The organism is Sphingobium cupriresistens LL01, assembly GCF_001046645.1.
In the GTDB taxonomy this organism is placed as follows: domain Bacteria; phylum Pseudomonadota; class Alphaproteobacteria; order Sphingomonadales; family Sphingomonadaceae; genus Sphingobium; species Sphingobium cupriresistens.
On sequence record NZ_KQ130434.1, the window covers coordinates 1,586,419 to 1,643,926 of the forward strand.

The 57,508-nt window shown below is 63.5% G+C and carries 52 protein-coding genes and 4 tRNA genes (2 of these 56 running past the window's edge); 20 read left to right on the forward strand and 36 right to left on the reverse strand.

The window, feature by feature from the left end; genetic code table 11:
* The 17 genes from nuoI to V473_RS07805 form a co-directional block, all read right to left on the reverse strand.
* Positions 1–28, reverse strand: the beginning of a protein-coding gene (gene nuoI, locus V473_RS07730; protein WP_066602247.1) for an NADH-quinone oxidoreductase subunit NuoI. Its footprint begins 458 nt before the window's first position; 28 of the gene's 486 nt are visible here — the first part of the coding sequence; the start codon lies at positions 26–28; its stop codon lies off the left edge, out of view.
* Positions 25–1,074, reverse strand: a complete 1,050-nt coding sequence (gene nuoH / locus V473_RS07735) for an NADH-quinone oxidoreductase subunit NuoH (protein ID WP_066602250.1) — start codon at positions 1,072–1,074, stop codon at positions 25–27. The genes nuoI and nuoH overlap by 4 nt, the downstream gene beginning before the upstream one ends.
* 106 nt (positions 1,075–1,180) lie before the next feature.
* Positions 1,181–3,187, reverse strand: a complete 2,007-nt coding sequence (gene nuoG / locus V473_RS07740) for an NADH-quinone oxidoreductase subunit NuoG (RefSeq protein WP_066602255.1) — start codon at positions 3,185–3,187, stop codon at positions 1,181–1,183.
* Positions 3,188–3,189: 2 nt separating this feature from the next.
* Positions 3,190–4,533 carry an NADH-quinone oxidoreductase subunit NuoF gene (gene nuoF / locus V473_RS07745; RefSeq protein ID WP_066602257.1) on the reverse strand — a complete coding sequence of 448 codons (1,344 nt, stop codon included), beginning with the start codon at positions 4,531–4,533 and terminating at the stop codon, positions 3,190–3,192.
* The gene (locus tag V473_RS24045; protein WP_165363581.1) at positions 4,533–4,682 is read right to left on the reverse strand and encodes a hypothetical protein; all 150 of its coding nucleotides are present in this window, start codon (positions 4,680–4,682) and stop codon (positions 4,533–4,535) included. Before V473_RS24045 ends, nuoF begins: the two co-directional genes overlap by 1 nt.
* A complete protein-coding gene (locus V473_RS07750) occupies positions 4,679–5,347 on the reverse strand; it encodes a complex I 24 kDa subunit family protein (protein WP_066602259.1) in 669 nt (222 codons plus the stop codon). Before V473_RS07750 ends, V473_RS24045 begins: the two co-directional genes overlap by 4 nt.
* Positions 5,347–6,582 (reverse strand): NADH-quinone oxidoreductase subunit D, encoded by a 1,236-nt coding sequence (locus V473_RS07755; protein WP_066602262.1) that lies wholly within the window; start codon positions 6,580–6,582, stop codon positions 5,347–5,349. The genes V473_RS07750 and V473_RS07755 overlap by 1 nt, the downstream gene beginning before the upstream one ends.
* Positions 6,582–7,367 (reverse strand): NADH-quinone oxidoreductase subunit C, encoded by a 786-nt coding sequence (locus V473_RS07760; protein ID WP_066602264.1) that lies wholly within the window; start codon positions 7,365–7,367, stop codon positions 6,582–6,584. The genes V473_RS07755 and V473_RS07760 overlap by 1 nt, the downstream gene beginning before the upstream one ends.
* 1 nt (position 7,368) lies before the next feature.
* Entirely contained in the window at positions 7,369–7,923 is a 555-nt protein-coding gene (locus V473_RS07765) for a NuoB/complex I 20 kDa subunit family protein (protein WP_066602268.1), read from the reverse strand.
* On the reverse strand, positions 7,914–8,288 hold the full coding sequence (locus V473_RS07770) for an NADH-quinone oxidoreductase subunit A (protein WP_066602274.1): 375 nt from the start codon (positions 8,286–8,288) through the stop codon (positions 7,914–7,916). Before V473_RS07770 ends, V473_RS07765 begins: the two co-directional genes overlap by 10 nt.
* Before the next feature lie 129 nt (positions 8,289–8,417).
* On the reverse strand, positions 8,418–9,233 hold the full coding sequence (locus V473_RS07775; RefSeq protein WP_066602277.1) for an inositol monophosphatase family protein: 816 nt from the start codon (positions 9,231–9,233) through the stop codon (positions 8,418–8,420).
* A 39-nt stretch (positions 9,234–9,272) separates the two neighbouring features.
* Positions 9,273–9,659 (reverse strand): hypothetical protein, encoded by a 387-nt coding sequence (locus V473_RS07780; RefSeq protein WP_066602280.1) that lies wholly within the window; start codon positions 9,657–9,659, stop codon positions 9,273–9,275.
* Positions 9,659–10,225: an elongation factor P gene (gene efp / locus V473_RS07785; protein WP_066602282.1), complete on the reverse strand. Its 567-nt coding sequence runs from the start codon at positions 10,223–10,225 to the stop codon at positions 9,659–9,661. The genes V473_RS07780 and efp overlap by 1 nt, the downstream gene beginning before the upstream one ends.
* Before the next feature lie 220 nt (positions 10,226–10,445).
* Positions 10,446–11,021, reverse strand: coding sequence for a M23 family metallopeptidase (locus V473_RS07790; RefSeq protein WP_066602284.1), 576 nt, complete (start codon positions 11,019–11,021; stop codon positions 10,446–10,448).
* Positions 11,018–12,112, reverse strand: coding sequence for a L,D-transpeptidase family protein (locus V473_RS07795; RefSeq protein WP_066602286.1), 1,095 nt, complete (start codon positions 12,110–12,112; stop codon positions 11,018–11,020). The genes V473_RS07790 and V473_RS07795 overlap by 4 nt, the downstream gene beginning before the upstream one ends.
* Positions 12,113–12,187: 75 nt before the next feature.
* Positions 12,188–12,895, reverse strand: coding sequence for a thiamine phosphate synthase (gene thiE, locus V473_RS07800; protein WP_066602289.1), 708 nt, complete (start codon positions 12,893–12,895; stop codon positions 12,188–12,190).
* Positions 12,896–13,095: 200 nt separating this feature from the next.
* Positions 13,096–14,001 carry a fructose bisphosphate aldolase gene (locus tag V473_RS07805; RefSeq protein WP_066605298.1) on the reverse strand — a complete coding sequence of 302 codons (906 nt, stop codon included), beginning with the start codon at positions 13,999–14,001 and terminating at the stop codon, positions 13,096–13,098.
* 387 nt (positions 14,002–14,388) lie between these two features.
* On the opposite strand from V473_RS07805, the gene V473_RS07810 reads away from it, so the two are divergent.
* Entirely contained in the window at positions 14,389–15,588 is a 1,200-nt protein-coding gene (locus V473_RS07810) for an MFS transporter (protein ID WP_066602294.1), read from the forward strand.
* Positions 15,589–15,606: 18 nt separating this feature from the next.
* On the opposite strand, the gene V473_RS07815 is transcribed toward V473_RS07810, so the two are convergent.
* The 3 genes from V473_RS07815 to tkt form a co-directional block, all read right to left on the reverse strand.
* Entirely contained in the window at positions 15,607–16,809 is a 1,203-nt protein-coding gene (locus V473_RS07815) for a phosphoglycerate kinase (RefSeq protein ID WP_066605300.1), read from the reverse strand.
* A 62-nt stretch (positions 16,810–16,871) separates the two neighbouring features.
* Positions 16,872–17,882 (reverse strand): type I glyceraldehyde-3-phosphate dehydrogenase, encoded by a 1,011-nt coding sequence (gap, locus tag V473_RS07820; protein ID WP_066602296.1) that lies wholly within the window; start codon positions 17,880–17,882, stop codon positions 16,872–16,874.
* A gap of 32 nt (positions 17,883–17,914) precedes the next feature.
* Complete coding sequence (gene tkt / locus V473_RS07825) at positions 17,915–19,885, reverse strand: transketolase (RefSeq protein ID WP_066602299.1); 1,971 nt, start codon at positions 19,883–19,885, stop codon at positions 17,915–17,917.
* 208 nt (positions 19,886–20,093) lie between these two features.
* Between tkt and V473_RS07830 the strand changes: the two genes are divergently transcribed.
* From V473_RS07830 to V473_RS07845, 4 genes are all read left to right on the forward strand, one after another.
* Positions 20,094–20,273 carry a hypothetical protein gene (locus V473_RS07830; protein ID WP_066605308.1) on the forward strand — a complete coding sequence of 60 codons (180 nt, stop codon included), beginning with the start codon at positions 20,094–20,096 and terminating at the stop codon, positions 20,271–20,273.
* Entirely contained in the window at positions 20,266–20,601 is a 336-nt protein-coding gene (locus V473_RS07835) for a cell division protein ZapA (protein ID WP_066605304.1), read from the forward strand. The genes V473_RS07830 and V473_RS07835 overlap by 8 nt, the downstream gene beginning before the upstream one ends.
* Before the next feature lie 280 nt (positions 20,602–20,881).
* Positions 20,882–21,463: a 5-formyltetrahydrofolate cyclo-ligase gene (locus V473_RS07840; RefSeq protein WP_066602302.1), complete on the forward strand. Its 582-nt coding sequence runs from the start codon at positions 20,882–20,884 to the stop codon at positions 21,461–21,463.
* A complete protein-coding gene (locus tag V473_RS07845; protein WP_066602305.1) occupies positions 21,460–21,696 on the forward strand; it encodes a DUF2842 domain-containing protein in 237 nt (78 codons plus the stop codon). Before V473_RS07840 ends, V473_RS07845 begins: the two co-directional genes overlap by 4 nt.
* Before the next feature lie 91 nt (positions 21,697–21,787).
* Here the strand turns inward: V473_RS07845 and V473_RS07850 are convergent.
* From V473_RS07850 to V473_RS07865, 4 genes are all read right to left on the reverse strand, one after another.
* Positions 21,788–21,864, reverse strand: a tRNA-Asp gene (locus V473_RS07850).
* A gap of 80 nt (positions 21,865–21,944) precedes the next feature.
* A tRNA-Asp gene (locus tag V473_RS07855) sits at positions 21,945–22,021 on the reverse strand.
* An 83-nt stretch (positions 22,022–22,104) separates the two neighbouring features.
* Positions 22,105–22,181 (reverse strand) — tRNA-Asp (locus V473_RS07860).
* Between the two features lie 42 nt (positions 22,182–22,223).
* Positions 22,224–23,378 (reverse strand): AI-2E family transporter, encoded by a 1,155-nt coding sequence (locus tag V473_RS07865; RefSeq protein ID WP_066602308.1) that lies wholly within the window; start codon positions 23,376–23,378, stop codon positions 22,224–22,226.
* A 169-nt stretch (positions 23,379–23,547) separates the two neighbouring features.
* Here V473_RS07865 and V473_RS07870 point away from each other — a divergent pair, with 169 nt between their 5' ends.
* A complete protein-coding gene (locus tag V473_RS07870; RefSeq protein ID WP_066602311.1) occupies positions 23,548–24,033 on the forward strand; it encodes a hypothetical protein in 486 nt (161 codons plus the stop codon).
* A gap of 97 nt (positions 24,034–24,130) precedes the next feature.
* On the forward strand, positions 24,131–24,874 hold the full coding sequence (locus tag V473_RS07875) for a class I SAM-dependent methyltransferase (protein ID WP_066602317.1): 744 nt from the start codon (positions 24,131–24,133) through the stop codon (positions 24,872–24,874).
* 36 nt (positions 24,875–24,910) lie between these two features.
* On the opposite strand, the gene V473_RS07880 is transcribed toward V473_RS07875, so the two are convergent.
* The 4 genes from V473_RS07880 to thyA all read right to left on the reverse strand — a co-directional run bounded on the left by V473_RS07880 (position 24,911) and on the right by thyA (position 29,688).
* Entirely contained in the window at positions 24,911–26,245 is a 1,335-nt protein-coding gene (locus tag V473_RS07880) for a dihydrolipoamide acetyltransferase family protein (RefSeq protein ID WP_066602320.1), read from the reverse strand.
* Between the two features lie 6 nt (positions 26,246–26,251).
* A complete protein-coding gene (locus V473_RS07885; protein WP_066605310.1) occupies positions 26,252–27,256 on the reverse strand; it encodes an alpha-ketoacid dehydrogenase subunit beta in 1,005 nt (334 codons plus the stop codon).
* A 68-nt stretch (positions 27,257–27,324) separates the two neighbouring features.
* Positions 27,325–28,620 (reverse strand): 3-methyl-2-oxobutanoate dehydrogenase (2-methylpropanoyl-transferring) subunit alpha, encoded by a 1,296-nt coding sequence (locus V473_RS07890; RefSeq protein ID WP_066602323.1) that lies wholly within the window; start codon positions 28,618–28,620, stop codon positions 27,325–27,327.
* A 120-nt stretch (positions 28,621–28,740) separates the two neighbouring features.
* Complete coding sequence (gene thyA, locus V473_RS07895; protein ID WP_082679009.1) at positions 28,741–29,688, reverse strand: thymidylate synthase; 948 nt, start codon at positions 29,686–29,688, stop codon at positions 28,741–28,743.
* A gap of 141 nt (positions 29,689–29,829) precedes the next feature.
* Here thyA and V473_RS07900 point away from each other — a divergent pair, with 141 nt between their 5' ends.
* The 10 genes from V473_RS07900 (at position 29,830) to V473_RS07945 (ending at position 41,305) form a co-directional block, all read left to right on the forward strand.
* On the forward strand, positions 29,830–30,123 hold the full coding sequence (locus V473_RS07900; RefSeq protein WP_066602326.1) for a JAB domain-containing protein: 294 nt from the start codon (positions 29,830–29,832) through the stop codon (positions 30,121–30,123).
* A gap of 117 nt (positions 30,124–30,240) precedes the next feature.
* Positions 30,241–30,317, forward strand: a tRNA-Pro gene (locus tag V473_RS07905).
* Between the two features lie 273 nt (positions 30,318–30,590).
* Positions 30,591–32,225: a TldD/PmbA family protein gene (locus V473_RS07910; RefSeq protein WP_066602330.1), complete on the forward strand. Its 1,635-nt coding sequence runs from the start codon at positions 30,591–30,593 to the stop codon at positions 32,223–32,225.
* Positions 32,226–32,245: 20 nt separating this feature from the next.
* Entirely contained in the window at positions 32,246–33,583 is a 1,338-nt protein-coding gene (locus V473_RS07915) for a TldD/PmbA family protein (protein ID WP_066602333.1), read from the forward strand.
* Between the two features lie 16 nt (positions 33,584–33,599).
* Positions 33,600–34,307, forward strand: a complete 708-nt coding sequence (locus tag V473_RS07920; protein ID WP_066602335.1) for a DUF4159 domain-containing protein — start codon at positions 33,600–33,602, stop codon at positions 34,305–34,307.
* A gap of 46 nt (positions 34,308–34,353) precedes the next feature.
* Positions 34,354–35,343 (forward strand): AAA family ATPase, encoded by a 990-nt coding sequence (locus tag V473_RS07925; protein ID WP_066602336.1) that lies wholly within the window; start codon positions 34,354–34,356, stop codon positions 35,341–35,343.
* Positions 35,344–35,356: 13 nt separating this feature from the next.
* Positions 35,357–36,250, forward strand: coding sequence for a DUF58 domain-containing protein (locus tag V473_RS07930; protein ID WP_066602338.1), 894 nt, complete (start codon positions 35,357–35,359; stop codon positions 36,248–36,250).
* On the forward strand, positions 36,247–37,392 hold the full coding sequence (locus tag V473_RS07935) for a BatA domain-containing protein (protein ID WP_066602340.1): 1,146 nt from the start codon (positions 36,247–36,249) through the stop codon (positions 37,390–37,392). Before V473_RS07930 ends, V473_RS07935 begins: the two co-directional genes overlap by 4 nt.
* Positions 37,389–39,497: a DUF4175 family protein gene (locus V473_RS07940; protein ID WP_066602343.1), complete on the forward strand. Its 2,109-nt coding sequence runs from the start codon at positions 37,389–37,391 to the stop codon at positions 39,495–39,497. Before V473_RS07935 ends, V473_RS07940 begins: the two co-directional genes overlap by 4 nt.
* Positions 39,494–41,305 carry a hypothetical protein gene (locus V473_RS07945; RefSeq protein ID WP_066602346.1) on the forward strand — a complete coding sequence of 604 codons (1,812 nt, stop codon included), beginning with the start codon at positions 39,494–39,496 and terminating at the stop codon, positions 41,303–41,305. Before V473_RS07940 ends, V473_RS07945 begins: the two co-directional genes overlap by 4 nt.
* Positions 41,306–41,314: 9 nt before the next feature.
* On the opposite strand, the gene V473_RS07950 is transcribed toward V473_RS07945, so the two are convergent.
* Positions 41,315–41,764: a hypothetical protein gene (locus V473_RS07950; protein ID WP_066605314.1), complete on the reverse strand. Its 450-nt coding sequence runs from the start codon at positions 41,762–41,764 to the stop codon at positions 41,315–41,317.
* A 154-nt stretch (positions 41,765–41,918) separates the two neighbouring features.
* Between V473_RS07950 and V473_RS07955 the strand changes: the two genes are divergently transcribed.
* A complete protein-coding gene (locus tag V473_RS07955; protein ID WP_066605318.1) occupies positions 41,919–42,590 on the forward strand; it encodes a spermidine synthase in 672 nt (223 codons plus the stop codon).
* Positions 42,591–42,642: 52 nt separating this feature from the next.
* On the opposite strand, the gene V473_RS07960 is transcribed toward V473_RS07955, so the two are convergent.
* From V473_RS07960 to V473_RS22825, 3 genes are read right to left on the reverse strand one after another with little or no spacing between them, the layout of a single operon-like run.
* The gene (locus tag V473_RS07960) at positions 42,643–45,852 is read right to left on the reverse strand and encodes an error-prone DNA polymerase (protein ID WP_066602349.1); all 3,210 of its coding nucleotides are present in this window, start codon (positions 45,850–45,852) and stop codon (positions 42,643–42,645) included.
* Complete coding sequence (locus V473_RS07965) at positions 45,849–47,381, reverse strand: Y-family DNA polymerase (protein ID WP_066602351.1); 1,533 nt, start codon at positions 47,379–47,381, stop codon at positions 45,849–45,851. The genes V473_RS07960 and V473_RS07965 overlap by 4 nt, the downstream gene beginning before the upstream one ends.
* A complete protein-coding gene (locus tag V473_RS22825) occupies positions 47,281–48,024 on the reverse strand; it encodes an ImuA family protein (RefSeq protein ID WP_148648342.1) in 744 nt (247 codons plus the stop codon). Before V473_RS22825 ends, V473_RS07965 begins: the two co-directional genes overlap by 101 nt.
* A gap of 337 nt (positions 48,025–48,361) precedes the next feature.
* Here V473_RS22825 and V473_RS07970 point away from each other — a divergent pair, with 337 nt between their 5' ends.
* Positions 48,362–51,166: a TonB-dependent receptor gene (locus tag V473_RS07970; protein WP_066602352.1), complete on the forward strand. Its 2,805-nt coding sequence runs from the start codon at positions 48,362–48,364 to the stop codon at positions 51,164–51,166.
* A 137-nt stretch (positions 51,167–51,303) separates the two neighbouring features.
* Here the strand turns inward: V473_RS07970 and V473_RS07975 are convergent, their stop codons facing one another.
* The 4 genes from V473_RS07975 to V473_RS07990 form a co-directional block, all read right to left on the reverse strand.
* The gene (locus V473_RS07975; RefSeq protein ID WP_066602353.1) at positions 51,304–52,014 is read right to left on the reverse strand and encodes an SDR family NAD(P)-dependent oxidoreductase; all 711 of its coding nucleotides are present in this window, start codon (positions 52,012–52,014) and stop codon (positions 51,304–51,306) included.
* The gene (gene yaaA / locus V473_RS07980; protein ID WP_066602355.1) at positions 52,011–52,763 is read right to left on the reverse strand and encodes a peroxide stress protein YaaA; all 753 of its coding nucleotides are present in this window, start codon (positions 52,761–52,763) and stop codon (positions 52,011–52,013) included. Before yaaA ends, V473_RS07975 begins: the two co-directional genes overlap by 4 nt.
* 144 nt (positions 52,764–52,907) lie before the next feature.
* Positions 52,908–54,920, reverse strand: coding sequence for a hybrid sensor histidine kinase/response regulator (locus tag V473_RS07985; RefSeq protein WP_066602361.1), 2,013 nt, complete (start codon positions 54,918–54,920; stop codon positions 52,908–52,910).
* On the reverse strand, positions 54,917–56,413 hold the full coding sequence (locus tag V473_RS07990) for an ATPase domain-containing protein (RefSeq protein WP_066602363.1): 1,497 nt from the start codon (positions 56,411–56,413) through the stop codon (positions 54,917–54,919). The genes V473_RS07985 and V473_RS07990 overlap by 4 nt, the downstream gene beginning before the upstream one ends.
* Positions 56,414–56,665: 252 nt before the next feature.
* Here V473_RS07990 and V473_RS07995 point away from each other — a divergent pair, with 252 nt between their 5' ends.
* Positions 56,666–57,508: the 5' portion of a rod shape-determining protein gene (locus V473_RS07995; RefSeq protein WP_066602365.1), read on the forward strand. Its footprint extends 195 nt past the window's final position; only the first 843 of its 1,038 coding nucleotides appear in the window; its start codon is at positions 56,666–56,668; the stop codon falls past the right edge of the window.

Consider the following 57,508-nt stretch of genomic DNA (forward strand, 5'->3'; position numbering starts at 1 on the left):
AGCTTTTGACGTAGTAACCGAGGCTCATTGTGCGCCTCCATAGCGCGTCAGCATGAGGAAGCCCGAAACCAGGAAGACGAAGAAGAGCGAGGTCGGCAGGAAGATCTTCCAGCCCAGCCGCATCAGCTGGTCATAACGATAGCGGGGCACCGTCGCCTTCACCCAGGAGAAGACGAAGAAAAAGAACAGGATCTTGGCGAACAGCCACAGGATGCCCGGCACATAATAGAGCGGCGCCCAGTCGAGCGGAGGCAGATAGCCGCCCCAGAACAGGATCGCGTTCAGTGCGCACATCAGGATGACGTTGGCATATTCGCCGAGCCAGTAGAGCGCGAAGGCCATGGACGAATATTCGGTCTGATAGCCCGCGACCAGCTCGCTTTCCGCTTCGGTCAGATCGAAGGGCGCCCGCGCAGTTTCGGCCATGGCGGAAATCAGGAACATGATCGCCATCGGGAACAGCAGCGGGTTGAAGCCATTGCCGTTCAGGAAGCCATAATAGCCCTTCTGACTTTCCACGATCGCGGTCAGATTGAAACTGCCGGCCCACAGCACGACGCAGATCAGGATGAAGCCGATGGAGACTTCATAACTGATCATCTGCGCGCTGGCGCGGATCGCGGAATAGAAAGGATATTTGGAGTTAGAAGCCCAGCCCGCCAGAACAATGCCATAGACGCCAAGCGAACTGATCGCGAGGATATAGAGCAGACCGACATTGATATTCGCCAGCACCACGCCGACCTGAAACGGGATCACCGCCCATGCCATCAGCGCGATCGTAAAGGTGATAATCGGGGCGATAATGAACAGCGTCTTATTCGCCGCCGACGGGATGATGGTTTCCTGCAGGAACACCTTGGCGCCGTCCGCGAAGGATTGCAGCAGGCCGAACGGGCCGACGACATTGGGGCCGCGGCGCAGCGCCATCGCCGCCCAGATCTTGCGGTCGGCATAGATGAGCATCGCGACCGCCAGCATGACCGGCAATGCGATCACCAGGATGCCTATGATGGTCGACAGGAACCAGGCACCTTCGAACGACATGCCCAGATTTTGGAAGAAAGCGGTCACTTAATGCCCCCAGTGTTAACGGAGCAACGTGCTCCCGCGAAAGCGGGAATCCAGTTCAGACGTCGGGACTGGGTTCCCGCCTGCGCGGGAACACGGATGCGCTGCATCATTCTGCCGCCTCCGCAAATTCCACCCCATGGATCAGTTCGGCCGAGCATATCTGCATCGTCGGACTGGCGCGGCAAATGGCGTTGGTCAGGTAGAAATCCTTGATCGGCGAAGCCAGTTCGCCAGTCGCGCCAGTCGGCAGCGAGGGAATGGACCAGCCATAATCGGCCAGCCCCTCGACGCCCAGCGCCGGAACCGCCTTGACCATTGCGGCGCGCAGAGCGTCGAAGCTGTCGAACGGCAGCTTGGCGCCCAGCACTTCGGACAGCGCACGCAGGATCGACCAGTCCTCGCGGGCGTCGCCCGGCGCGAACACGGCCTTTTCACCGAACTGAACCCGGCCTTCCAGATTGACGTAAGTGCCAGCCTTTTCGGCATAGCTTGCGCCCGGCAGGATGACGTCCGCCGCATGGGCGCCCTTGTCGCCATGGTGACCGACATAGACTTTGAAGCTGTCGGGGAAGGCGGCATAATCCACCTCGTCCGCGCCGAGCGAAAGGAGCAGCTTGGGCGCGGCGGCCGCCACCGCCTTGATGCCGCCCTGCGTCGCATAACCCAGCATCAGCCCGCCCATACGCGCCGCCGCAAAATGCAGGACGTTATAGCCGTTCCAGCCGTCCTTGATGAGGCCCAGCGTCTCGACCAGCGCCAGCGTGTCGCCATGCGCGCCGTCCTTGGCCAGTACGCCGCCGCCCACGATCATTGCGGGCCGCGCGGCCTTGCTGAACGCCTCGACCACCGCTTCCGGCAGCTTGGCGAGCAGCGATGCATCATTGCCCAGCCATTCGACCTTGTAGGTCAGGTCGAACTCAGGCCCGATGGAAAAGACCTTCGCGCCCTTCTTTATCGCCTTGCGCAGCCGCGTGTTCACCAAAGGCGCTTCCCAGCGCAAATTGGTGCCGACCAGCAGGATGACATCGACGGTTTCCAGATCGGCCAGCGGCGTATTGAACACCACCGAAGACAGGCTCGAAACGTCATAGGACAGGCCGGTCTGACGGCCTTCCAGCATCGTGCCGCCAAGCTTTTCGACCAGCGCCTTGCCGGCGAACATCGTCTCGCAATCGAGCAGGTCACCGGCGATCGCCGCGACGCTGCCGCCATGCTGGACCGCTGCGACGGCGGCGAAGGCTTCCGCCCAGGTCGCCGGAACCAGCTTGCCGTCCTTGCGGACATAGGGTTTGTCGAGCCGCTTGCGGACCAGACCATCGACATTGTGCCGAGTCTTGTCCGACGCCCATTCCTCGTTCACGTCGTCATTGATGCGCGGCACGGCGCGCAGCACCTGACGGCCCCGGCTGTCGAGCCGGATATTGGTGCCCAGCGCGTCCATCACGTCGATCGCATGGGTCTTCTTCAATTCCCAAGGACGCGCTTCGAACGCATAGGGCTTGGCGGTCAGCGCGCCGACGGGGCACAGGTCGACCACATTGCCCGACAATTCGCTCTTGGCGGCATGTTCGAGATAAGTGGTGATCTGCATATTTTCGCCGCGACCGATCGCGCCGATTTCCGGCACGCCCGCCACTTCCTCGGCAAAGCGCACGCAGCGGGTGCACTGGATGCAGCGGGTCATGACCGTCTTGACGATCGGACCCATATATTTCTCGGTGACGGCACGCTTATTCTCGTCATAGCGCGACGCGCCGCGGCCATAGGCGACCGACTGGTCCTGCAAATCGCATTCGCCGCCCTGATCGCAAATCGGGCAATCGAGCGGATGGTTGATGAGGAGAAACTCCATCACCCCTTCGCGCGCCTTCTTGACCATTTCGCTGTCGGTGCGGATTTCCTGCCCCTCGGCAGCGGGCAACGCGCAGGACGCCTGCGGCTTGGGCGGTCCGGGCTTCACTTCGACCAGGCACATGCGGCAATTGCCCGCGATGGACAGGCGTTCATGATAGCAGAAGCGCGGAATTTCCTTCCCCGCCATCTCGCACGCTTGCAGAACCGTCGCACCCGCCGGGACTTCGAGTTCTACGCCGTCAACTTTGACTTTAGGCATGATTACTCCGCTGCCTCCATGACGGGGGCGCTACCCTTGTTTTCATTGATGCGGCGCTCGATTTCCGGGCGGAAATGCTTGATGAGTCCCTGGATCGGCCATGCCGCCGCGTCGCCCAGCGCGCAAATGGTGTGGCCTTCGACCTGCTTGGTCACCTGGTGCAGCATGTCGATTTCGGACAGGTCGGCGTCGCCGGTGCGCAGCCGCTCCATCACCCGCCACATCCAGCCAGTGCCTTCGCGGCATGGCGTGCATTGGCCACAGGACTCATGCTTGTAGAAATAGGACAGCCGCGAAATGGCGCGAACAATGTCGGTGGACTTGTCCATCACGATGACCGCTGCGGTGCCAAGGCCGGAACCCAGCGCCTTCAACCCGTCGAAATCCATCGGCGCGTCCATGATTTCGCGCGCCGGGACCAGGGGGACCGACGAGCCACCGGGGATCACCGCCAGCAGATTGTCCCACCCACCCCGGATGCCGCCGCAGTGGCGGTCGATCAGTTCGCGGAACGGGATCGACATGCTTTCCTCGACCACGCACGGTTTGTTCACATGGCCGCTGATCTGGAACAGCTTGGTGCCGCGATTGCCTTCGCGCCCGAAGCTGTTGAACCATGCCGCGCCGCGGCGCAGAATCGTCGGGCTGACCGCGATGCTCTCGACATTGTTCACCGTGGTCGGACAACCGTAAAGGCCCGCGCCCGCCGGGAAAGGCGGCTTCAGGCGGGGCTGGCCCTTCTTGCCCTCGATGCTTTCGATCTGCGCGGTTTCCTCGCCGCAGATATAGGCGCCCGCGCCGCGATGGACAAAGACGTCGAAATCATAGCCCGACCCGCAGGCATTCTTGCCGATAAAGCCCTTGGCATAGGCCTGCTCCACGGCGGCGAAGAGCACCTTCGCCTCATAGATAAATTCGCCACGGATGTAGATATAGGCGGCCCGCGCCCGCATCGCGAAACCGGCGATCAGCGCGCCTTCGATCAGCTTGTGCGGATCGTGGCGGATGATTTCGCGGTCCTTGCACGATCCCGGCTCGGATTCGTCGGCGTTGATGACCAGGAAACTCGGACGGCCATCCTTGCTTTCCTTGGGCATGAAGCTCCACTTCATGCCGGTCGGGAAGCCGGCGCCGCCACGGCCGCGCAGGTTCGACGCCTTGACGATGTCGATGATCGCGTCCTGGCCGATTTCCATCAGCTTCTTGGTATTGTCCCAATCGCCGCGTTTGATCGCCGCGTCGATGCCCCAATCTTGGAAGCCATGGACGTTGGTGAAGATGCGGTCCTTGTCGGACAGTGGCCCCACGAAGGGAGGCGGCGCGGGAGGTGCGGTGTCGTCGGCCATTACCGGCCCTTTCCGATCAGTTTTTCAGCCACGAAATAGGCGAACACAGCCAGCGTCAGCCCGATGACCAGGCCCAGCACCGCGCCGATGATCTTGAGCGCGATCACGAACACGATGATGCCGAGGATGATGGCGATCAATGCGCTCACGCCCAGTCACCCCGATAGTCGTGATTGTCGGTGACCATCTCTTTAAGCGTCGTCGGGCCGCCTTCGGGCGCGCTGGTCTGACGGTCGATCTGCGGGCCGATCTTGGGCTGGCCGCCAGAGGCCAGCGTCTCCAGGATCGCGCTCATGCTGTCATAGGTCAGGTCTTCATAATTATCGTCGTTGATCTGGACCATCGGCGCGTTGGCGCAGGCGCCAAGACATTCGACTTCGGTCAGGGTGAACAAGCCATCGGGGGTCGTGCCCCCCTTGACCAGGCCCTTGTTCTTGCACGCCGAAAAGACATCGTCCGACCCGCGCAACATGCAGGGCGTCGTGCCGCACACCTGCACATGATAGCGACCGACCGGCGCGAGGTTGTACATAGTGTAGAAGGTCGCGACCTCATAGACGCGCATATACGGCATATCGAGCTGACGCCCGATATATTCCATCACCGGCACAGGCAGCCAGCCATTGGTTTGCGTTTCCGCAGCGACCTGACGCTGTGCCAGGTCGAGCAGCGGCATCACCGCCGACTGCTGACGACCGGCGGGATAACGGGCGATGACAGTCTTGGCCTGCTCGGCATTTTCGGCGGTCCACTCGAACGCGCCCCAGCGCGCGCGGGTTTCCGCTTCATCGGGGATATGAACTGCGTCAGCCATTATCGGTCACATTCTCCGAACACGATGTCCATCGCGCCCAGTACAGCGGTTGTATCGGCGAGCATGTGGCCCTTCATCATGAAGTCCATAGCTTGCAGGTGCGAGAAAGCGGTCGGGCGGATCTTGCAACGGTAGGGCTTGTTGGACCCGTCGGCGACCAGGTAGACGCCGAATTCCCCCTTGGGGCTTTCGGTCGCCACATAGACCTCGCCTGCGGGGACGTGGAAACCCTCGGTATAGAGCTTGAAATGATGGATCAGCGCTTCCATCGATCGCTTCATCTCGCCGCGCTTGGGCGGCACCACCTTGCGGTCGAAGCTGGCGATCGGCCCTTCGGGCATTTCGTTCAGGCACTGTTTCATAATGCGCGCAGACTGGCGGACTTCCTCGACGCGGACCATGAACCGGTCATAGCAGTCGAACTGCGTGCCAACAGGCACGTCGAATTCCATCCGGTCGTACACGTCATAAGGCTGCGACTTGCGGATATCCCAGGGAATACCGGAGCCACGGATCATGGGACCGGAAAAGCCCCATTTCAGCGCGTCTTCTTTGGATACGATCGCGATGTCGACATTGCGCTGCTTGAAGATGCGGTTGTCGGCCACCAGGCTGATCGCATCCTCGAACAGGCGCGGCAGACGACCGTCGAGCCAGTCGGCGATGTCCGTCAGCAACTTCAAGGGCACGTCCTGATGCACGCCCCCCGGACGGAAATAGGCGCTGTGCATCCGCGCGCCCGACGCGCGCTCGAAAAAGTTAAGGCAATCCTCGCGGATTTCGAACAGCCACAGGTTCGGCGTCATCGCGCCAACATCCATCACATGGCTGCCCAGGTTCAGCATATGATTGCAGATGCGGGTCAGTTCCGCGAAGAACACGCGCAAATATTGCGCGCGCAGCGGCACTTCCAGGTTCAGCAGCTTCTCGACCGCCAGAACATAGCTATGCTCCATGCCGAGCGGCGAACAATAGTCCAGCCGGTCGAAATAGGGCAGCGCCTGCATATAGGTTTTATATTCGATCAGCTTTTCGGTGCCGCGGTGCAGCAGACCGACATGCGGGTCGCAACGCTCGACGATTTCTCCGTCCAGTTCCATGACCAGACGGAGCACGCCATGCGCCGCAGGATGCTGCGGGCCGAAATTGATCGTGTAGTTCTGGATTTCCGTATCGCCATAAGACGGATCTGCCGCGTCCGTGCGATGTTCCAGTTCGTCGAGATAGTCGGCCATCAGGCTTTATCCTCCGGCTTGGCGGCGCCTTTACCTTCGTCGGCCGTGGCAGCGGGCTTAGTCGGCGCGTCGTCGGACTTCGCTTTTGCCGCCTGATTGGCAGCCTCGCCAGCGCCGGTATCGGCCTTCTTCTCGGTCACCTTCGGCGTCGGCGCGGCAGCAGGCGCAGCCGGCGCTACGGCCTTTTCGTCGCCCGGCAGCACATATTGCGCGCCTTCCCATGGGCTCATGAAGTCGAAGCTGCGGAAGTCCTGCGCCAGTTTCACAGGCTCATAGACGACTCGTTTATCCTCTTCGGAATAGCGCAGTTCGACATAGCCGGTCAGCGGGAAGTCCTTACGCTGCGGATGCCCCTTGAAGCCATAGTCGGTCAAGATGCGGCGCAGATCGGTATTGCCGTCGAACACGACGCCATACATGTCGAACACTTCGCGCTCCAACCAGCCGGCGACCGGCCAGAGATGCGTGACGGTGGGCACCGGCCTGTCTTCGTCGGTTGATACCTTTACGCGGATACGATGGTTCCGCGTGACGCTTAGCAAATGATAGGCGACCTCGAACCGCTCCGGACGATCGGGATAGTCTACGCCGGCGATTTCCATCAGTTGCTGATATTGCGCCATGTCGCGCAGCGCGACCATGGCGTTCACCAACTCGTCGCGCTCGACGATGAAGGTCAGTTCGTCGGCATGATCGACAGTTTCGATCAGCATCGATCCCAGCAGGACGCCGATTTCCTCGGCGATCCCGTCGATGGTCGCGATCTTGGGTGCGGAATGTCCCATATTAGCGCTCAATCGTCCCGATACGGCGGATTTTCCGCTGCAACTGCATCACGCCATACAGCAAGGCTTCGGCGGTCGGCGGGCAACCCGGCACATAGATGTCGACCGGTACGATCCGGTCGCAGCCACGCACTACCGAATAGCTGTAATGATAATAGCCGCCGCCGTTCGCGCAGCTGCCCATTGAAATCACATATTTCGGATTGGACATCTGGTCGTAAACCTTGCGCAACGCCGGAGCCATCTTGTTGCACAGCGTGCCCGCGACGATCATCACGTCCGACTGGCGCGGGGACGCGCGTGGCGCCACGCCAAAACGCTCCATGTCGTAGCGCGGCATGTTGACGTGGATCATCTCGACCGCGCAGCAGGCCAGGCCGAATGTCATCCACCACAGCGAACCGGTGCGCGCCCATGTGAAGAGGTCTTCGGTCGAGGTGACCAGGAAACCCTTGTCATTCACTTCGCTGTTGAGCGAATTGAAGAAATCCTGGTCGGGCTGCGTGCCCTGCGGCGGCAAGGTGCCAGGCGCCGGGTTGTAGAGTTCTACTCCCAATCGAGTGCTCCCTTCTTCCACGCATAGACGAGGCCGAGCACCAGCTCCGCTATGAAAATCATCATGGTCGCCCAGCCGGCCCAGCCGATCTGGTCGAGGCTCACCGCCCACGGAAACAGGAACGCCGCTTCAAGATCGAAGATGATGAAGAGAATGGCGACCAGATAGAAGCGCACGTCAAACTGGCTGCGCGGCTCCTCGAACGCGGGGAAGCCGCATTCATATTCGGACAGCTTGGCCGGTTCGGGCTTATGTGCGCCGGTCAGCCGGCCCACCAGCATCGGCAGGAATACGAAGGCGCCGGAAAGCAGCAACGCGACCCCAAGAAAGATCAGGATCGGCAAATATTGGGCAAGATCGACCAACGGATTCCCCTGGGCGAAAAGGTTGTTGGGGGCGCTTTAGGCCTGCTGCATATGCGAAGCAAGGGGCCAACGCCCTGAGAATGAATCGCAAAAAGGCCAAGCGCTTGAAGCGCTTGGCCCAGCGGGGCTTTAGCGCAGCGCGCCAGCCACCAGCTTGTGCAATTTGCTGTGGATCGCATCATTGCCGGCGATCACTTCCTTGCGCTCGATCGACTGGTCGCCGCCGCGAAAATCGCTCGCGAAACCGCCCGCTTCGCGCACCAGCAGCAGGCCGGCGGCGACATCCCAGGGCTGCAGGCCGCTTTCCCAATAGCCGTCATAGCGGCCCGATGCGACATGGGCGAGATCGAGCGAGGCCGCGCCGAAGCGGCGGATGCCCGCGACCGAAGGCGCGACCGCACCGTAGATGCGGGTCCATTGCGCCATGTCGCCATGGCCCATGAAAGGAATGCCGGTGGCAATGACGCAGTCGGCCAGGTCGCGGCGGGCCGAGACTCGCAGGCGCTGGTCGTGGCGCCAGGCGCCGCGGCTCTTTTCCGCCCAATAGCTCTCGTCAGTGACCGGCTGGTAGATCAGGCCAGTCGTGATCTCGCGCTTGCCGCTGCCATATTGCGGCTCTTCGACCGCGATCGAGATGGCGAAATGCGGGATGCCGTGCAGGAAGTTGGTGGTGCCGTCCAACGGATCGATGATCCAGCGCGGCTTGGTCGGATCGCCCTCGATCACGCCGCCTTCTTCCAGCAGGAAGCCCCAGTCGGGGCGCGCCTTCTGCAATTCCTCGACCAGCGTCTTTTCCGCCTGCTGATCGGCCTTGGACACGAAGTCCGCCGGGCCCTTGCGGGACACCTGAAGATGTTCGACTTCGCCGAAATCGCGGCGGAGCTTCGATCCCGCCTTGCGCGCGGCGCGTTCCATGACGGTGAGAAGGCCGGAGTGCGATACCATATTATGTCTCCGCCGTCCCCGGTGGGACGGCCTGCTGGATTATTTCTTCGGGGCGGGCCTGGCGGCCGGGGCGGCGGGGCGATAGCCGCATACGCCGGCGATCACGGCCAGCATCTGCGACGGGTCTTTCCGGTCGACCTTGCCGGCATTGGCGGCGATGACCTTGTCCGTCGCCTCGCTGACCTTGGAGACCGCATTGGAATAGAGGCAGTCGAACAGCGCACTCTTGACCGGCGCTTCGACCTCGTTCGACTGGAGCGCGCTTGTGACGATGCGCAGCACATAAGCCGCGCTGTCGAGTTGCGCCTTGGTCGGCGCGGCTTGCGCCTGCGCCATAGCCTGGGTGGGGACCGCGGCCGGCATGACGGCGATCGCGAGGCCAAGCGCCAACCGAGCGGCCCATGCCGTGCTGCGGTCCATAGGCATCAGTCGGCGCGCTTCACATATTCGCGGGCATAGACGTCCACGACGATGCGGGTGCCGCTGACGATGTGCGGCGGGACCATGACGCGCACGCCATTGTCGAGGATCGCGGGCTTGTAGCTGGCGGAGGCGGTCTGCCCCTTCACCACGGCGTCGGCTTCGACCACGGTCGCTTCGATCGTGTCGGGCAACTGCACGCTGATCGGACGATCTTCGTACATTTCCAGCGTCACTTCCATGCCGTCCTGCAGGAAGTCGGCCGCTTCGCCGAGTAGTTCGGCGGGCAGGTTGATCTGCTCGTAATTCTCATTGTCCATGAAGACGAGCATGTCGCCTTCGGCATAGAGATACTGGAAATCCTTGGTGTCGAGGCGGATGCGCTCGACGCTCTCGGCGGAGCGGAAACGGACATTGTTCTTGCGGCCGTCGATCAGGTTCTTGAGTTCGACCTGCATATAGGCGCCGCCCTTGCCGGGCTGGGTGTGCTGGATCTTGACGGCGCGCCACAGGCCGCCCTCATATTCGATATTATTGCCGGGACGAATGTCCACGCCGCTGATCTTCGCCATGGGAAGAGCCTGCCTATATGTCTGAAGGTGGAAAAGAGCCGGCCTCTTGGAGGCTGGGCGCGCCTTTACAGCGGGACGGGCCGAAGGGCAAGGGGCCGGAAGTTCCGGAACTTCTCGCATATGACGCATGGCGAATTTTTCAGGGGCAAGTCGTGGAGAAACCCGACGATGGGAAGAGCGCAGACGCCCGTCATAGCATTTCGGCGGTCTGTAGGACAGGTCAGCGGCGCGCCAGCAGCGGATAGGGATTGATCGCGCGCCCGCCATACCAGGGTTCGCCGGGCGTCATCGCATGGACCGCGAAATGAAGATGCGGCGCGCTCGGATCGGCGTTGCCCGTGCTGCCCACCATCGCGATGCGCTGGCCGCGGCGCAGCCCCTGCCCTTCGCGCAGGCCCGGCGCATAGCCGTCGAGATGGGCGTAATAATAGAGCAGTCGCCCGTCGGCCGAGCGCTGGTAGAGGGTGCGGCCGCCGTCGTGGCTCCAGAAGATTTTTTCGACCCTGCCGTCGGCGGCGGCCAGCACCGCCCTGCCCCGCGCCGCCATGATGTCGATCGCATCATGCGGCCGCGCGCCATGGGCGCGGGCCTGGGTGAAGGTGTCGGCCAGGGCCGACGCCGGCACGCCCTCGACGGGAATCAGCAAAGGGCCGGCGTCCGCAGACCTGGCGGCGCGGGGCACAGGCGCGAGCACGGACGGCCCGTCCGCCGGCACGATCCGAACGCAGAAATGCGCGAAAGCAACGCAGAACAGCAACGCCACAGCGATGCTGCCCCACAGTCGCGGCCGCCTCATGCCTGGAACTTGGCCTTGATCCCGCTCTTGACCATCTGGGCCAGACGCGCCGCGTCCCAGTTGGTCAGGCGGATGCAGCCATGGCTTTCGGTACGCCCGATCGTCTGCGGTTCGGGCGTGCCGTGGATGCCATAATGATCCTTCGACAGGTCGATCCACACCACGCCGACCGGGCCGTTGGGGCCGGGTTTCAGCACCGCCTTCTCATCCTTTGAAGAGGCGTCCCAGAAAAGTTTGGGATTATAATGGAAATCGGGATTGCGGCTCACGCCCTTGATCGTCCATTCGCCCAGCGGCAACGGGTCATGCTGCGATCCCGTCGTCACCGGAAATTGCGCGATCAGGCGGTTTTCCGCGTTATAGACCTTGAGCAGCCCTTCGGACTTGTCGACCACCAGATGATCGGCCTGCGGCTGATCCTTGGCCACGCCAAGACTGGCGAGCGTTTCGCCCCAACCACGCTCATCACCCTCGATCATAGCGACCGGCTGATTGTCGATCGCAGGCACGCGGATGGTCGTGCCAGCGCCGACCTTCGTATTGGGCGGATTGAGCGCGATCAACGCTTCGGGCGTGGTGTGGAAGCGTTCGGCGACTTTTTCCAGCAGATTGCGATAGGTAAGCGCGGGTAGCTTCGCCTGCTCATTGAGGTCGCCGCGCGGGACGTCGAAAAAGGGGCCACGCGCGAAATCGTCTGGAATTTTCACCAGATAGGTCGTCGGTCGCGACTCCCCTTCCAGCAGGGCGGCGCTGGTCTTCTGATCGAAACTGCCGGTGATGGGCAGGTCATGCGCCTCCTGGAAACCGCGCAACGCCGCCTTGAAGCTCATGCCATCTTTGCCGTCGAGCACGCCGGGCGAGAAACCCCAGCGATCGAGCGCGACCTGCGCCATGAGAAAGCGATTGGGTTGTTGGGGATTTTGTTCCTGCACGACCTGGAAGGCGTAGGCGTCGCTCGTGACCGCAGCGGCGGCATTGGCCGCGTTGGCGGGCTGGACGGCATTGCCGGCAGGCGCGCTGCTATTGGCGTCGGTAACGCTGACATTGCAGGCGCTGCATAGCAGGGCGACGAGCAACAGATGGTTTTTCAAGGCGATTCTCTCCGATCAGACGAAGAGAGAACGCGCGAAGAGGCGGAAAGCTGCGATCAGCCGAAACCGCCCCGCTTAACGTGGCGGCGGCGGCTTGCTGGCCAGCACTTGCGCAAAGGCGGCGACGCCCGCCTTCGGACCGTCCGGGTGGTTCCACACCGCGCTGCTGACCGCCAGAAAGTCCGCGCCCGCGGCGACCAAAGGTGCGGCATTCTCCGCGGTCACGCCGCCGATCGCGACGCACGGCAGTTCGAACAGGGTCGTCCACCATCCCAGGATCGACGGCTCGGCGCGGTGGAGCGTTTCCTTGGTAGTGGTAGGGTAGAATGCGCCGAACGCGACATAGTCGGCCCCCGCCTCGCCCGCTTCCATCGCCAGATGGCGGCTGTCATGGCAGGTCACGCCGATCTGCACCTTCGGCCCCAATTGTTCGCGTGCGTCGCGCGGGTCGCCATCCTCCTGCCCCAAATGGACGCCGTCTGCGCCGAGGCGCTTGGCGAGGCCGATGCTGTCATTGACGATGAAGGCGACATCCCGCTCCGCGCACAGCGCCTGGATCGGCGGGGCGAGCGCGGCGATGGCGTGATCGTCGATCCCCTTGAGCCGCAATTGAAACGCCGCGACGCTGCCGCCGTCGAACGCGGCGGCGAGTTGATCGAGGAAGCCGTCGTCGATGGCCGGCGGGGAGATCAGGTAAAGCTGGCAGGCGGGGCGGAAGCCCGGTTCGAACTGGTCGGCGAAATGTGGGTCGAGCGCCAGCTCTTCATCGGTGAAATCGGTCATGGGCGCTTTATAGCCATTCAGGAGGCGAGGCCAAGGGCGCTATGCTGGAATGCAATGTCCAGCCTTTCATCCGTTCGGGCTGAACCTGCCGAAGCCCCCTTCGACTGCCTGCAAGGGAAGGCGCTCACGACACAGCTCGACAAGCTCTGGACTATCAATGAAATGGCCGGGCGGACATGCGCCGCCCGGCCTTCACAAATTCAGGCCGCGACCGGCTGCTTGGCGGTCGAGGCGCCGTGGATTTCGTCAATCGCTTCGCCCAGCGACGCGTTGAACTCGTCATCGCTCATCTGGTGACGCAGATCGTTGAGCAGCGCGCGGCTGAAGCTGGCGATGATGCCGCGATTCTTGGCCAGTTCGACACAGGCTTCGGGACGGGCGAAGCCACCCGACAGCGCCACGACGCGCAGCACGGCGGGGTGATCGACCAGCGGGTCGAACAGGCCGGCCTTGGCGGGCAGCGACAGTTTCAACATCACCTGAACGCCATCGGGCAAGGCATCGAGATTCTTGAGGATTTCCTCCAGCAATATCTGGTCGGCTTCCGCGCGTTCGGGCGACTTGATGTTCACTTCCGGCTCGATGATCGGCATCAGACCGGCGGCGAGAACCTGCTGGCCGACTTCGAACTGCTGCGCGACCACGGCGGCGATACCTTCGCGGTTGGCGAGGTTCACGACCGAGCGTTCCTTGGTGCCGAACACGCCCAGCGCCTTCGACCGGTGCAGCAGGATGTCGAGATCGGGATTGGGCTTCATCAACTGCACGCCGTTCGCCTCATCCTCCAGACCCTTGTCGATCTTGATGAAGGGCACCACGCCACGCTCCAGCAACGCCTGCGGGGTCGGCTTGCCGTCGACGGTGCCGTCCATGGTGCGCTCGAACAAGATCGCGCCCAGCACCTTGTCGCCAGTGAAGGCGGGAGAGGTGATGACGCGGCTGCGCATGGCGTGGATCAGGCCGAACATTTCCTCTTCGCTGGACCAGGCGTCTTCCTCCACGCCATAGCCCTTGAGCGCCTTGGGCGTCGATCCGCCGCTCTGGTCGAGCGCGGCGATAAAGCCCTCACCCGTAGCGATCTTCTGCTTCATATCCTGATCCAGCATCTGCACATACCTTCCCTTGGGCGCCGCCCCCTGGCGGCACGAAAATAGATTAACGACAGACGCTCCACCATCTGCCGGCCGGGTGCGACTTCCTGTTGTTATCGCCGGTATTCCGGCTGGTAGCCAGTCCCATGCCGCACCGCAAGGCGCATCGCCCGTAAACGCCACGCGAAGAGCCTGTTATAGCTGCGTTTCCGCACGCCGATGCTATCGAGGACGCTGGGACCGAGCGGTACTCGTTTCGTGATGACGATCGGACGCATAGGCAGAATGGCGGTGGCCATGCTTCTTCCGGGGAGTGTCTCTCCCGCCCGCGCGGCGGAAAACCCCATAATGAATCATGATCGGCGGGTTGAAAGGTTGCGTCTTGCGACCCATAGGGCAGGCATGACCAGCACCGCCGCCGAAAGCCCCGTCGACATCTCCCCAGTCATGATCCTCCTGATGGCGGTCGCCTGCGGAGTCATCGTCGCCAACCTTTATTATGCTCAGACGCTGATCGATGTGATCGGGCCGGAAATCGGCCTTTCTCCCAGCGTCGCAGGGCTGATAACCACGCTGACCCAGCTAGGCTATGGCGCAGGCCTGTTCCTGATCGTGCCGCTGGCGGATCTATTCGAAAATCGGCGGATCGTACTGACCTCGATTGCGGCCACCATGTTCGGTTGCATCGCCATCGCCCTGTCCAACGGTCCGACCAGCTTCCTCGTCGCCTCCGTCCTGACTGGCGTCGGCGCCACCGGCGCGCAGGTGTTGGTTCCCCTCGCCTCGCACCTGGCCGCCTCGGAAAAGCAGGGCCGCGTGGTCGGCACGGTGATGAGCGGACTGTTGTTCGGCATCATGCTATCGCGCCCGATCGCCAATTTCCTGGCTGGGTCGGTCGGCTGGCGCGCCACCTTCATCGTCTCTGCAGTCGTAATGGCCATGGTGGGCGTGGCGCTGCTCGCCGCCTGTCCACAACGCAAGCCCAAGGGTGGGATGCGGTATCGCGACGTGCTGGCGTCGACCTTCGATCAACTGGTCAAGCATCGCGTCGTGCGGATGCGCGCTTTTTATCAGGCCGCCATGTTCGCGGCGTTCAACCTGTTCTGGACCGCCGCGCCGCTGGCGCTGATCCATGAATTTCACCTCGGCCATGCCGGCATTGGCGCTTTTGCGCTGGCTGGCGCGGGCGGCGCGCTGGTCGCGCCGATCGCGGGATGGATGGCCGATCGCCGCCTGACCCGCCCCGCCTCGCTCATCGGCATGATCGGACTGACGGCCGGTTTCCTGCTCGCCGACTGGACAGTGGCGGCGGGTAGCCTGATCGGCTTCACCATCATGGCGGTGCTGATCGACGGCGCGGTGCAGATGAGCCAGATCACGGGGCAGAAGCTGATCTTCTCGCTCGATCCCCATGCGCGCGGGCGCATCAATGCGGCCTATGTGACCGTCATGTTCCTGGTGGGGGCATTGGGGTCGGTGATCGGATCGGTCACCTATGAGGCGGGCGGCTGGACCGCCAGCGCGCTGGCCGGTGCGGCCATTGGCGGGGTCGCTACCCTGGCCTTCCTGCTGTTCGACCGGGGCGCCAGCATCGCGCGCTGACCCCCGGCCGCTACAGGATCAGGTCGTCAGCGCCTTGACGCCCGGCAATTCCTTGCCTTCCATCCATTCCAGGAAAGCACCGCCAGCGGTCGAGACGAAGGTGAAGTCGCCCGCTGCACCCGCATGATTGAGCGCGGCGACGGTATCGCCACCGCCGGCCACCGACGTCAATTGGCCTTCCTTGGTTAGCGCCGCCGCCGTTCGGGCCAACGCCACGGTCGCCGCGTCGAAAGGCGCGATCTCGAACGCGCCGAGCGGACCGTTCCAGACCAGGGTGCGGCAGTTTTTGAGGGCATCGCCCAGCGCCTCGACGGCGGCGGGGCCGACGTCCAGGATCATCTCGTCCGCCGCGACCTCATGGACGTTGCAGGTGCGCAGGGACGCCGGGTTGGCAGCAAATTCCTTCGCCACCACCACGTCATAGGGCAGATGAATGGTGCAACCGGCGGCTTCGGCGGCCTCGAAAATCGCTTCGGCCGTATCGCTCAGATCCTTCTCGCACAGCGACTTGCCGACATCGACGCCGCGGGCGTGGAGGAAGGTGTTGGCCATGCCGCCGCCGATGATGAGGTGATCGACCTGTTTCACCAGATTATTGAGCACGTCGAGCTTGGTCGACACTTTAGCGCCACCGACCACGGCGGCAACGGGCTTGACCGGCGTGCCGAGCGCGGCCTGCAAGGCGTCCAATTCCTTTTCCATCGACCGACCGGCAAAGGCGGGCAGCTTGTGCGCCAGCCCCTCGGTCGAGGCATGGGCGCGATGCGCGGCGGAAAAGGCGTCGTTCACATACAGGTCGGCAATCGCCGCCATTGCCTCGATCAACGCCGGATCGTTCTTTTCCTCGCCGGCATGGAAGCGGGTGTTTTCCAGGATCGCAATGTCTCCGGGGCGCATCACAGCGATGCCGTCGACCGCGGCTTCACCCTGGCAATCCGGGATGAACTGCACCTCGCGGCCCAGAACCTGACTCAGCGGGCGTGTGATCTTCGACAGGGAGAATTCGGGGTTCTTCTGACCCTTGGGGCGACCGAAATGGGCGAGGATCAGCACCTTCGCGCCGCGATCGGCCAGTTCCAGAACGGTCGGCATCGCCGCGCGCAGCCGGGTATCGTCGCTGACCGATCCGTCCTGCATCGGCACGTTCAGATCTTCGCGCACCAGCACGGCCTTGCCCGTGATGTCGCCCATATCGTCGAGTGTCTTGAACGGCTTTGTCATGTCTTTTCCCTGCTGCTTTTCCAATGAGAAGGGGGACAGGTCGCCCTGTCCCCCAATGTCCCTTACAGGAAGCTCGCCACCACGCCGGTGGTGTCGATCATGCGGTTGGAGAAGCCCCATTCATTGTCATACCAGCTCAGCACGCGGACCAGCTTGCCGTCGACCACGGCGGTCTCTAGGCTGTCGACGGTCGAACTGCGCGGATCGCCATTATAGTCGATCGACACCAAAGGCTCGTCCGAATAGCCCAGCACGCCTTTGAGCGGACCGTCTTCCGACGCTGCCTTGAGCAAGGCGTTGACCTCGTCCTTGGTGGTCGGGCGGCTCGGAATGAACTTCAGGTCAACGACCGACACGTTGGGCGTGGGCACGCGAATCGAAGACCCGTCCAGCTTGCCCTTCAGTTCGGGGAGAACCTCACCCACCGCGCGGGCGGCGCCGGTCGAGGTCGGGATCTGCGAGAGGGCGGCCGCGCGGGCGCGGCGCATATCGCTGTGCAACTGGTCCAGCGTATTCTGGTCGTTGGTGTAGCTGTGGATGGTCGTCATGAAGCCGCTTTCGATGCCGATCGCATCGTTCAGCACCTTGGCGAGCGGAGCCAGACAGTTGGTGGTGCAGCTGGCGTTGGAAATGACGATGTCGTCGGCGGTCAGCGCGTCATGGTTGACGCCGAACACGACGGTGCGGTCGACATTGGTGCCGGGCGCGGAAATGATGACCCGCTTGGCGCCGGCGGTCAGATGCGCGCTCGCCTTGTCCTTTGTGGTGAAGATGCCGGTGCATTCCAGCGCGATTTCGACGCCCAGGGCGGCATGCGGCAGGTTGGCCGGATCGCGCTCTGCGGTCACCTTGATCTTCTTGCCGTCCACGACCAGGAAATCGCCGTCGACGCTGACGTCACCCTTCCAGTTGCCATGCACGGAGTCGCGCTTGAACAGCAGGGCGTTGGACTTGACGTCGCCCAGGTCGTTGATGCTGACCAGTTCAAGGTCATGGTCGGTGCGCGAGAGGATGGCGCGCGCCACCAGGCGGCCGATACGTCCGAAACCGTTAATTGCTACCTTCGTTGCCACTGCACTAGCCTCCTTAAGGTGTTGTTGTTCGGTTAATTATTATTGAGCGCGGCCACGATCTGTGGTGCGATCTTTGCGGCGGTCAGGCCGAAATGATCGTAGAGCGCTTCCGCCGGGGCCGACGCGCCGAAGCTGTCGATGCCAAAGCGCAGGCCCGCAATGCCGGTATGGCGTTCCCAGCCAAAGGTCGTTCCCGCCTCGATCGACACGCGCAGCACATGATGCGGCAACAGGTCGTCCTTGTAGGATTTGGGCTGCGCCTCGAAATGCGCCCAGCTGGGCATCGACACGACGTCCGCGCCAATGCCCTGTTCTTCCAGCATCTTGGCGGTATCGACGGCAATCTCGACCTCGGAACCCGTGGCGATCAGCACAACCTTGCGCTCGGCGCCAGCGGAGCGCAGACGATAACCGCCCCTGGCCGACAAATTTTCGGATTTTTCGGTGCGCAACTGCGGCAGGTTCTGGCGGGTCAGCGCCAGCACCGACGGGCCGGTCGCATCCTTCAATGCCAGTTCCCAACATTCCGCCGTCTCGACGATGTCGGCCGGGCGATAGACGTCCAGGTTCGGGATCATCCGCATCGACATGACATGCTCGATCGGCTGATGGGTCGGCCCATCTTCGCCAAGGCCGATGCTGTCATGGGTCAGAACATGGATGACGCGCTGCTGCTGGAGCGCAGCCAGGCGGATGCCGCCACGCATATAGTCGGAAAAGACCAGGAACGTGCCGCCATAGGGGATCACGCCGCCATGCAGCGCCATGCCGTTCATCGCGCAGGCCATGCCGAATTCGCGGATGCCATAATAGACGTAACGGCCGCTATAATCGTCCTTCGTCAGCGGACCGGTCGATTTGGTCTTTGTGTTGTTGGAGCCGGTAAGATCGGCCGAGCCGCCCAGCGTTTCGGGCAAGAGATCATTGATGGCGCCCAGCGCCAGTTCGCTCGCCTTGCGGGTCGCGACCTTCTGCGGATTGGCGATCAGCGTGTCGATATAGGCTTCGAGCGAGAAGTCGGCGGGCAGGTCACCAGCCATGCGGCGGGTGAATTCCGCAGTCTTCTCGTCACTTGCAAGGCGGCCTTCCCACGCAGCGCGAACATCTCGGCCCTTGGCGCCAATCGCCTTCCAGGCGTCGGCGATGTCGGCCGGGATGACGAAGGGTTCGGCAGTCCAGTCGAGGAACTCACGAGCGGCAGCGACTTCGTCGGTGCCGAGCGCCGAGCCGTGCACGCCCGAAGTGCCGGCCTTGTTCGGCGCGCCATAGCCGATCTTGGTGGCGCACGCGACGATCGATGGGCGGCTGTCGGCGACCGCTTCGGCCAGCGCGCGGCGTACGTCGGCGACGTCATGGCCGTCGCATGACACGACATGCCAGCCGGTGGCGGCGTAACGCGCCAGCACATCCTCGCTGCTCGACAGATCGACGGCGCCGTCGATGGTGATCTTGTTGTCGTCCCACAGGACGATCAGGCGGCCCAGGTTCAGGTGACCAGCCAAGCCGATCGCCTCATGGTTGACGCCTTCCATCAGACAGCCGTCGCCCGCGATCACCCAGGTGCGGTGATCGACCAGATCGTCGCCGAACTGGGCGTTCAGATGGCGTTCGGCAATCGCCATGCCGACGGCGGTGGCCAGGCCCGACCCCAGCGGACCGGTCGTCGCTTCGACGCCCGCCAGCTCGAAATTCTCAGGATGGCCGGCGCAGGGGCTGTGCAGTTGGCGGAAGCTGGCGATGTCCTCCATCGTCGGACGCGCATAGCCGGTGAGGTGCAACAATGAATAGATCAGCATCGAGCCATGGCCCGCAGACAGGACGAAGCGGTCGCGGTCGGCCCATTTGGGCTGGGTCGGATCGAATTTCAAAAAGTCGCCGAACAGCACCGTCGCCACATCCGCCATGCCCATCGGCATCCCCGGATGACCGCTATTGGCGGCCTGCACGGCGTCCATGGACAGCGCCCGAATGGCGTTGGCGAGCGACTTGTCGGAAACGGTCATGGCGAACAGGCGTCTTTCTGAAGCAAGCATAAGGACGGCGCCCGCGAACGTGCAGGCGAGTCGAGATCGCGCCCCCTTTGTCGCGTCAAGCCCCATGCGTCAACCGCAGCGGCGGCACGAATCATGAGAAGCCCGCTGTAATCGGCCAGAAAGACTGCTTTTGCATGGCCCCGACTTTCGCTATGCATGGATGATGGCAAGCGACCGCATGATGCAGGCGATCGGCACGTTGGAGCGTGCTGTGAGCCGGCTTGAACAGGATGTGGCGGGTTTGGCGGATGCCGCCCCGGCCAGCCCCTTCCCCGCTTTGGATCAGGGCGCCGCGCGCGTCGCACTGCGATCCCTCGACGACCTGATCGCTACGCTGAAAGGGCATGCCCATGGCTGAAACGACGCTGGTGATCGCCGGACGCCATTATGCGATCCGCTGCCGTGACGGGGAAGAGGCGCATCTGGGCCATCTCGCGACGCTGATCGAGGACAAGGCCCGCGTCGCGCAGCAGAGCACGCCGGGCCTGACGGAGGTGCGCACTTTGCTGTTCGCCGCACTGTTCCTTGCGGACGAACTGAACGACCTGAAACGCGAAGTCGCAGGGCGGCAGACGAGCCTGCCGCTGGACGGCGACGACGAAGCGAGCGCCCGTGCGATCGAGGCGCTGGCCGGCCGTATAGAAAAGCTGCGCGAACGACTTGCCGCCCGGACCGCGAAAGCCTAGATTGGCGGCGACGGGTTCTGCCTGGTACGAGCTTTAGCGAACATCCCTGAGGCGATAATCACATCCAAGGGGGCTGTCCCTGGGCGGGTTCAGGCCCGTTCTACATGGTCCCCACCTGACGTTGAGGCGTCAGAGGATATTCCAGCACACGGCCAAGGTGGTCCCGTCACCCTTTTCATCATAGAGCGGCGTGCTCCCGCGCAGGCGGGAGCCCAGTTCAAACCGCGGGACTGGACTCCCGCCTGCGCGGGAGCACAAACTTGAATTTGGCAGGCGTTCGATGAACGGCGAACTTTCCGACAAGACCAGCCTGCGCGGCATTGCGCGGCAGAGGCGATCCAATTTCGTCGCTACGCTCGATCCGCTGGCGCATCGACTGGCGTTCAAGGCGGTTCCCTCACCGCTCGCGCGCCGGATCGCCGATGCGCAGGTCGTCGCGCTCTATATGGCGGTGGATGACGAGGCGCCGGCCCAACGCATGGCGGCGCAGTTGCAGGCGCTGGGCAAGACCGTGGCGCTGCCGCGCGTGCTCGATCGGTTGGGCAGCATGGATTTCCTGGCCTGGCAGCCCGAAGATCAATTGGTCCCCGGTCTGTTCCGCACCAGCCATCCCGAACCGGGTGTCGGACCAGTGACGCCCGACGTCATCATTGCGCCGCTGGTCGGATTCGACCGGGCGATGAATCGTCTTGGCCAGGGCGGCGGCTATTATGACCGCGCCTTCGCCCGTTTTCCTGATGCGCTGCGCGTCGGCATCGCCTGGTCCGCGCAGGAGATCGACGCCGTGCCCGCCGATCCCTGGGATTTGCCGCTCGACATCATCATGACCGAAGTCGAACTGATCGAAGGACCGGAATTGTGAGCATCGATCCGCGCCATTACCACCAGCCGAGCTGGCGCAAGCCGGTGGGCATGTTCGCGATCGTCGGACTGATCGCTGCATGGGCTATCATGGTAGGCAGCCTGTCGGGCCTGATCGGCGCTTTGCCGATGTGGGTGCAGGCACCCATCTATGTCGTGCTGGGGATCATCTGGATCTGGATATTGCCGCTCCGGCGGCTGCTCGCCTGGATGGAAACCGGGCGCTGGCGCTGAACCTTCTTCCCACCGCTTGTCCTGAGCGATTTCTAATCAGATGGCATCATCTGATGACTCGGAAATCGCGTAAAACAATAATATTGAGCGGTGGCGCGAGTGACGGGGCTCGAACCCGCGACCTCCGGCGTGACAGGCCGGCACTCTAACCAACTGAGCTACACCCGCGTAAGGCGCTGCATCCTTATCGGCCCGAAAGCCGCCAGATGATGCAAATCTGGGAGAAATCACTCTCCGGTCAAGGAGAGTGGCGCGAGTGACGGGGCTCGAACCCGCGACCTCCGGCGTGACAGGCCGGCACTCTAACCAACTGAGCTACACCCGCGCAGGGTGGCATCTTTTCGTGATCTTATCGATCACCAGACGATACGGCCTGGAACACCATTTCCACCTTCCTGTCAGGGAAAGTGGCGCGAGTGACGGGGCTCGAACCCGCGACCTCCGGCGTGACAGGCCGGCACTCTAACCAACTGAGCTACACCCGCGTTTGGTGTGGAAGCGCCGTCTATGAGCGTCCTGCGATGCTGTCAACCGTCCGCAACGGGACTTTCCTCTTTCTCGTCATTTTCTTTGCGCGGGGCCACGGTCAACGTCCCCTGCTCGAACAGGAAACCGGCGATATCGGGCGTTCCCGCCGCCTGCACGACGGTCTGGATGATGATCAGCAGCGGCACGCCGAGCAATGCGCCGGGCGTGCCCCAGACCCAGCCCCAAAAGGCCAGCGAGACGAGAATCAGCAGCGGGTTCATCGTCAGCCGCCGGCCCAGCAGCATCGGCGTCACGACATTTGCCTCCACCAGATGGAAGCCCACCTGCAAGCCCGCCGGCAGCAACGCGACATAGACGTCGTCGAACACCATAAGGCCGCCCAGCCCCAGCAGCACCGCGGCCAGCATCGGCCCGAAATAGGGAATGAAGTTCAATAGCGCGACGATACCGCCCCACATCAGCGGAGACGGCATCCCGATCAGCCATAGTGCGAAGGCGACAGCGCCGCCCAGACACAGGTTGATGGTCGCTATGGTGATGACATAGGCCGACGTCGCGTCGACCATATTCTGGATCACCCGCGCCACCGCCATGGCGCCGTCGAAACTGCCGCGGCTGTTGATCGTGCGCCGCCGCAGCCGGGTCCAACCAGCCAGAAAGAAATAGATGATGAGCAGCGCGAACACCATCTGGATGATCGCCGACGGGGCCGATGTGGCGGCGAACTGGAGCAGCGAGCGCGGCGCATCGACCGCCGCCGTTTGCGCCGCCGCGACCGGGCCGGTCGCGATCATCCGCACGGTTTCGTCCACGAAGCGCTGAAGATTGGCGTAAAAGTCGATTAATGGGGCCAGGTTCGCCTGAATCTGCGGCAGGCGTTGGGGCAGGATGCGGAACCAGTCGGTCGCAGGCACCACGATCAGCACCAGCGCGGTGTTGGCAACGACCAGAAAGCCGATCATCGCGATCAGCGCCGCCAGCCCTGAAGGCAGCCCGCGCCGTTCCATCCACTCCAGCAAAGGCACCAGCGCAATGGCGATCACCAGCGCGGCGGTCAGCGGCAGGAAAAACTCCGCCCCCGCGCGCAAGGCGAAGGGCAGCGCCAGCATCAGGCCGATGCCCGACGTCAGCGCGATCGATGCGAGCAGCCGGTCGCGGCGCCGGTTGACCTCTTGCTGCTCATTCATGGTCACGCGCGATCGATTCCCTTTTCGTTCCTATCCGATGTGCGCCGCCTGCGGTGCAGCGTCAATTTACAAAGGGTGTCATAGCGGCAGCCGGTCAGGAAAAAGACCGGCTTAACCAAATATTTGCGCAGCTTCGCTAAGGACGGGCGCAGGGGACGCAAAAACGGGGAAGACAATGACGCGGACGCTTTGGGCCTCGGCCCCGACGTCGCTGGCTCTGGCGGCGAGCCTGACGGCTACGCAGCCTGCCGTCGCGCAGCCGGCGATGCGACTTGGCACGCAGACGTTCGTAGAGCGCGTATCGACCGACATTAACGGCCGCCCGCGCCGGACATTGGCGAGCGCCGAAAGGGTCGGCCCCGGCGACACGCTGATCGTGATCGTCCATTGGCGCAATGACGGCGCCCAGCCGGTTCGCGACTTCGCCGTCACCCGCGCGGTGCCCCCCGGCATACTCCCGGACATCAGCGACCCCCATATGCAGGTGTCGGTCGATGGCGGCGGCCATTGGGGACGGCTCGATCAATTATGGTTGCCAACACCGCTGGGCGGGGTACGCCGGGCGGTGGCGGAGGATGTGACCCATATACGCTGGCGACTGCCCGAAGCGGTGCAGCCCGGCCGGGCCGGACGACTGAGCTATCGCGCGGTGATGCGCTAAGCCCGATATGCGCTGCGTTCATCGCAGCAGGCAACGTCGCGCTTGAGTTCGCCCCCTCGTCTCCATAGAGCAGGATGGAGCTACGGAGACGCATCTTATGCCCAAAGCGGGTGAACTGGCCTATCTCGCCAATCTAGGCGACGGCGGCCGCGAACATTCATTGGAAAAGCCTTTTTCCGATCCATCCTGCGGCATTAACCTGGCGTCCATCGGTTTCATGATGACGCTGTTGCCGCAACCCCCGGCGCGAATATTGGACTTGGGATGCGGCGGGGGCTGGACCAGCACCTTCTTTGCCAAACGCGGCTATGATGTGATAGGACAGGATATCGCGCCCGACATGATCGAGGTCGCGCGCGAAAATTGCGCCCGCCATGGCCTGGAACAGCGCCTGTCCTTCACATGCAGCGATTTCGAGGCGCTGGACATGGACAACCAGTTCGACGCCGCGATCTTCTTCGATTCCCTGCACCATGCCGAGGATGAATTGCTGGCGATCCGTTCGGCCTGGCGCGCGCTCAAACCCGGCGGGGTGCTGATCACCCATGAACCGGGCGACGGCCACGCCACCAGTCCCGATTCGATCGCGGCAATGCAAGTCTATGGCGTCACCGAGCGGGACATGCCGCCGCGCCTCATCATGCAGCGCGGAGCGGAGGTCGGCTTCAAGGATTTCCGGGTCGTCCCCCTGCCCCAATATCTCCACTATCTTTTCTACGAACCGCGCACCTATCCCAAGCGGCTGTGGAGCAAGCGTCGCTGGACCATGACCAAGCGGGTGCTGAAACTGCTGTTCGATCCCGATCCCGGCGCCGGCGCCATCGTCATAATGACCAAATAGGACGGGGCAAACCGGCCGGTTTGCCCCGCAAATGGTTTAATCCACAAACAGGAAGGCGGGTGCCTCCAGCAGCTTGCGCACAGCCTGTACGAAGCTGGCGGCGTCCCAGCCATCGACCACGCGATGGTCGCAACTGATCGACAGGTTCATCAGCTTCGCCGCGACGATCTCCTTGCCCCGGAAAACCGGACGCTCGATCACGCGATTAGGACCGATGATTGCGACTTCGGGCCGGTTGATGACCGGCGTGGTGGCGATCCCGCCGAGCGGGCCGAGCGAGGTCAGCGTCAGGGTGGAGCCAGACAGCTCTTCCGACTTCGCCTTGCCGCTGCGCGCCGCGTCGGCCAGGCGGCGGATTTCGGTCGCCAGCTGCCATACATTGCGCTCCTGCGCATCGCGGATCACCGGCACCATCAGGCCCGCATCGGTTTGCGTCGCCAGTCCCAGATGCACCGATCCATGGCGCGTCACCACGCCCGCCTCGTCGTCATAACGGGCGTTGAGCATCGGGAAGTCGGGCAGCGCCTTGCACAGCGCGACGATCAGCAGCGGCAACATGGTCAGCTTGGGCCGATCCCCGCGCCCGGCGTTGAGCTGCTCGCGCAGATCCTCCAGCGCGGTGACGTCGATTTCCTCGACATAGGTGAAATGGGGAATGGCGCGCTTGGACGCGGCCATATTCTCCGCGATGCGGCGGCGCATCCCGATCACCTTGACCTGTTCGTCGGCGCGTTTCGCGGATCGCCCTGCGGGACGATAGCCATGCCCCTGGCCGTAGAGTAGATAGGCGTCGAGGTCGGAATGACGAATATGGTCGCCGGAAGGCTTCACCTGGGCCAGATCGACGCCTAGTTCCCTGGCGCGCGCGCGAACGGCGGGGGATGCGAGGATAGGTCCGGCCCTATCGAGGCTGTCCTCCCCAATGCCGTTCGGTCTGAGTCTGTCGAACTCTTTCCCTTCTTCTTTTGCGCCTTGCCCGGAAGAAAAGGACGGCCGTTGCCCTTCGCTCGCCTGCGGCTCGACAGGCTTAGGGTGAACGGGGGCGGGAGACACCGCTTCAATCACCGCCTCGCCCGGCGTTTCCGCGTCGATCGTCTCCACCGAAGGCGCCAGCGCGACGACAGTCTCGCCTTCCATTTCGATCTCTACCAGCATCGCGCCGATCGACACCTGATCGCCCGGCTCGCCCGCCAGGCGTGCCACCGTGCCCGAAACCGGGCTTTCCATCTCGACGGTCGCCTTGTCGGTCATCATGTCCGCGATCGGCTGGTCTTCCTCCACCCGGTCGCCAACCTTGACATGCCAGCCGACGATCTCCGCCTGCGCGATGCCCTCACCGATGTCGGGCAGCTTGAACGTGAAAAGAGCCATGACCCTTTAGTCCTTCATGATCTTGTTGATGGCTTCGCGGATACGCACGGGGCCGGGGAAATAGGCCCATTCCAGGCTGTGCGGATAGGGCGTGTCGAAGCCGGTGACGCGCGCGATCGGTGCTTCCAGATGATAGAAGCAGCGTTCCTGCACCTGGGCGGACAGTTCCGCGCCAAAGCCGCTGGTCCGGGTCGCCTCATGCACGATCAGGCAGCGGCCGGTCTTTTTCACCGACGCTTCGATCGTGTCGATGTCGAGCGGCACCAGGCTGCGCAGATCCACGATTTCCGCGTCGATCCCCAGCGTCTTGACCGTATCCTCGACGACATGGACCATCGTGCCGTAGCACAAGATAGTCAGCGCCCCGCCCGCCCGCGCGATCCGCGCCTTACCCAGCGGGATGCGGTAATAGCCGGTCGGCACCTGCGCGTGCGGGTGGCCGGCCCAACTGGTTGCCGGCGTATCATAATGGCCGTCGAACGGGCCGTTGTAGATGCGCTTGGGTTCGAAGAAAAGCGTCGGATCATTATCCTCGATCGCGGCGATCAGCAGACCCTTGGCGTCATAGGGGGTGGACGGAATCACCGTTTTGATCCCCGAACAATGGGTGAAGATGCCCTCCGGCGACTGGCTGTGCGTCTGGCCACCGAAAATGCCGCCGCCAAAGGGCGACCGCACCGTCATCGGCGCGATGAACTCGCCCGCCGACCGGTAACGCAACCGCGCCGCTTCGGACACAAGCTGGTCGAGCGCGGGATAAATATAGTCGGCGAACTGGATTTCCGGCACCGGGCGCAAGCCATAGGCGCCCATGCCCACCGCCACGCCGATGATCCCGCATTCGGTGATCGGCGTGTCGAACACCCGGTTCTTGCCATATTTTTGTTGCAGACCCGCTGTCGCACGGAATACGCCGCCGAAAAAGCCGACATCCTCGCCCATCACGACCACGGTCGGATCGCGCTCCATCATCACGTCCATGGCGCTGTTGATCGCCTGGATCATGTTCATGTGAATGGTGTCGACGGTGGCTTCCTGCGTCATGCCCTCGCGCACAACCTCTGTTTCGATCGCTTCGCTCACAGCCCCGCCGCCTTCCATTCGTCCAGCATCTGCTGCTGCTGTTCATGAAGGTGCCGGGGCATCTCCTCGAACACATCCTCGAACATGCTTTCCATCGGATGATGGAGACCGTGGCCAAGGATACCGTTCTTCTCCGCTTCGCGCGCGGCGTCGCGGACCAGTTCGGCCAGTTCCTTGTCCATCGCGGCGTGGCGATCCTCGTCCCATATGCCAAGCGTAATGCAATGGGCCTTCAACCGCGCAATCGGGTCGCCCAGCGGCCAGAGGCTGCCTTCCTCGGCAGAGCGATAGGCGGTCGGATCGTCCGACGTGCTATGCCCTTCGACGCGATAGGTGAAATGTTCGATCAGGGTCGGCCCGGCATTGGACCGCGCCCGGTCCGCGGCCCAGCGGGTCGCGGCGTAGACGGCGAGGATATCGTTGCCATCCACCCGCAGACCTGCGATGCCATAGCCCACGGCACGCGCGGCGAAGGTGGTTGCTTCCGCTCCAGCAAAACCTGAAAAGCTGCTGATAGCCCACTGATTATTGACGACATTCATGATGACAGGCGCACGATAGACGCTGGCGAAGGTGCAGGCGCTGTGGAAGTCGCCCTCCGCCGTCGACCCTTCGCCGCACCATGTCGCGGCGATGCGCGTGTCGCCGCGCGCCGCGCTCGCCATCGCCCAGCCCACCGCCTGGGGATATTGGGTGGTCAGGTTGCCGGAGATGGAGAAGAAGCCCGCCTCCCGCGCCGAATACATGATCGGCAGTTGGCGGCCCTTCAGCCGGTCGCCTGTGTTGGAATAAATCTGGTTCATCATGTCGACCAGCGGCCAGTCGCGCGCGAGCAATATGCCTTGCTGGCGATAGCTGGGGAAACACATGTCGTCGCGCGACAGGGCCAGCGCGGCGCCGATCGACACCGCCTCCTCGCCCGTCGATTTCATGTAGAAGCTGGTTTTGCCCTGCCGCTGTGCGCGGAACATGCGCGCGTCGAACGCGCGGGTCAGCGCCATGTAACGGAGCATCCGCAGCAGCGTTTCAGGCGGCAGCCTGGGGTTCCAGGCGCCAACCGCCGCGTCCTCCTCATTCAGCACGCGGATCAGGCCATAGGCCATGTCGCGCATGTCGCCGGGCTGCGCGGCCTCGTCGGGACGCGGCGCGGCATCAGCGGCCGGAATATCGAAATGGGTGAAGTCGGCGCTTTCGCCGGGCCGCGCGGGCGGCTCTGGCACATGCAGGCGCAGCGGCGGCAGATTGCGCCCTGCCTGCCCATCCATGCCGCCTGATCCGGTCGGATCGCTCATCCTGCCTCCTATGGTGCATTGCAATAATATTGCTTAAAGCAGATATTATATTTCAACGCCGCAAAAGGCAAGCCTTGCTGACCCAAATTTTCCGTTTCAACTGTCCAGTTCGCTGTCTCTTCAGACGGCGACCGGCGCGGAAATATGGGCTTGCGGCGCATAATCGAGGACGTCGAAATCTCCGATTCGATAATCGAAAATACTCGAAGGCCGCCGATTGATCCGTAATTTGGGTGTGCCGGACGGAATTCGGTTCATCTGCGCCTCCACCAGCGCCGCATGGTTCAGGTAAAGATGCACGTCACCGCCCTGCCAGACCACCTCGCCCGGCTCCAGATCGCACTGTTGCGCCAGCATCCGGGTGATCATCGACAGGCCGAAAATGTTGAAGGCGAAACCAAGCCCCAGGTCGCAACTGCGCTGGAACAGCAGGCCGTTCAGCTTTCCGTTCGATACCTGGAACTGATAGGTCATGTGACAGGGCGGCAGCGCCATCTGCGCCACTTCCGCCACATTCCAGCCGGTGAACAATAGGCGGCGCGAGCCGGGCGTCGTGCGGATCGCCTGCACCAGATCGGCGATCTGGTTATGTCCCTCGTCCGCCTTGCGATACAGCCCGTCGCCCGCCGGTTCGTAGCGCGGCCAGTTCACCCATTGCGCGCCATAGACCGGACCCAGATCGCCCCACTGCCGGGCGAAATCATCGTCGCCGACGATCCGCATTTCGAACGTGTCGCGGTCGATATCCTCGCCGGTCGCCCTGCGATAGGCGTCGAGCGGCCAGTCGGTCCAGATATGCACGCCCTGCCGCACCAGTTCGCGGATATTGGTGTCGCCGGTCAGAAACCACAACATCTCGCGCGCCGCGACCTTCCAATAGACCCGCTTGGTCGTCAACAGCGGCACCGCATCATTGGCCAGCGAGAATCGCATCGTCGCACCCAGGATCGAGCGGGTGCCGACCCCGGTGCGATCGACCCGTTCGTCGCCATGCCGCCAGATATGTCGCATCAGGTCCAGATATTGCTGCTCATAATGGGGCGAGGACGAAGAGAGCGTATCGGTCAAGGCGGGTTCCTGCGAATGGATCTGGCCTGACGCTCTAGCCCAGGATGACGGCCGCGCCAATCGGACCGAGATACGCAATCACCGTCCGAAAGGGTTCTTGTTCCGCTGCCCGCCGGATGGCGATCGCGGCATCCTGCACGCATGGAGGACGAACTGGCGATCGCGATTCTGGATGGCGCCTGGCGACCGCAACGCCTGCTGACGCTGCGGCAGGACTGGCATGGCTTGCTATATCATCTGCTGAGAGACGAAGGCAGTTGGGTCGCGCTGATCCAAAGACGCGGCATCCACGCATCGCCCATGCCCTGCTGGCATGATGTCGCCCTGACGCGAACCATCGCGCGCAGCCTGCGTCCGCTGGAGATGATGCTGGCCGACCATGTCATCCATGCGGGCGAAACCCGCTTCAGCTTCCGCGCGGCCGGGCTTCTATAACCACCGCTATGGGGACTGCAAAAAAAGCGTCATTGCCCGCTTGCCAGTCCGGAAAGCCCCCTCTATAGGCCCACTCCTGCCTTACGGGGCCGCCCACAAAGCGGTTTCGGCATCGGTCGGGGAATAGCTCAGCCTGGTAGAGCACTGTCTTCGGGAGGCAGGGGCCGGAGGTTCGAATCCTCTTTCCCCGACCACATTTTCATAGTCAGATATGACGATATATCAGCGGGATGGCATAGCCTTCTCCGCCGATTGGTCGTGCCTGTGCGGCTTTTGGCAACGAGTATTTTTCGACAGATGACATCTGTCGAAAGCATAGCCCGCCTTCTTGCGCATTCGTAAAAGATGTTTGACCCCGTCGGTCCGGACGGCGATGATCCACCTTATCAAGCCGATACGGCCGCAAACCGTGATCCACATATAATCCGACCCGCGTCCTGCGGGCATAGTCAGGCGGGAGACAAGCCTTGCACAGACGCGATTTTCTGGCCTTTGGGGCCGCGGGCGTAGGAGGACTCGTCCTCCCCTCGATGTTCGGCAAGGTGATTGCCGCCGAGGAACTGAACAGCGCCATCGACGTGGCGGTGAAGAAGGCGCTGGCCGACGCCGCGATGAACGCGGCCAAGAGCGCGGGCGCATCCTATTGCGACGTGCGGGTCGGTCGCTATCTGCGCCAGTTCGTCATCACCCGCGAGCGCAACGTCGAAAATGTGGTGAACACCGAATCGACCGGCGTGGGCATCCGCGTAATCGCCAACGGCGCCTGGGGCTTTGCCGCCACCAACGAGATGACCAAGGAAGCCGTCGCCAAGGCCGCGGGCCAAGCCGTCGCCATCGCCAAGGCCAATGCGCCGGGCCAGAGCGCGCCGGTCCAGCTCGCCCCGGTGACGGGCGTGGGCGAGGTCAGCTGGCGCACGCCGATCGTCAAGAACAGCATGACCGTGCCGATCAAGGACAAGGTCGATCTGCTGATGGGCGTGAATGCCGCGGCGCTGGACGCCGGAGCCAGCTTCATCCGTTCCATCCTGTTCCTGGTGAACGAGCAGAAATATTTCGCCAGCACCGACGGCAGCTATATCGACCAGGACGTGCATCGCATCTGGGCGCCGATGGAAGTCACCGCGGTCGACAAGGCGAGCGGCAAGTTCCGCGTGCGCGAAGGCCTGTCGGCGCCGATGGGGCTGGGCTATGAATATCTGGACGGCGCGGCCAGCGGCAAGACCGTGCTGCCCAATGGCGTCACCGTCTATGGCCAGTCCTATGACATGAAGGAAGACGCCGTCGCCGCCGCCAAGCAGGCGATGGCAAAGATCAAGGCGCCTTCGGTCAAGCCCGGCAAATATGATCTGGTGCTCGACCCGTCGCATACCTGGCTGACGATCCACGAATCGGTCGGCCATCCGCTCGAACTCGACCGCGTGCTCGGTTACGAAGCCAATTATGCCGGCACCAGCTTCGCCACGATGGACAAGCTCAAGGCCAATTTCCACTATGGCAGCGACAAGGTGAACATCGTCGCCGACAAGACCCAGCCGGGCAGCCTGGGCGCCGTTTCCTATGACGACGAAGGCGTGAAGACCAAGAAGTGGGATCTGATCCGCGACGGCAAGCTGGTCGGATACCAGGCGGTCCGCGACCAGGCCCATATCGAGGGCAAGGCCGCGTCGGACGGCTGCGCCTATGCCGACAGCTGGTCCAACGTCCAGTTCCAGCGCATGGCCAACGTGTCGCTGGAGCCGGGCAAGGCCAAGCTAAGCGTCGCCGACATGATTTCCAATGTCGAGGACGGCATCTACATCATCGGCGACGGCAGCTTTTCGATCGACCAGCAACGCTATAACGCCCAGTTCGGCGGCCAGCTTTTCTACGAGATCAAGCAGGGCAAGATCACCCAGCAGATCGAGGATGTCGCCTACCAGATCCGCACGCCCGAATTCTGGAACGGGTGCGCCGGGGTGTGCGACGCCAGCGACTATCGCCTGGGCGGCTCCTTCTTCGACGGCAAGGGCCAGCCGGCACAGGTTTCGGCCGTGTCGCACGGGTCGTCGACCGCGCGCTTCAACGGCATCAACGTCATCAACACCGCCCGTTCGCTCGGCTGATCGGTTAGGGAGACAAAGATATGAGCATCCTTTCCGAAGCGCAGGCCAAGACGATCCTGACCAAGGTCGTGGGCTTTTCCAAGGCGGACGAATGCACCGCCCAACTGATCGGCGCGATCCGCGGCAATGTTCGCTTCGCGCGCAATGACGTGTCCACCGCGGGCATCACCGACAATATCGAACTGTCCGTGCAGGTCGCGTTCGGCAAGCGCGTCGGCACCGCGACGATCAACCAGTTCGACGACGCCGCGCTGGAGCGCGTGGTGCGCCGCGCCGAGGAGCTGGCCAAGCTGGCCCCGGAAAATCCGGAATTCATGCCGGCGCTGCCCAAGCAGACCTATATGAAGACCGATACGTTCAGCGCATCGACGGCGGGTATCGACGCGGCCTATCGCGCCAAGGTAGCGACCGATTCGATCGGCCCCTGCCGCGCCGAGAAGCTGATCGCGGCAGGCTATCTGGAGGATCAGGCGGGCTTCGTCGCCTTCCTGAACAGCAAGGGCAATTACGGATACCAGACGTCGACCAGTTCCGACTATACCTGCACCGTCCGCACCGAGGATGGGCGCGGGTCCGGCTGGGTCGGGCATAATGTGCAGGACGTCGCCACCTTCAACGCGGGCGAGGATATTCGCGTCGCCATGCGCAAGGCGAGCGCGTCGGCCGAGGCCAAGGCATTGGAACCGGGCAAATATACCGTGATCCTGGAACCGGCGGCGGCGGGCGGGCTGGTCGCCTTCATGATGTTCTTCTTCGACGCGCGATCGGCCGATGAAGGCCGCAGCTTCCTGTCGAAAAAGGGCGGCGGCAACAAGCTGGGCGAGCAGGTCTATGGCCCGCAGGTCACGATGTTCACCGACCCCGCCTATCCCGGCGCGGCGGTGCTGCCCTGGGACGATGGCGACAACCTGCCGCGCAAGAAGCTGCCGATCATCCAGAACGGCAAGCTGGTGAACATGAATTATAGCCGTTTCTGGTCGCAGAAACAGGGCAAGCCGGAACAGGCGCAGTTCGGCAACGTCATCATGGAAGGCGGCACCAAGTCGACCGCCGACCTGATCCGCACCACCGAACGCGGCATATTGGTGTCGCGCACCTGGTATATCCGCATGGTCGATCCGCAGACGGTGCTGCTAACCGGCCTGACCCGCGACGGCACTTTCTACATCGAAAATGGCCAGATCAAATATCCGGTGAAGAATTTCCGCTTCAACGAAAGCCCCGTCATCATGCTCAACAATGTCGAGGAGTTCGGCAAGCCGGTGCGGGTGAAGAGCGACGAATCGGACATGGTCATGGTGATCCCGCCGATGAAGCTGCGCGACTTCACGTTCACCTCGCTGTCGGACGCGGTGTGAGGTCGACGCCCAAGGCATGACGCGCAGCGACTTTCTCCGGTTGATGGCGGGCGGTCTGGCCAGCGGGTTGCTGGCCCGGCCGTTCGCCGCCGCCGCGGCAGCCGGGGGGTATGATTTCTGGTTCACGCGGTTGCGCTACGATTCGGGCGACTGGGACGTCGATCAGCGAACGCCGTCGAACGTCGTCACATCGCTGATCGACTATACGACGCTGCGCGTAGACCCGAAGGAGCATGTGGTGGCCCTGTCGGACCCCAAGATGCTGACCGCGCCCTTCTGCTACATGGCGGGGCACAAGCTGGTCGAATTTTCCGCGGCCGAACGCCGCAATTTCGAACGCTATGTCCGCAATGGCGGCTTCGTGATGGTCGACGATTGCAACCATGACATAGACGGCCTGTTCGCCCGCTCGTTCGAGGCGCAAATGGCGAAGATTTTCGGGCCGAAGGCGTTGAAGACGCTGCCCAAGAGCCATGGCCTCTATCGCAGCTTCTTCAAATTCGATGATGGGCCGCCCAATACCGGGCTGGAACTCAATGGCTGGGGCGACGATCTGGTCCACGACTATCTGAAAGGGATAGAGGTGAACGGCCGGCTGGGCGTTCTGTACAGCAACAAGGATTATGGCTGCGAATGGGATTATGACTGGCGCAACAAACGCTTCCTGGCCGAGGACAATACGAAGTTCGCGGTCAATATCGTGATGTATGCGCTGTCGGTGTGACAGCCCCCGTCCCCGTTCCCGCCATCCGTCCATCAAGGGACATGACATGACCGAAATTACCGAAGCCGAAATCCAGGCCCGTCTTGCGCGATTGACCCAATTGCGCGCGGCGATCGGGCAGGCGATCGTCGGTCAGGCCGATGTGGTGGAGCAATTGCTGATCGGCCTGCTGGCGGGCGGCCATTGCCTGCTGGAAGGCGTGCCGGGGCTGGGCAAGACGCTGCTCGTCCGGTCGCTGGGCGACGCGTTGAAGCTCGATTTCCGCCGCGTCCAGTTCACCCCCGACCTGATGCCCAGCGACATATTGGGCACCGAATTGCTGGAGGAGGATCATGGCACCGGCCATCGCAGCTTCCGCTTCCAGCAAGGCCCGGTGTTCACCAACCTGCTGCTGGCCGACGAACTCAACCGCACCCCGCCCAAGACGCAGGCGGCGCTGCTGGAGGCGATGCAGGAAAAGACGGTCAGCTATGGCGGCGTGACGCATAAGCTGCCCGCCCCCTTCTTCGTGCTGGCGACGCAGAATCCGCTGGAGCAGGCGGGCACCTACCCCCTGCCCGAAGCCCAACTCGATCGCTTTCTGCTCCATGTCCGGGTCGATTACCCGACAGAGGAGGAAGAACGCGCGATCCTGGCCCAGACCACGGGGGCCAAAGCCGGCGTCGTGCCGATGGTGATGGAGGGCGAGGAGGTGCTGGCGCTCCAGCGGCTGGTGCGCGACGTGCATTTCAGCGACGAGTTGCTCCATTGGGTGACGCGGATCGTACGGGCGAGCCGCCCCGGCGACGGCGCACCGGAAGATATCCGCAAATATGTGAAATGGGGCGCAGGGCCGCGCGCAGGCCAGTCGCTGATCCTGTGCGCCAAGGCGCGCGCGCTGCTGCATGGCCGCCTGGCCGCCACGCGCGAGGATATCGCCGCGCTGGCCGCCCCGGTGATGCGCCATCGCCTGCTGCTGTCCTTCGCCGCCGAGGCCGAAGGACGCAGCGCCGATGATGTGGTCGCCGCCCTGATCCGCGCCGTTCCGCTCGCCTGAACCTTCTCTGCCAATGGTCGACCTCATCCCTCCTGACGTGCGCAGTCGCCTTCGCGGCCTGCGGCTCATCACGCGCCGGGCCGTAGGATCGCATGGACTGGGCCTTCACCAGAGCCACAGCCGGGGGGCGGGTCTGGAATTCGCTCAATATCGCGCTTACGAACCGGGCGACGAGCTGCGCCAGATCGACTGGAAACTCTACGCCCGGTCGGACAAATTCTTCGTGCGCGAGGCTGAGCGCGAAAGCCCGGTCGCGGTGTGGATTTTGATCGATGCCAGCGCCTCGATGGGCCAGGCCGACGCCGCGCGTCCTGACTATTGCCGTCTCGACGCGGCCAAAAGCATCACCGCCGCCATCGCCGAACTGGCGATGAAACAGGGCGACCGTTTCGGCTTCATCGCGCTGGGCGACGATGGGCTGGCATTGCTGCCGCCCGCGACCGGCGCGCGCCAGCGCGACCGGCTGCTGCTCGACCTGCTGACCGTCCATCCCGCGCGCGGCTTCGCGGCGGACGCCCAAATGGGACCGCTGTGGGAGCGGATCGGCGCGCATGACCTGGTCATCCTGCTGAGCGACTGTTTCGATAACGGCGCGGTGGCGCTGACGGAGAAACTGGCGGCGGCCGGGCGCGAGACGCTGGTGATCGAGATGCTGACCGTCGCCGAACGGGATTTCCCCTTCGACGGCGGCTATCGCTTTCGCGATCCTGAGACTGGCGAGGAATATCTGGGGGACGGCGCGGCATTGCGGGCCGGATTCATCGCCCGCTTCGGGGAAGCCCGCGCCGCGCTGCACGCCCGGCTGGACGGTGCGGGCATCCGCCATGCCGCGCATGTGCTGGACGAACCGATCGACCTGCCGCTGCGCCGCCTCTTTTCCGCCCATGGCGCGGCGGACTATGCATGAGCATGGGATTGCTCTTCCCGGCGGCGCTGGCTGCACTTTTGGCGCTGGTCGTGCCGCTGGTCATCCATATCGCGCGCAAGAGCGAGCAACGGCCGACCGATTTCGCCGCGCTGCGCTGGCTGCGGCAGAAGCCGAAGCCGCGCTCCCGGCTGCGCTTCGACGAATGGCCCTTGTTGCTGGCAAGGATGGCGTTGCTGGCGCTGGCGGCATTGTGGCTGGCGCAACCGATCCTGTTCGGCGCGGCCGATCGCAGCCCCTATGTCGCCGTGGTGCCGGGAGCGCAATTTAACGCCGCGACGTTCGGGGATAGCCGCCTCCACTGGATCGCGCCGGGCTTCCCGGCGATCGACGCGCCCCGGCCGGCCGGGCCGCTGCCGATCGCCAGTTTGATACGGCAGATCGACGCGGAATTGCCGAGTGGAACGCCACTCACCATCATCACGCCCACTGTCATCGACGGCGCGGACGCCGATCGCTTGCGCCTGTCGCGCAAGGTGACATGGCGGATCACGGGCGGGGCCATGGCGGCATCGGAGGCCAAGATTGCATCGCCGCCGCCGCTGTCCGTTCGCACCGATGCCGATCATCGCGGTCGGCTGCGCTACCTCCGCGCCGCCGCATTGGCATGGCAACCAGCCGGACGGGAGGCGGATATCGACACCGCTGCCATCGATGCGCCGCTGCCAGATCGGCGACGGATATTGGTCTGGTTTGCAGGCGGCACCTTACCAGACGACGTCCTGCGCTGGCTGAACGAAGGCGGCACGGTGCTGACGGCGAGCGACGCACGCTTGCCCGATGGTCGCCCTGCCCTGCCCGCCTGGCGCGACGATCTCGGCGCAACGCTGGCAGAGGCGCTGCCGATGGGCAAGGGACGCCTGCTGCATTTCACGCGCGCGATGATACCGGCGCAGATGCCCATCTTGCTGGACGCGGATTTCCCGGTTCAGTTGCGCGCGTTATTGGCCCCAGCAGCGCCGCCTGCGCGAGTCGCCTCCGCCGAGTATGCGCCGTTGACGGGTGGACGCAGCTATGACCAGCCGCCGCAATCTTTGCGACCCTGGATGGCCCTGCTGATCGCGCTGTCGCTGCTGGCCGAGCGCTGGATGGCGACGCGCCGCAGCCGGAGCATCGCGCCATGACCGCGCTGCTCGCGCGTTGGATCGCGCCCGCACGCTGGCGGGCATTGGCCGATACGTGGGCGCTGGCGTTGCCGTTACTGGTCGCTGCCGGCGCCGTCGGCTGGCGCTTGGGGGGACCGGCCTTCGCCCTGTTGCTGGTCGCGATCGGCAGCGCCATTGCATTTTTCATCGCGCGTCGGCGCGCCGCCCGCTTCGATCGCGCCTGGCTGGTCCGCAACCTCGACAATAATCGCCCGGAACTGGAGGACAGCAGCGCGCTGCTGTTCGCCCAACATGCCCCGCTTGCGCCGTTGCAGGTGCTTCAGCGCGATCGCATCGCGGCGCGGATCGATCATGGCACGCCGGAGGATCTGAGGCCCGACTGGTCGCGCCGGTCGCTGCTGGCGTTCAGTCTCGTGGCCGTAGCGGTGGTCGTCGTCGCCCTGCTGTGGCCGCGTCCCGGCGAAGGACCGTCAACCCTGGCCCCCGCGCTGGAAGGCCTGCCCGCCCGGCCCGGCATCCCGCGCCTGATCGCGCAAAATCTGCGCATCATCCCACCCGCTTATACCGGCGTGCCGGTGCGCGATTCCGCCTCGCTTGATGCGCGCGCGCCGCAGGGGTCGCGGCTGGAATGGACGCTGCGGTTCGATCCGCAACCAAGCGCTCCCCGTCTCGCGATGCTTGCTGGCCAGACGCTGGCCCTGCACCGCGACGGCGAGACATGGATCGCCAGCCGGACGCTCGACGCGTCCTTCCTCTATCGCGTCGATCCAGCCGACGCGCGCGGCCCGCGCCCGCCGCTGCACCGGATCGACGCCATCGCCGACGCCCCGCCCCAGGTGAAGGCGCTGTCGCCGACCGCCAGCCTGTCCATGATCACGCCCGGCCAGCGCAGTTGGACCCCGGTTTTTGCTGCGACCGACGATTATGGCGTCGCCGCGACCGCCCGGCTGCGCGTGACGCTGGCCATCGGCGAGGGCGAAAATGTGACCTTCAGCGAACGGGAAATCGCGGTGCCGGGCAGCGGCCCGGCGCGCGATCGCCGTTTTGCGCCGCGGCTCGATTTTGCAAGCTTCGGCTTTGCGGCAGGCGGCGACATGGTGGTGCAGTTGATCGTGCGCGACAACCGCGCGCCCGTGCCGCAAGAGGTTCACGGCCCCAGTCTGATCCTGCGCTGGCCATCGGCCAGACAGCCCGAAAGCGGCGGTATGGAGGGCATGGTGAACACCACCCTGCCCGCCTATTTCCGCAGCCAGCGGCAGATCATCATCGATGCCGAAGCGCTCATCAAGCAAAAGCGCGCGCTGGCGCCGGACCGCTATATGACGCGATCGGCGTCGATCGGCGGCGACCAGCAAATATTGCGCGGCCGCTACAGCCAGTTCCTGGGTGGCGAGGAGGAAGGCGAACCGGAATTGCCGACTGCGGACGGGCATCAGGAAGGCGACGGCCACGATCATGGCGGGCCGCCCAAGCAATCCAGCGCCGGCTTCGGCGCGCCGGAGGATGTGCTGGGCGATTTCGGGCATCCGCACGACGATAGCCCCGCCTCCAGCCTCGATCCCGAAACTCGCGCGATCCTGAAACAGGCGGTCGACGAAATGTGGCAATCCGAACGGGAATTGCACCAGGGCCGCCCCGACCTGGCCCTGCCCTTCGCTTACAAGGCGCTGCGCTTTATCAAGGAAGTGCAACAGGCGACGCGTATCTTCCTGTCGCGAGTCGGCCCTGAACTGCCGCCTATCGATGCGACCCGGCGCATGACCGGGAAGCGGGAGGGGCTGGCTAACCGTACGCTGGCCGTCGCTCCTGTCGAGCGAAGCGACGGCCCCACCGCCGCCGCATGGCGTGCGTTGGGAGACGGGCCGGATGCCATTCGCGGGCCAATCGCGTTGGGCGCATTGCAGGATTGGACGCGGGTCAATGCCGGGCGGTTGCCCGATGCGCTGGCGCTGATGGGCGCGATCGACGCGGTGCGCAGCGATCCGGCCTGCACGGCCTGCCGCGCCCGATTGCGCGCGCAACTCTGGACAGCGATGGAGCGTCCGCTCGCACGACCGGCCCGCCGTCGCCCTTCAGATGCGGCTGGCGCACGCTATCTGGGCGCTATCGAGGGAACGCCATGACAATAAAGTGGGCGGTGGCGCTGACCCTGGGGCTTGCGACGCTCCTTGCCTTGGTCCGGCTGTCATTATGGCATCGCCGCGCGCGGAAGAGGGGCGAGGCTTCGCCTGTCCGACTGGCATTACTGATGCTGCTCCAGCCGGTGGTGTCGACGCTGCTCTATTGCGCTTTGTTCCCGCCGATGGAGGGGGGCGGCGCGACCGACCTGCGGATCGCCACAGCCAGAACCTCGCGCCTTGCCACCACTGCCGATGGCTCCCCACTCATCCTGCTACCCGAAGCATCTGCGATGGCCGGCGGTGAAGCGACGCCCGATCTTGCCACCGCATTCCGGCGACATCCCGGCGTCAGAACGATCACCGTGCTGGGCGACGGCCTTGGCCAGCGCGATATCGATGCTGCGCAGCAGGTGGCGGTGCGGTTCGATCCGCCGCCGCTCCGGCCAGGCATACTCAATCTGACGCCGCCTCCAACCGTGGCGGCCGGCGGCCGGTTTGTCGTGGGCGGAACGCTGACCCGGTTGAGCGGCGCAACGATCGAACTGATCGATCCGGCGGGCCGCGTCACCGACAGCATTGCGGCCGAACGGGATGGGCATTTCCTGTTGGCCGGAACTGCTCGGGCGGCGGGAGCCGTCAGCTTCACGCTGCGCGTGCGCAAGGACAAGCGCGTGATCGAGCAGGCCGACGTCCCGGTCTGGGTAACGGATAGCGCCCCCCCCCGATTATTGATCTTGGCAGGCGCGCCGGGGCCGGAGGTCAAATATCTGCGACGCTGGGCGAGCGACGCAGGATTCGACGTGACGACGCAGATGAGCGCGGGGGCCGGGATCGCCCTTGGCGACGCGCCGGTAGCGCTGGATGCAGCCGGATTGCGCCGGTTCGACGTGGCGATCGTCGACGATCGCGCATGGACGGGACTGCGCGGCCCGCTGATCGCCGCCGTGCGCGGCGGCATGGGGCTGGTGCTGCGCGCGGGCGGTGCAATCGACGGCCCGACGCGGTCGCAATGGCAGGCCTTGGGCTTTGGCCTGACCGGTCCGGGCGGGGTGGCGCCTCTGGCCTTGCCAAAGGCGTCCGAGGAAGCGCTTGCCCGCACCCGTCATGGCATCGGCAGCGACGAATCGCCGGTAGACATGGCCCTGCCCGAAGACTTGGCCCCCGATGTTAGCCGCCTGGGTCTGGCGCCCGGCGGCGGCGAAGCCGTGCCGGTGCTGCGGGATGAAGGCGGCGCAACGCTGGGTATGTGGCGGGCGATCGGCATGGGGCGAGTCGCGCTGTTCACCGGTGTCGACAGCTATGCCCTGACCCTGACCGGCCGCCGCGATCTCTATGGCGACTGGTGGAGTGCCCTTCTGACGTCGGTCGCGCGGCCTGCGCCCTCCAGCCGCATGATCCCCGGCGTCGTGTGGGCGGGCGAACGGATGGCGCTGTGCGATATTGGCGACGACGGACAAGTAGAATATGCCGACGGCGCGCGGACCAAGTTGGTTCCGGTGGCGGGGTGCGGCGCTTTCTGGCCCGCAAAAGCCGGCTGGCATAGCCTGCGCGTGAAGGATGGACTTCGCCTATTCCATGTTCAACCCCGCGACGCTTTGCCCATAATGCGCGCCGCACGCGATCGGCAGGCGATGGCCATGTTGTCAACTGCCACGCCGGATGCGTCAGCAGCAGCGATGACGGCCGGCACGCCCGGATCGGCCTGGCCCTTCTGGCTCACATGGCTGGCGACGAGCGCGCTGCTATGGTGGCTGGAGCGATCCGGCATCGGTCGCCGCAAAGGTGGTTCGTCTATGTCCGCAGAGACATGAACGCCCCAATCAGTCGGCCATGTAGAAGTCGCGCAGCGCCCGCGCATCGTGCAGGGCGTTGTGCGGCACGCGGCTGTTGGCGGCGGCGCTGAAGCCGGCAGCGTTGATCAGTTCCAGCCGCAGCCCGAAGTCCACGCCCGCCATCCTGCCCGGCCCGGTCACCAGCAGCGCGCAGAAATGGGACAGATCCTCCGGCCAGTCGGCGATGATGATCGGATCACTGTCCCCTTCCAAATAGGCGGCGACATGATCGGCCGCTTCCACCCGGCCCAGTTGCAGGTCGATGCCGGGCGGGACATGGCGCAAATAAGGAATGACATGCTTTTCCACCCAGGGTTCGATTTCCTCTGGCAGCGGCAGAGTGACGTAGAATTCCTGGTCGCCATGTTCGGGAACCAGCGCGACGCTGATCAGCGTGCCGCCAAAGCCGTTGAATTCGGTGTCGAGGAAATACCGCATGGAAAGAAAACTGCCTGCCTGTGAGATGGCGTCGAAGGGGGGACGCAGGATTGCAGGTGCCTGTAGCATTTGCGTGACGGATGCCAAGCTGCCATGCGCATCGCGCGTGGCGCCGATGGGACGAATGGCGTGCGGCAGATGGAAGGAAGCGATCATGATCCCGCGGGAATATCTGGATTCGGCGCAGGTGCCGGGCGGGCAGGAATTGAAGCTCTATCGGCGCGGCGCCGATCATATGATCGTGCTCGACCGCAACGAGTTGATGAGCAGCCGGATGAGTGGATCGGAAAAGCAACTGGCGCTGATGACGATCGAACGATTGCAGGGGCGCAAGGCGCCGCATCTGCTGGTTGGTGGCTATGGCATGGGTTTCACCCTGCGCGCGGCCCTGGGCGTGCTCGACGGATCGGCGCGCGTGACCGTGGCCGAACTGGTGCCCAAGATCATCGAATGGGCGCGCGGACCGATGGCCGATCTGATGGCCGGATGCCTGGACGATCCTCGCGTTGAGTTGCTGATCGAGGATGTCGTGCCGGTGATCGCGGCGGGCCAGGGGAACTATGACGCGATCCTGCTGGATGTCGACAATGGCCCGGATGGACTGACCGCTGCGGCGAATGATCGGCTCTATTCGACCAGCGGGCTGGCGGTAGCCAAGGCGGCGCTGAAACCCGGCGGGATATTGGCGGTGTGGTCGGCGGGATCGGACGATCCCTTCACCCGCCGCCTGCGCAATGCAGGCTTCGAAGTGGACGAAGTCGCGGTCAAGGCGCGCGACAATGGAAAAGGGCCGCGCCACGTCATCTGGTTCGCGCGGAAGCGGTGATTTTTTTGAACTGGGTTCCCGCCTTCGCGGGAACCCATATTGTTATACACATTCAATGGAAATCGCGTGATCGCGGCAATATCCGCACATCCCTGGGATGTCTGCGCGGCGATGGGGCGGCGCGCGCATGGACGGGATGAGTCACCTCATCTCCGCGCATCATCGGCTGTTCCTGCAACCAGTCCAGCGCCTGGCTGGCGTCGGTAACGCGATCGACCATCAGATGGACGACATTTTCCTTGCTGCGCTGGACTTCGCCTTCGATCAGCATCAGCCGCGCCGCCATAACCGCGCGCCGCTGTTTCTCCATCTCACGCGCCCATAGCAAGGCGTTGACGATGCCGCTTTCATCCTCGATCGTGATGAAGACCGCATTGCCTTTGCCCGGCCGCTGGCGGATCAGGACCACGCCAGCCACCTTCACTTTCGCGCCGTCTTTGGCGGCATTGACCGATGCGCAGTCGATGGCACCGCGTCGGGCGAAATGGGCGCGCAGAAACTGCATCGGATGGCCCTTCAACGACAAACGATGGGTCTGATAATCGATCGCGACTTCTTCGGCCAACGGCATGGCCGGCAGCATCGGATCGGCTTCCCGTCCGAGTTCGGGCAGATCCTGCGTAGCGAAAAGCGGCAGTTGGGCCGGCGGCACGCGGCGCGCGTCCCACCCCGCCTCGCGCCTGCTTCGGCCGATCGATTGGAGCGCGTCGGCGTCCGCCAGCAGATGCAGCGCGCGCGCGGGCACCCCGGCGCGGCGGGCGATATCCTCCATGTCACGCAGGGCGCTTTCCTGCCGCGCCGCGATCAGCGCCTTGGCCCATTCCTCGCGGAATCCATCAATCTGCTTGAGGCCGAGGCGCAGGATGCGCTCCCCTTCCAGGCTGCTATACCAGTCGCTCGCCTGCACATCGATCGGTCGCACCTCCACGCCATGTTGCCGCGCGTCGCGGACCAGTTGCGCGGGCGCGTAGAAGCCCATCGGCTGGCTGTTGAGCAAGGCACAGGTGAAGACCGCGGGATAATGGCATTTCAGCCAGGAGGAGACATAGGCGAGCCAGCCGAACGCCTGAGCATGGCTTTCGGGAAAGCCATATTCACCGAAGCCCTTAATCTGTTCAAAACAGCGTTCGGCGAAATCGAGCGGATAGCCGCGCGCCGTCATGCCACCAATGAACTTGTCCTGCCAATAGCCCATCGTCCCGCGATTGCGGAAGGTGGCCATGGATCGACGCAGACCGTCCGCATCTTCCGGCGTGAATTTGGCGGCCACGATCGCCAGCCGCATCGCCTGTTCCTGAAACAGCGGAACACCAAGCGTCTTTTCCAGCACGTCCTTCAATTCGTCGGGATTGTCTGGTGGCCCCGGATAGTCCGGCGTTTCTTCCTTGTTGCGCCGTCGAAGATAGGGATGGACCATACCACCCTGGATCGGGCCGGGCCGCACGATCGCGACCTGGATGACGAGGTCGTACAACTTCTTGGGCTTCATGCGGGGCAGCATGGAAATCTGGGCGCGGCTTTCAACCTGGAAGGTGCCGATGCTGTCGCCCTTTTGCAGCATGGCGTAGGTTTCCGGGTCTTCGCGCGACACCGTTTCCAGCTTCAGGTCGTCCAGGCCATGCAGGCGCATCAGGTCGAAACTCTTGCGGATCGCGGTCAACATGCCGAGCGCCAGCACATCGACCTTCATCAGTTTCAGCGTTTCCAGGTCATCCTTGTCCCATTCGATGAAGGTGCGATCGGGCATGGCGGCATTGTGAACCGGTACCAGTTCGTCGAGCCGCCCCTGGCTCAGGACGAAGCCGCCGACATGCTGCGACAAATGCCGGGGAAATTCGAGCAGGCTGCTCGCCATGTCGCGCAGCCGGGCGAGTTCGGGATTGGCGGGATCGAAGCCGGCTTGGGTCAGCCGGGCTTCGGGCACTTCCTGATCTCCGCTCCAACTGCCCCAGACGGTGCCGGACAGGCGCGCCGTCACATCCTCGGTCAGGCCCAGCGCCTTGCCGACTTCGCGTAGCGCGCTGCGCTGGCGGTAACGGATAACGGTCGCGGCGATGCCCGCTCGCTCGCGCGTATAACGGCGGTAGATATATTGCATCACCTCCTCGCGCCGCTCATGTTCGAAATCCACGTCGATATCGGGCGGCTCGTCCCGCGCCTCGGTCAGAAAGCGGGAGAAAAGCAGCTTCTGTTCCACCGGGTCGATCGGCGTGACGCCCAGCAGAAAGCAGACTAGCGAATTGGCCGCTGACCCGCGCCCCTGACACAGGATCGGTGGATCAAGGCTGCGGGCATAGGCGACAATGTCGTGGACGGTCAGGAAATAATAAGCGTAGTTTTTGAAACGGATCAGACGGAACTCGTCATTCAGTACGTTCCGATAGGCGGGCGGCAATCCGTCGGGGAAGCGCGCCTTCGCATTTTCCTCAACCAGATGTTCGAGCCAGTCCTGCGGCGCCCAGCCTTCCGGCACCGGCTCATGCGGATATTCATAGACCAACTGGTCTAGATTAAAGTCGATGCAGCCCAACAAATCCTGCGTCGCGGCGATCGCCTGCGGGCAGGCGACGAACAGGCGCGCCATTTCTGCGGGGGCTTTCAGGTGGCGTTCCGCATTGGGGGCAAGGCGGCGGCCGGCGGTCTGGATCGTCAGCCCTTCGCGGATACAGGTCAGCACATCCTGCATCTGTCGATCCTCCGCTCCCGCATAAAGCGCATCATTAGTAGCGATCAACGGCACGCCGCATTGCGCCGCGAGCGCCTGCCGCCGGGCCAGCATCCGCGCATCACGCCCGGCTCGCCCCATAGTCGCGGCGAGCCAGAGATGCGGGCTGAGCGCCCGCAATTGCGCCAGCAGCGCCGCGTCGTCATCCATCGCGATCAACGCCATGTCCTGCGCATGATCGATCAGGTCCGATAAGCTGAGTTCGCACGCGCCCTTGATCGTGCGGCGATTCCCCTCGGTCAGCAGCCGGGTCAGCCGGCCCCAGCCGAAGCGCGTGCGCGGATAGGCGATGATGTCGGGCGTGCCGTCGGCAAAGACCAGCCGCGCACCGACGATCAGGCGCATGGTGACGCCCAGCGGCTTTAGATCCTTGAGCGCCTGATGCGCGCGCACTACGCCCGCCACCGTATTGCGATCGGCAATGCCGATGCCGGTCATGCCCAGATGCGCAGCCTGCTGCACCATCTTCTGGGGATGGGATGCCCCGCGCAGAAAACTGAAATTGGTGGCGGCCACCACTTCTGCAAAGTCGCTCATGCGAACAGGCCGTGCAGATACCAGACAATGTCGGTTTCCTCGCCGAACAGGCCATGGCGGAACATCCAGTAACGGCGTCCGTCGCTATCCTCGATCCGGTAATAGTCGCGCGTCTTGCCTGCGCCACCCGGCTGATGCCCATCTCGTCTGCGCCACCATTCCGCCGCGATCCGCTCCGGCCCTTCGGCGAGCCGCACTTCATGCAAGCGGTCGCGCCAGCGGAAGCGCTGGGGTGGGCCATCGGGCACGCCGGCGATCACCGCCACCGGCTGGGGCGGGTCGAACAGCAGCAGCGGTCGGGGCGGGCGATCCTGCGCTGTCGGCCAAGGCTGCTGCCGGGACTGCGTCGCAGGGATCAGCCGTTGCGCCCCTTCGGGCAGATGCCTGTCGCAGGGCTGGAGGCGGCGGACATTGTCCGGGCCGAGGCGGATGCCCAGGCGATCGACCAGCGCGACGATGCCGTCCTCCGCCACCTGTGCTTCCCCGTCCATAGCCTGTTGCCGTTCGGCCAGAGGATCCACGCGCGGCACCGCCAGCAACATGGCGTCGAAGCCAAAGCCGGGGTCGAGCGGATCGGCCATCGTGTCGATCCGTTCCCGCAGCAAGCGCAGCACGACGGCGGGATCGCGCACCGGCTGTCCGGTTTCGATCGCCAGCCCCTGTCGCGCGCCATCGCTGCGCAACAAACGGATGACGAACCGTCGCCCGCCCAGCTTGCGCGCCTCCATCTGCCGCGCGGCCTGATTCAGCAAATCCTCGATCACGTCCATGACATCCTCGGTCCGGGCGATCGGTTCGGGAAAGCGCGCCTCGGCGCGGATCGGAGCCGATGGACGGCGCGGCGCGATCGGGCTGGGCGCTTCGCCCAATATCTGGCGCAGCCGGGTGACCGCCTGCTCGCCGAAGCGGGCGGCGATCATGCCCATGGGCCGCTGGGACAGGTCGCCGATGCTACGCAGGCCGGCCCGGCGAAGGGCGGCCAGTGCGCCATCGTCCAGTTCGAGCGCCGCGACCGGCAACGCGGCTACATCGCCGCCGCCATGCCGGGCCAACGCACGGGCCGCCATGGCGTTGGGACCAAAGGCATGGCGGCTGGCATAGCCAGCCATCGCCCGCGCCTGTTGCGCAAGCGCCTTGGGACCGCCGAACAGATGGCCGCAACCGCTGATGTCGAGGATGAGGCCATCCGGCGCATCCAGCGCCACCATGGGGGTAAAGTGCCGCATCGCCTCCAGAAGGCGATCGAGCGCCTGCGCATCGGCGACGGGATCGGCCGGGCGCGTGACGAGCGTCGGGCAACGCGCCCGCGCATCGGCCAGCGTCATGCCCGTCGTCAGTCCCTGTTTGACCGCCAACATGTCCACCGCCGCCAATCGCAGCGCATTGCCGACCCGCGCCACCAGCGCGAGGGGTTCGGGTGCGCCGGCTTCAGGCGACCTGTCGCTGATCGGCTCCATCGTCGCCTGCATCCGTTCGCAGGCGAGAAAAGGGAACCACAGCGCCAGGCAAAGGCGCTCGTCCGTCTGCATCCCTGAAACATCCACCTTCACTATCCCATGTCAGCCGCCAGCGTCCGCCCGCCGGACCGCCACGACAGCGGAGCAATTGGGCCTCAATCGCCGGGCATCCGGGAGCGTTCGCCTCCAGCGCTACGGAGGGCGCGCTTTTGATAGTCCAGCGGGTCTGCGCGCCACTCGATCGCGGTTCGGCATCGCTCCGCAGCAATATTATGCAGGCTCCGGAGCCTTCCGCCGCCAACACCAGACGGCGGCTGGCGGTCAGGTCATAGTCGGCGAACCGCCCCTCGCTCTCCATCAGCACTCCCGCCACGCCCGGACAGCGCGCCGCTTCCAGCCCGGCGCGCAGCATATCCACCTCAGTCCTTGTCTCTACGATCGTCAGGCGGCCGGGCTGGATACCCAGCAACGCCAGTCCGTCACCCGAAAACAGCGTTGGCAGGCGCTGGCGACGCGGTGTACGCAGGGCAAAGATCGCGCCTGCCCCGGCCAGTGGGCCTTGCGTCAGGGCAAAGGCCAAGGCGGCCGCCCGGTCCTCAGCCTGGCTGTGAATTTCATGCAGATGTCCCCGCTCAAGCGCCCGGCAGGACGCTTGCACTTCTGACGCATGCCGCCCTGCCGGACGCGCGCTGCTGATGGGACCATGGGCTGTCATATCTAGAATCACTCACTATGTTCTTCTTATGTTCTATATGTGCGCGTTCGTCCAGCATCGAAAGAATGCGAGGGAAGGACAATGTCTTATCTATCCGACAATGATAGATAGATTGCATCATTTTGAAACAAAATGAAATTATCGTAATATTACCAAATATGTAGTAATATTGTGAAATTATCGTTTCTCAAAAGACACATTGCCTGAAAAGCCGCTGTTTAACAAAATCACAATATTGACGACTTGCGTCACGACAAGGCACATCCCTTCCATCAACTCGATGCAGACACGATAAAAACTGCACGGGTCGCCTATACCGCATCGAAGGGATCATATCATGACATCGGCTGAATTTTGCAGGCGCCTCCTGGCGTCGACGGTCCTGCTCGGCCTGTCGAACCCGGCCCTTGCCCAGAGCGGCGCACCGGAAGGCAGCGCCGCGCCCGCCGAGACGATCGTCGTGACCGGATCGCGTATCGCCCGCCCTGACCTGCAGCAGGCATCGCCCATCGCGGTCATCGGCAGCCAGGAACTCAAGCTGAGCGGCAAGATCAATGTCGAGGCGATCATCAACGATCTGCCGCAACTGATCCCCAGCACGACCGCCGCATCCAACAACCCAGGTGGTGGCGTATCGACGGCCGACCTCCGCGGCCTGGGTTCCACTCGCACGCTCGTACTGGTCAATGGCCGCCGCTATGTTTCCTATGACTCTAACCAGGTCGTCGACCTCAATACCATCCCCGCCGGCCTGATCGATCAGGTTCAGGTCGTCACCGGGGGCCGGTCGGCGATCTATGGGTCCGATGCCATCGCTGGCGTCATCAACTTCGTCATGAAGCAGAATTTCGAAGGTGTGGAAGCCAATGCCAATTACCGCATCAACCAGGCGGGCGATGACGGCACATTCAACACCAACCTGTTGCTGGGCGGGAATTTCGCCGATGGGCGCGGAAATGCGACCTTCTACATCGACTATACCAAGCGCGACGGCGTGTTGCAGGCAGGGCGCAGCTATACCAAGCAGGCCTATACCGACGATGGCGACGGCGGCCTGGCGGCGGGCGGTTCCGGCTCCATCCCCGGCACCCGTTTCGCGATCGGCGGCGTGCAGCGCAAGTTTGAGAGCGACGGCAGCTATTCGGCCTATACCTCCAGCACCGACGCCTATAATTATGCGCCGGACAATTATCTGCAGGTGCCCCAGAAGCGCATCCTGCTGAGCACACAGACCCACTACGAGGTCAGCGACCACCTGACCGTTTATGCCGAAGGGCAGTTCATCAACAACCGGGTCAAGAACCGGCTGGCCTCCACCCCCTTCACCGGCACGGTGGAACTGGACAATGACAGCAGTTTCCTGTCCACCTCTTCGCAGGCGCTGCTTCAGGGGCTGGACAGTGATGGCGACGGCTACACCACCGCGTCCATCTATCGCCGCATGAACGAAGTCGGGCCGCGCATCTCGTCGGTCGACAATACCGCCTATCGCACTGTCATCGGTGCACAGGGGGCGATTGCCGACCACTGGAATTATGACGGCTATTACAGCTATGCCCGCACCAAGTCGGTGGAAACCCAGACCGGCAACGTGTCGCGCAGCCGGGTCGAGCAAGCGCTGGCGACCACCTATGACAGCGACGGCAACCTGGTCTGTTCCGACACCAGCAACGGCTGCGTCCCGCTCAACATTTTTGGCGCGGGCAACATCAGCGACGCGGCGGCGGCATTCATCTCTATCCCGGCGAAAAATGTCAGCACCATCACTGAACAGGTCGCCAACTTGTCGATCACCAACGGCAATCTGTTCGACCTGGGTGCTGGCCCGACCGGAATCGCGATCGGCGCGGAATATCGCAGCGAACATGGCAGCTATGATCCCGACTATGCGCTTGCATCGGGCGACGTCGTCGGCTTCAACGCGGGCGAGGGCCTGTCGGGAGGCTATAATGTGAAGGAGTTGTTCGCCGAAATCGACGTGCCGCTGCTGGCAGACATGCCGCTGGTCCACAAGCTGGAGTTCAACGGCGCCTATCGCTTTTCGCGCTATTCCACCGCCGCCAAGTCGGTCAGCACCTATTCAGCGGGCCTGGTTTATGCGCCGATCCAGGACATCACGCTGCGCGGCCAATATAGCCGGGCGGTGCGCGCGCCCACTGTCGCGGATCTCTATTCTGGCCAGTCGGAGGATTATCCGACCGCGAACGACCCGTGCGAAAACGCGGCTGCACTGACTAACGCCAACCTGACGTCAAGCTGCGTTGCCGCTGGTGTGCCATCCACGCTGCTGGGCACCTCGCTCAATGGCGGCAGCACGCAGATCCAGTCCTATAGCGGTGGCAATAGCGGCCTGGGCGTGGAGACGTCGGACACCTGGACCGGGGGCGTGATCCTGCAACCGCGCCTTCTGCCACGCTTCACGATGACGGTCGACTATTACCAGATCAAGATCGCCGACTATATCTCCACGCCCGGCACCGCCAACCTGATCGCGGCCTGCTATGGCACGGCGGCCAATGGCTGGACGCCCTATGACAGCAGCGCCTGTTCGCTGCTGCCGCGCAACGCCAACAGCTATGCGATCGAGGGGGCGCAAAACCTGCTGGCCAATACCGGCGGGCTCAAGACGCGGGGCGTCGATTTCGAGGCGCGCTACAGCGTGCCGCTCAATTTCGGAATATTGGGCGCAAAGACAGGCAAGCTGGATTTCCGCATTTCCGGCACGCGGCTGATCCAATATGATCTCAATCCGCTGGCGGCGATCCCCGAACTGACGCAGAAATGCGCAGGCAAATTCGGCATCTATTGCGGCAACCCCTATTCCAAGCTGCGCCTAAGCAACCGCGTCACATACAGCAGCGGTCCGCTGACCCTGTCGCTGACCCACCGCCACCTGTCGAGCGTCAAGGATGACGACGATACGACCCAATATAGCGTTGAGAAGATCAAGGCCTATAATTTGTTCGATCTGGGCGCGCAGATAGAAGTGACGAAGAATTTCGGCTGGACCATCGGCATGAACAATATCTTCAACAAGAAGCCGCCAATCCTGGGCGACAACCAGGAACAGTCGAACACCTATCCTTCGACCTATGACGTTTATGGCCGTGCCTTCTTCGTCAATGCGTCGGTGAAGTTCTGATTGGACGGACGGCCTTTCAAGTCGGCGTAGAAAGCCCGGCGCTGAACGATCGTAGCGGCATGGGTGAAGATCGCGTCGGCGATGGTCGCACTCAGATCGAAGACCTGAAGAGGTTGATATCAAACGCCTTTAGCCGTTCAGAACGGGATTTCTTCGCCCTGAAAATCGAACAGCTTGCCACTGTCGGGCACCTTCAGACCCTCTATCACGTCCAGCAGTTGCAGCGCGGCGCGTTCCGGGTCGAACAGGCGCCCGGCGGGAACATTGCCCTGGAAAGGGCGTGACAAGAATGTATCGACCGTGCCGGGGTGCAACGAAACGACTATGCCCCGATCGTTGCGGCGACGCTCCTCGATCGCAAGAGTGCGGATCAGCATATTGAGCGCGGCTTTGGATGCCCGATAGCCATGCCACCCGCCAAGGCGATTATCGTCGATCGATCCCACCCGCGCCGATAACGCCGCGAACAGCGTGCGCCCTGTCCGAGGCATGATCGGCAAGAAATGCTTGGCTACCAGCGCGGGGCCGATCGCGTTGATCGCATAGAGTTGCGCAAGCCATTCCGGATCGAGATCGCGCAGAGCCTTTTCCGGCCCGCTATCGCCATCATGCAGCAAACCCGTCGCGACGATGACCAAGGTGGGCACAGGGCCGCCCGCAACATGCGCCGCGGCCGAGGCGATGCTGGCTTCATCGCGCAGATCGATATGCTGAGCCTCGCTTCGGGAGCGAGCGAAACCGTGGACGACCGCAAATGCGCCTTCCTCGATCAGCGCTGCTTCCAAAGCGCCGCCAATCCCGCCCGATGCGCCGATGATCACGGCGGAAGCCTTGCCGCCCGTCGTCATGTCCGGGTGAAACGCCAGCGATCCGCATCGCTCTCATCGGCATCGAAGCGATAGCCGTCGCTGTCGAACCCGCGCATCGCATCCACATCGGCGACATGATGCTCGCACAACCAGCGCGCCATCATGCCGCGCGCGCGCTTGGCATTGAAGCTGATGAAGCGCGGGCCGTTCGGGCCTGGCTCACGAAACTCGACTTCGATCACCCGGACATTGCCAAGCCGCCCCTTGATCGCCGCAAAATATTCCTGGCTGGCGAGGTTGAGCACAATCCCCGACCCTTCTTCGGCAATCTGGGCGAGGAGCAATTGGGCGATCCGATCGCCCCACCAGTCGGTCAGGCTTTTATGTCGTGGCGCCCAGCGCGTGCCCATTTCCAGCCTATAGGGTCGGATAGCGTCCAGCGGCCGCAATAGGCCATAGAGGCCGGACAAAATGCGGACATGGTTTTGGGCGAAGGCGACGCCGGCCGCCTCCAGCGTATCCACTTCAAAACCGGTATAGACGTCGCCGGCAAAGGCGAACAGCGCCGGTCGTTCGGGCAGATCCGCAAAGTCGCGGAACCGATCGGCATTGAGCTTGGCGAGACGCGGAGAGATATGCATCAATTCCGACAATCGTTTCTGCGTCAGGTTCGCCGCCGATTTGGCGAGGCTATGCGCCTCCTGCGCGAAATGCGGAGTCGAAACATCAAGCGGCGGCAGGGTGCGCTCAAAATCAAGCGTCTTGGCGGGGGACAAAAGGGCGATCATGGCTGCGCGGGTAGAACGCTGCGGCGCGTGCGTCAAACGATCGGCTGACATGGCGCGCAACACCCGCCTCAGCGGTTTGCCCGTGCAAAAATCCGCAACCGTCGCCGCAAGGCGCCCGCTGCTCCGCGAGTAATATCTGCGCCATCATAACTGGGCCAGACAATTCGCGAGATCGCTTTGCTTGAAAGGCTTGGTCAGGCGCGGAAGGTCGGGTGAAATGCCCTTTCCCTCGGCATAACCCGACACCACCAGCACCCGCATTCCCGGTCGAGATTCGCGCAGTTGCGTGGCGAGGTCCGTGCCCGTTATGCCCGGCATTAGATGATCGGTGACGAGCAAATCTATCTCGTTGGAGATGCACAACATCCTTAGCGCCTCCTCCCCCGAATGCGCTTCTACGACCGTATAGCCCAGTTCGCTGAGCATATGGGCCGTACTGGCGCGCACCAGATCCTCATCGTCCACCACCAACGCAACACCGCAATCGCGCTGCGCGCAGTCGATCTCCATCGGCGCGGGCGCCTGTTCGGGGCACGCATCCGTCGCCGGCAGCCACAGGTCGATGCGCGTACCCCGTCCGACCAGGCTGTCGATGAACAGACCGCCGCCCAATTGCGCGGCGAGGCCATGGACCATAGAGAGGCCAAGCCCGGTCCCCTGCCCGACACCCTTGGTCGTGAAAAACGGCTCTACGGCCTTGGCTATCGTGTCCGCGTCCATCCCCGACCCGGTATCGATCACGCTCAGCCGGACATAGACGCCCGGTCGCAATCGGGCCGGATTGTCGGCTTTCACCTGGTCCAGCGCCGCGCAGATCGTCAGGGCGCCGCCATCGGGCATCGCATCGCGCGCGTTCACCGCCAAGTTGAGGAGCGCCATTTCGATCTGGTTCGCATCCGCCTTGGCCGGCGGCAACGCATCGGCGACGTCGATCGCCACCTTGATCCGCGGACCGCAAGTGCTGGCGACCAGATCAAAAAGATTTTCAATGAGATCGCTGATGTTGATCGCGGTCGCCTGCAATGGCTGTCGCCGGGCGAAGGCGAGCAGACGTTGAACGAGAGTGCGCGCCCGATCGGCCGACTGGACCGCGCCCTCGATCAGCTTGCGCTCCCGATCAGTGCCGATTCCGCGCCGGAGCAACAGGTCGAGACTGCCAACGATCGGGGTGAGGAGATTATTGAAATCATGCGCGACGCCCCCCGTGAGTTGCCCCATCGCTTCCAGCTTCTGCGACTGGCGCAGCGCTTCCTGCGCGAGTTCGAGCGCCTGGGTGCGCTCCACGACGCGCTCTTCAAGCGTTTCATTGAGACGCCTCAGCCGTTCTTCGCTCTCACGCAGGGCCAGTTCCATCTGCCGACGGTCGGAAATATCGTTGAACAGGATGGCGACCCGCCGCGCGTTCGGATCGCCGACCCGAAACGCATAGACATCGTACCAGATGTTCCCCAGCGCCTCGGCATGTTGTTCGAAACGCACGCGCTCGCCGTTCTGGGCAACCGCGCCATAGACGTCGAACCAATGCTGCTCATGTCCAGGCACCATCGTCCGCATGGATTGTCCCACAGCACCCTGCAAACCGGTCTGGCGTTCAAAGGCGGGATTGGCCTCAACGAACCTGTAATCGATCGGGCTTCCGTTCGCGTCGAAGACCATGTCGATGATGCAGAATCCCGCATCAATCGATTCGAACAGCGATCGATATCTATCCGCGCCACGATGCAGTTCCTCCAATCGCGCCCGCGCCTCATATTGGCGCCGACGTCCCCGCAGCGCCGACTGGACGAGGCTGACCAGAGTGGTGGGGTGGAAGGGCCGTTCCAGGAAGGTGACGTTGCCGAGCATGTCCAGAAACCGCTTCGCGGCTGGATTGCGTTCAAGACCGCCGCCCTTTTGCGTCAGCAGCACGAATGGGAAATCGGACCATTCCGGCTGCGCATCCAGCCAAAGCGCGAGCGGATTGAGATTCACCGTCCGCAGCCCCTCTTCGGTGAGCAGCGCGAAACCCGCGCCCCGTTCCAGTTCGCCGACCATGTCGCGTAACGAGGCGGCGATCGTCGATCGCAGCCCCGCATCGGTCAAGATCGACCCGGCGATGGCGGCGTCGCGCCCGTGCGGCGCAAGGATGATCCCGCGTTCGGAGAAATGCGGGATCACCGCGCCTCGTCCTCCAGCAGGGGGGGCGCGCCCTGCCCGCCGACGAAATTGGGCACGCCCCGCAAAACCCCCTGAAACCCGACCAGCGGTTCGCCCAGACGGATGCCATAGCTGCCGATGCGGAACTCGCGGATCGTGTCTTCATGCGCGCCCGTGCGCTTCTTGATGATCGAGATGGCGCGCCGCACGCGCCCCGATGCCTCGAAATAGCGCAGCAGCACAACGGTATCGGCCAGATAGGTGACGTCCACCGGCGCCTTCATGTCGCCCACCAGGCCATGTTGCGCCACGGTCAAGAAGGTCGTCGCGCCCTGTCGGTTCAGATATTGCAGCAATTCGTGCATGTGCAGGACCAAAGCATTTTCTTCCGGCATAGCCGCCTGATATCCGTTCAGGCTGTCAATGATGATCGTGCGGACCTTATGTTGTTCGACACAAGTGCGCACTCTTTGAGAGAACTCGCCAGGAGACAATTCGGCCGCATCGACCTGTTCGATGACGAGATTGCCGTTGGCGACCATAGCCTGCATGTCGATGCCCAGCCCGATCGCGCGGTTGAACAAAAGGCCGATTTCCTCGTCAAACACGAACATTGCCGCCCGTTCGCCGCGCGCGATCGCCGCGGCGACAAAGGTCAAGCCCAATAGCGACTTGCCGGTTCCGGCTGGCCCCAGGACCAGAACGCTGGATCCGCGCTGGATGCCCCCGCCCAGCAGCGCGTCCAGCGCGGGCGAGTCGCTGCAAAGCAGGTCGCGTGTGAATTCCGTCTTATGCTCTGCCGACACCAATCGAGGGAAGACCCGCACGCCGCCTGTATCGATGATGAAATCGTGGAAGCCGCCGCGGAATCGGCGGCCACGATATTTGATGACGCGCAATCGCCGCCGCTCCGGCCCATAACCGGGCGACAATTCCTCCAGGCGAATCACGCCGTGCGCGACGCTATGCACCGTCTTGTCGGCGACGTCGGCGGTCAGGTCGTCGAGCATCAAAACGGTCGCGTTCTGCGTCGAAAAGAAATGCTTGAGCGCCAGTATCTGGCGGCGATAGCGCAGCGAACTTTGCGCAAGCAGGCGGATTTCCGACAGGCTGTCCAGCACTACCCGGTCGGGCTCCACCTTCTGGAACATTTCGAAGATGCGCCGGGTGGTTTCGCCCAATTCCAGGTCGGACGAATAAAGCAGGCTCTGTTGCTGGTCCTCGTCCAGCAAGCTTTCGGGCGGGACCAGTTCGAACAGGTCGATGCCGGAAAGATCCCATCCATGCGATTGCGCGCTCTCGCGCATCTCCTCCTCTGTCTCCGATAGCGTCACATGCAGGCATTTTTCGCCCCGCTCCGCGCCCTCCATCAGGAATTGGGTGGCGATCGTCGTCTTGCCGGTCCCTGGGCTGCCTTCCAGCAGGAAAACACGTCCCCGCGTTAACCCACCCGCCAAGATATCGTCCAAGCCCCCAATGCCGACGAGGGCAGGTTCAGCGGCGGCGTGGGTCATGCTCGACTTCCTTGCTATTTCTATAGGCTCATCGGGCTAACATAGCTGCCCTTCCGGCAAAATCGATCTCAGCCTGATTCACATCAAGAACCAAGCAAATCCCGATTATTTCCTGCCTCGCCAAAGCGTCCCTAAAAAACTTCCCCTCCTGTCAACTCCGGTGGCCCCGACAATCAGGCAATCCGCCGTGCCGCGATTGTATCCCGACCAGAGCACCGCATAGCGGCCGGACTGCCATTCCCTGAGGATTAGATGTTTAGGCGATTATTCGGTTCTTCCGCTCATGATATGGCGATCGACTTGGGCACCGTGAATACGGTCATCCACGTTCGTGATCGCGGCATCGTCCTCAACGAACCGTCCGTTATCGCGATCGAGACCATCGCCGGAGTGCGGCGAGTCAAAGTGGTAGGCAATGAGGCTAAGCCGATGATGGGGAAGACACCCTCCAACATCCAGGCGATTCGCCCTCTACGCGACGGCGTCATTGCCGACATCGACGTCGCCGAACAGATGATCAAGCATTTCATGACGAAGGCGGTCGGATTGTCGGGACGATTCAGCCGACGTCACGAGGTCGTCATCTGCGTCCCTTCCGGTTCGACTATGGTGGAACGGCGCGCCATCCAGGTTGCGACGATGCAGGCGGGCGCGACCCGCGTGCAGTTGATCGATGAACCGATGGCCGCTGCGATCGGCGCCGGCCTGCCCGTGACTGAGCCGCGCGGCGCCATGGTGGTGGATATAGGCGGCGGGACCACAGAGGTCGCCGTCCTGTCGCTGCAAGGGATTGCGTACAGCAATTCCGTCCGCATGGGTGGCGACAAACTGGACGATGCGATCACGTCCCATGTGCGGCGTCATCACAATCTGATGATCGGCGAGATGACGGCGGAGCGCGTCAAACATGCGATTGGGTCCGCGGTGCTGCCGGTCGACCAAGGACGCACAATGCAAGTCAAGGGACGTGATCTTGTCAATGGTCGTCCGGCCGAAATCACGATCAGCGAGTTGGAGATTGCAGAAGCGCTGATCGAAGGCGTAGGTCAGATCAAGCAGGCCGTCATGGCCGCGCTGGAGCAGACGGCGCCCGAA

Excerpts from the sequence above, each read along its gene's own strand:
- V473_RS07990 (WP_066602363.1), bottom strand. The coding sequence starts at position 56,413 with ATGACCCACGCCGCCGCTGAACCTGCCCTCGTCGGCATTGGGGGCTTG.
- V473_RS07925 (WP_066602336.1), top strand. The coding sequence starts at position 34,354 with ATGACCGAAATTACCGAAGCCGAAATCCAGGCCCGTCTTGCGCGATTG.
- V473_RS07870 (WP_066602311.1), top strand. The coding sequence starts at position 23,548 with ATGACGCGGACGCTTTGGGCCTCGGCCCCGACGTCGCTGGCTCTGGCG.
- V473_RS07750 (WP_066602259.1), bottom strand. The coding sequence starts at position 5,347 with ATGGCTGACGCAGTTCATATCCCCGATGAAGCGGAAACCCGCGCGCGC.
- V473_RS07970 (WP_066602352.1), top strand. The coding sequence starts at position 48,362 with ATGACATCGGCTGAATTTTGCAGGCGCCTCCTGGCGTCGACGGTCCTG.
- V473_RS07935 (WP_066602340.1), top strand. The coding sequence starts at position 36,247 with ATGAGCATGGGATTGCTCTTCCCGGCGGCGCTGGCTGCACTTTTGGCG.
- V473_RS07940 (WP_066602343.1), top strand. The coding sequence starts at position 37,389 with ATGACCGCGCTGCTCGCGCGTTGGATCGCGCCCGCACGCTGGCGGGCA.
- V473_RS07875 (WP_066602317.1), top strand. The coding sequence starts at position 24,131 with ATGCCCAAAGCGGGTGAACTGGCCTATCTCGCCAATCTAGGCGACGGC.
- nuoG (WP_066602255.1), bottom strand. The coding sequence starts at position 3,187 with ATGCCTAAAGTCAAAGTTGACGGCGTAGAACTCGAAGTCCCGGCGGGT.
- V473_RS07950 (WP_066605314.1), bottom strand. The coding sequence starts at position 41,764 with ATGCGGTATTTCCTCGACACCGAATTCAACGGCTTTGGCGGCACGCTG.
- V473_RS07965 (WP_066602351.1), bottom strand. The coding sequence starts at position 47,381 with ATGCAGACGGACGAGCGCCTTTGCCTGGCGCTGTGGTTCCCTTTTCTC.
- V473_RS07890 (WP_066602323.1), bottom strand. The coding sequence starts at position 28,620 with ATGAGCGATCCGACCGGATCAGGCGGCATGGATGGGCAGGCAGGGCGC.
- V473_RS07815 (WP_066605300.1), bottom strand. The coding sequence starts at position 16,809 with ATGACAAAGCCGTTCAAGACACTCGACGATATGGGCGACATCACGGGC.
- V473_RS07915 (WP_066602333.1), top strand. The coding sequence starts at position 32,246 with ATGAGCATCCTTTCCGAAGCGCAGGCCAAGACGATCCTGACCAAGGTC.
- V473_RS07775 (WP_066602277.1), bottom strand. The coding sequence starts at position 9,233 with ATGGTATCGCACTCCGGCCTTCTCACCGTCATGGAACGCGCCGCGCGC.
- V473_RS07975 (WP_066602353.1), bottom strand. The coding sequence starts at position 52,014 with ATGACGACGGGCGGCAAGGCTTCCGCCGTGATCATCGGCGCATCGGGC.
- V473_RS07930 (WP_066602338.1), top strand. The coding sequence starts at position 35,357 with ATGGTCGACCTCATCCCTCCTGACGTGCGCAGTCGCCTTCGCGGCCTG.
- V473_RS07790 (WP_066602284.1), bottom strand. The coding sequence starts at position 11,021 with ATGAGGCGGCCGCGACTGTGGGGCAGCATCGCTGTGGCGTTGCTGTTC.
- V473_RS22825 (WP_148648342.1), bottom strand. The coding sequence starts at position 48,024 with ATGACAGCCCATGGTCCCATCAGCAGCGCGCGTCCGGCAGGGCGGCAT.
- V473_RS07810 (WP_066602294.1), top strand. The coding sequence starts at position 14,389 with ATGACCAGCACCGCCGCCGAAAGCCCCGTCGACATCTCCCCAGTCATG.
- V473_RS07920 (WP_066602335.1), top strand. The coding sequence starts at position 33,600 with ATGACGCGCAGCGACTTTCTCCGGTTGATGGCGGGCGGTCTGGCCAGC.
- V473_RS07835 (WP_066605304.1), top strand. The coding sequence starts at position 20,266 with ATGGCTGAAACGACGCTGGTGATCGCCGGACGCCATTATGCGATCCGC.
- yaaA (WP_066602355.1), bottom strand. The coding sequence starts at position 52,763 with ATGATCGCCCTTTTGTCCCCCGCCAAGACGCTTGATTTTGAGCGCACC.
- tkt (WP_066602299.1), bottom strand. The coding sequence starts at position 19,885 with ATGACCGTTTCCGACAAGTCGCTCGCCAACGCCATTCGGGCGCTGTCC.
- V473_RS07755 (WP_066602262.1), bottom strand. The coding sequence starts at position 6,582 with ATGGCCGACTATCTCGACGAACTGGAACATCGCACGGACGCGGCAGAT.
- V473_RS07760 (WP_066602264.1), bottom strand. The coding sequence starts at position 7,367 with ATGGGACATTCCGCACCCAAGATCGCGACCATCGACGGGATCGCCGAG.
- nuoF (WP_066602257.1), bottom strand. The coding sequence starts at position 4,533 with ATGGCCGACGACACCGCACCTCCCGCGCCGCCTCCCTTCGTGGGGCCA.
- V473_RS07840 (WP_066602302.1), top strand. The coding sequence starts at position 20,882 with ATGAACGGCGAACTTTCCGACAAGACCAGCCTGCGCGGCATTGCGCGG.
- efp (WP_066602282.1), bottom strand. The coding sequence starts at position 10,225 with ATGGCGAAGATCAGCGGCGTGGACATTCGTCCCGGCAATAATATCGAA.
- V473_RS07880 (WP_066602320.1), bottom strand. The coding sequence starts at position 26,245 with ATGGCTCTTTTCACGTTCAAGCTGCCCGACATCGGTGAGGGCATCGCG.
- V473_RS07900 (WP_066602326.1), top strand. The coding sequence starts at position 29,830 with ATGGAGGACGAACTGGCGATCGCGATTCTGGATGGCGCCTGGCGACCG.
- V473_RS07830 (WP_066605308.1), top strand. The coding sequence starts at position 20,094 with ATGATGCAGGCGATCGGCACGTTGGAGCGTGCTGTGAGCCGGCTTGAA.
- V473_RS07960 (WP_066602349.1), bottom strand. The coding sequence starts at position 45,852 with ATGAGCGACTTTGCAGAAGTGGTGGCCGCCACCAATTTCAGTTTTCTG.
- V473_RS07945 (WP_066602346.1), top strand. The coding sequence starts at position 39,494 with ATGACAATAAAGTGGGCGGTGGCGCTGACCCTGGGGCTTGCGACGCTC.
- V473_RS07885 (WP_066605310.1), bottom strand. The coding sequence starts at position 27,256 with ATGAACATGATCCAGGCGATCAACAGCGCCATGGACGTGATGATGGAG.
- V473_RS07780 (WP_066602280.1), bottom strand. The coding sequence starts at position 9,659 with ATGCCTATGGACCGCAGCACGGCATGGGCCGCTCGGTTGGCGCTTGGC.
- thiE (WP_066602289.1), bottom strand. The coding sequence starts at position 12,895 with ATGACCGATTTCACCGATGAAGAGCTGGCGCTCGACCCACATTTCGCC.
- V473_RS07955 (WP_066605318.1), top strand. The coding sequence starts at position 41,919 with ATGATCCCGCGGGAATATCTGGATTCGGCGCAGGTGCCGGGCGGGCAG.
- V473_RS07805 (WP_066605298.1), bottom strand. The coding sequence starts at position 14,001 with ATGCTGGATCAGGATATGAAGCAGAAGATCGCTACGGGTGAGGGCTTT.